This is a genomic window from Streptomyces sp. NPDC003038, from assembly GCF_040611115.1.
GTDB lineage: Bacteria > Actinomycetota > Actinomycetes > Streptomycetales > Streptomycetaceae > Streptomyces.
Genome location: NZ_JBEXNN010000014.1, coordinates 55,684 through 112,447 on the forward strand (window position 1 = coordinate 55,684; position 56,764 = coordinate 112,447).

At 72.4% G+C, this 56,764-nt stretch carries 48 protein-coding genes and 5 pseudogenes (2 of these 53 running past the window's edge); 29 read left to right on the forward strand and 24 right to left on the reverse strand.

What is annotated here, in order from left to right; genetic code table 11:
- Positions 1–559 carry the 5' portion of a glycerophosphodiester phosphodiesterase family protein gene (locus ABZX75_RS19170; RefSeq protein WP_355411929.1) on the reverse strand. The gene continues 125 nt to the left of window position 1, outside the view, so only the first 559 of its 684 coding nucleotides appear in the window; it begins with the start codon at positions 557–559; the stop codon falls past the left edge of the window.
- A gap of 470 nt (positions 560–1,029) precedes the next feature.
- On the opposite strand from ABZX75_RS19170, the gene ABZX75_RS19175 reads away from it, so the two are divergent.
- The 4 genes from ABZX75_RS19175 (at position 1,030) to ABZX75_RS19190 (ending at position 4,964) form a co-directional block, all read left to right on the forward strand.
- Entirely contained in the window at positions 1,030–2,454 is a 1,425-nt protein-coding gene (locus ABZX75_RS19175; protein ID WP_355411931.1) for a DUF6421 family protein, read from the forward strand.
- A gap of 26 nt (positions 2,455–2,480) precedes the next feature.
- Positions 2,481–3,242, forward strand: a complete 762-nt coding sequence (locus tag ABZX75_RS19180; RefSeq protein WP_355411933.1) for an SDR family oxidoreductase — start codon at positions 2,481–2,483, stop codon at positions 3,240–3,242.
- Positions 3,239–4,300, forward strand: coding sequence for a low specificity L-threonine aldolase (locus ABZX75_RS19185; RefSeq protein WP_355411935.1), 1,062 nt, complete (start codon positions 3,239–3,241; stop codon positions 4,298–4,300). Before ABZX75_RS19180 ends, ABZX75_RS19185 begins: the two co-directional genes overlap by 4 nt.
- A 61-nt stretch (positions 4,301–4,361) precedes the next feature.
- On the forward strand, positions 4,362–4,964 hold the full coding sequence (locus tag ABZX75_RS19190) for a transglutaminase family protein (protein ID WP_355411937.1): 603 nt from the start codon (positions 4,362–4,364) through the stop codon (positions 4,962–4,964).
- A 112-nt stretch (positions 4,965–5,076) separates the two neighbouring features.
- Here the strand turns inward: ABZX75_RS19190 and ABZX75_RS19195 are convergent, their stop codons facing one another.
- Entirely contained in the window at positions 5,077–5,799 is a 723-nt protein-coding gene (locus tag ABZX75_RS19195; RefSeq protein WP_355411939.1) for a lysophospholipid acyltransferase family protein, read from the reverse strand.
- 255 nt (positions 5,800–6,054) lie between these two features.
- Between ABZX75_RS19195 and ABZX75_RS19200 the strand changes: the two genes are divergently transcribed.
- From ABZX75_RS19200 to ABZX75_RS19220, 5 genes are all read left to right on the forward strand, one after another.
- Complete coding sequence (locus tag ABZX75_RS19200) at positions 6,055–6,390, forward strand: thioredoxin family protein (protein WP_355412145.1); 336 nt, start codon at positions 6,055–6,057, stop codon at positions 6,388–6,390.
- A gap of 330 nt (positions 6,391–6,720) precedes the next feature.
- Positions 6,721–7,245: a flavin reductase family protein gene (locus ABZX75_RS19205; protein ID WP_355411941.1), complete on the forward strand. Its 525-nt coding sequence runs from the start codon at positions 6,721–6,723 to the stop codon at positions 7,243–7,245.
- Positions 7,246–7,446: 201 nt separating this feature from the next.
- Complete coding sequence (locus ABZX75_RS19210; protein WP_355411943.1) at positions 7,447–8,232, forward strand: electron transfer flavoprotein subunit beta/FixA family protein; 786 nt, start codon at positions 7,447–7,449, stop codon at positions 8,230–8,232.
- Between the two features lie 93 nt (positions 8,233–8,325).
- Positions 8,326–9,300 (forward strand): electron transfer flavoprotein subunit alpha/FixB family protein, encoded by a 975-nt coding sequence (locus tag ABZX75_RS19215; RefSeq protein WP_355411945.1) that lies wholly within the window; start codon positions 8,326–8,328, stop codon positions 9,298–9,300.
- 174 nt (positions 9,301–9,474) lie between these two features.
- A complete protein-coding gene (locus ABZX75_RS19220; RefSeq protein ID WP_355411947.1) occupies positions 9,475–10,773 on the forward strand; it encodes an aldolase in 1,299 nt (432 codons plus the stop codon).
- 68 nt (positions 10,774–10,841) lie between these two features.
- Here the strand turns inward: ABZX75_RS19220 and ABZX75_RS19225 are convergent, their stop codons facing one another.
- Positions 10,842–11,888 (reverse strand): LacI family DNA-binding transcriptional regulator, encoded by a 1,047-nt coding sequence (locus tag ABZX75_RS19225; protein ID WP_355411949.1) that lies wholly within the window; start codon positions 11,886–11,888, stop codon positions 10,842–10,844.
- A gap of 111 nt (positions 11,889–11,999) precedes the next feature.
- Between ABZX75_RS19225 and ABZX75_RS19230 the strand changes: the two genes are divergently transcribed.
- Positions 12,000–13,055: an NUDIX domain-containing protein gene (locus ABZX75_RS19230; RefSeq protein ID WP_355411951.1), complete on the forward strand. Its 1,056-nt coding sequence runs from the start codon at positions 12,000–12,002 to the stop codon at positions 13,053–13,055.
- A gap of 34 nt (positions 13,056–13,089) precedes the next feature.
- Here ABZX75_RS19230 and ABZX75_RS19235 read toward each other — a convergent pair whose 3' ends face one another.
- Together ABZX75_RS19235 and ABZX75_RS19240 are read right to left on the reverse strand one after the other, a co-directional pair.
- The gene (locus tag ABZX75_RS19235; RefSeq protein ID WP_355411953.1) at positions 13,090–13,785 is read right to left on the reverse strand and encodes an MBL fold metallo-hydrolase; all 696 of its coding nucleotides are present in this window, start codon (positions 13,783–13,785) and stop codon (positions 13,090–13,092) included.
- A 224-nt stretch (positions 13,786–14,009) separates the two neighbouring features.
- On the reverse strand, positions 14,010–15,374 hold the full coding sequence (locus ABZX75_RS19240) for a dipeptidase (RefSeq protein ID WP_355411955.1): 1,365 nt from the start codon (positions 15,372–15,374) through the stop codon (positions 14,010–14,012).
- Positions 15,375–15,518: 144 nt separating this feature from the next.
- On the opposite strand from ABZX75_RS19240, the gene ABZX75_RS19245 reads away from it, so the two are divergent.
- Positions 15,519–16,838, forward strand: coding sequence for a geranylgeranyl reductase family protein (locus ABZX75_RS19245; protein WP_355412147.1), 1,320 nt, complete (start codon positions 15,519–15,521; stop codon positions 16,836–16,838).
- 262 nt (positions 16,839–17,100) lie between these two features.
- On the opposite strand, the gene ABZX75_RS19250 is transcribed toward ABZX75_RS19245, so the two are convergent.
- Positions 17,101–17,352: a DUF6332 family protein gene (locus ABZX75_RS19250; RefSeq protein WP_355411957.1), complete on the reverse strand. Its 252-nt coding sequence runs from the start codon at positions 17,350–17,352 to the stop codon at positions 17,101–17,103.
- Positions 17,353–17,412: 60 nt separating this feature from the next.
- Positions 17,413–18,153, reverse strand: a complete 741-nt coding sequence (locus ABZX75_RS19255) for a maleylpyruvate isomerase family mycothiol-dependent enzyme (RefSeq protein WP_355411959.1) — start codon at positions 18,151–18,153, stop codon at positions 17,413–17,415.
- Positions 18,154–18,191: 38 nt separating this feature from the next.
- On the opposite strand from ABZX75_RS19255, the gene ABZX75_RS19260 reads away from it, so the two are divergent.
- Together ABZX75_RS19260 and ABZX75_RS19265 are read left to right on the forward strand one after the other, a co-directional pair.
- Positions 18,192–18,845 (forward strand): alpha-ketoglutarate-dependent dioxygenase AlkB, encoded by a 654-nt coding sequence (locus ABZX75_RS19260; protein WP_355411961.1) that lies wholly within the window; start codon positions 18,192–18,194, stop codon positions 18,843–18,845.
- A 100-nt stretch (positions 18,846–18,945) separates the two neighbouring features.
- The gene (locus tag ABZX75_RS19265) at positions 18,946–20,157 is read left to right on the forward strand and encodes an ROK family protein (protein WP_355411963.1); all 1,212 of its coding nucleotides are present in this window, start codon (positions 18,946–18,948) and stop codon (positions 20,155–20,157) included.
- Between the two features lie 212 nt (positions 20,158–20,369).
- Here ABZX75_RS19265 and ABZX75_RS19270 read toward each other — a convergent pair whose 3' ends face one another.
- On the reverse strand, positions 20,370–20,918 hold the full coding sequence (locus ABZX75_RS19270; RefSeq protein ID WP_355411965.1) for an ATP-binding protein: 549 nt from the start codon (positions 20,916–20,918) through the stop codon (positions 20,370–20,372).
- A 197-nt stretch (positions 20,919–21,115) separates the two neighbouring features.
- On the opposite strand from ABZX75_RS19270, the gene ABZX75_RS19275 reads away from it, so the two are divergent.
- A complete protein-coding gene (locus ABZX75_RS19275) occupies positions 21,116–22,243 on the forward strand; it encodes a PLP-dependent cysteine synthase family protein (protein WP_355411966.1) in 1,128 nt (375 codons plus the stop codon).
- Positions 22,244–22,627: 384 nt separating this feature from the next.
- Here the strand turns inward: ABZX75_RS19275 and ABZX75_RS19280 are convergent, their stop codons facing one another.
- Positions 22,628–23,113, reverse strand: a complete 486-nt coding sequence (locus tag ABZX75_RS19280; protein ID WP_355411968.1) for an SRPBCC family protein — start codon at positions 23,111–23,113, stop codon at positions 22,628–22,630.
- Between the two features lie 261 nt (positions 23,114–23,374).
- Between ABZX75_RS19280 and ABZX75_RS19285 the strand changes: the two genes are divergently transcribed.
- Complete coding sequence (locus tag ABZX75_RS19285; RefSeq protein ID WP_355412149.1) at positions 23,375–25,822, forward strand: hypothetical protein; 2,448 nt, start codon at positions 23,375–23,377, stop codon at positions 25,820–25,822.
- Here the strand turns inward: ABZX75_RS19285 and ABZX75_RS19290 are convergent.
- The 5 genes from ABZX75_RS19290 to ABZX75_RS19310 form a co-directional block, all read right to left on the reverse strand.
- Positions 25,746–28,211, reverse strand: coding sequence for a right-handed parallel beta-helix repeat-containing protein (locus tag ABZX75_RS19290; RefSeq protein WP_355411970.1), 2,466 nt, complete (start codon positions 28,209–28,211; stop codon positions 25,746–25,748). The genes ABZX75_RS19285 and ABZX75_RS19290 overlap by 77 nt on opposite strands.
- Positions 28,212–28,323: 112 nt before the next feature.
- Positions 28,324–28,935, reverse strand: a complete 612-nt coding sequence (locus ABZX75_RS19295) for a hypothetical protein (RefSeq protein ID WP_355411973.1) — start codon at positions 28,933–28,935, stop codon at positions 28,324–28,326.
- A 296-nt stretch (positions 28,936–29,231) separates the two neighbouring features.
- A complete protein-coding gene (locus ABZX75_RS19300; protein WP_355411975.1) occupies positions 29,232–30,056 on the reverse strand; it encodes an MOSC N-terminal beta barrel domain-containing protein in 825 nt (274 codons plus the stop codon).
- A 55-nt stretch (positions 30,057–30,111) separates the two neighbouring features.
- On the reverse strand, positions 30,112–30,630 hold the full coding sequence (locus ABZX75_RS19305) for a DUF6643 family protein (protein WP_355411977.1): 519 nt from the start codon (positions 30,628–30,630) through the stop codon (positions 30,112–30,114).
- Positions 30,631–30,877: 247 nt separating this feature from the next.
- On the reverse strand, positions 30,878–32,065 hold the full coding sequence (locus ABZX75_RS19310; protein WP_355411979.1) for a glycosyltransferase: 1,188 nt from the start codon (positions 32,063–32,065) through the stop codon (positions 30,878–30,880).
- Positions 32,066–32,654: 589 nt separating this feature from the next.
- Here ABZX75_RS19310 and ABZX75_RS19315 point away from each other — a divergent pair.
- Positions 32,655–33,446, forward strand: a complete 792-nt coding sequence (locus ABZX75_RS19315; RefSeq protein WP_355411981.1) for an aspartate/glutamate racemase family protein — start codon at positions 32,655–32,657, stop codon at positions 33,444–33,446.
- Positions 33,447–33,501: 55 nt separating this feature from the next.
- Here ABZX75_RS19315 and ABZX75_RS19320 read toward each other — a convergent pair whose 3' ends face one another.
- Complete coding sequence (locus ABZX75_RS19320; protein WP_355411983.1) at positions 33,502–33,813, reverse strand: hypothetical protein; 312 nt, start codon at positions 33,811–33,813, stop codon at positions 33,502–33,504.
- 65 nt (positions 33,814–33,878) lie between these two features.
- Between ABZX75_RS19320 and ABZX75_RS19325 the strand changes: the two are divergent.
- A pseudogene (locus tag ABZX75_RS19325) lies at positions 33,879–34,298 on the forward strand (ATP-binding cassette domain-containing protein); the annotation flags it as partial.
- 261 nt (positions 34,299–34,559) lie between these two features.
- Here the strand turns inward: ABZX75_RS19325 and ABZX75_RS19330 are convergent.
- A pseudogene (locus ABZX75_RS19330) lies at positions 34,560–35,482 on the reverse strand (ADP-ribosylglycohydrolase family protein).
- A complete protein-coding gene (locus tag ABZX75_RS19335; protein ID WP_355411985.1) occupies positions 35,482–36,072 on the reverse strand; it encodes a TetR/AcrR family transcriptional regulator in 591 nt (196 codons plus the stop codon). The pseudogene ABZX75_RS19330 and the gene ABZX75_RS19335 overlap by 1 nt, the downstream one beginning before the upstream one ends.
- A gap of 165 nt (positions 36,073–36,237) precedes the next feature.
- On the opposite strand from ABZX75_RS19335, the gene ABZX75_RS19340 reads away from it, so the two are divergent.
- The gene (locus ABZX75_RS19340; protein ID WP_355411987.1) at positions 36,238–37,302 is read left to right on the forward strand and encodes an NAD(P)/FAD-dependent oxidoreductase; all 1,065 of its coding nucleotides are present in this window, start codon (positions 36,238–36,240) and stop codon (positions 37,300–37,302) included.
- 14 nt (positions 37,303–37,316) lie between these two features.
- Here the strand turns inward: ABZX75_RS19340 and ABZX75_RS19345 are convergent.
- The 4 genes and pseudogenes from ABZX75_RS19345 to ABZX75_RS19360 all read right to left on the reverse strand — a co-directional run.
- Positions 37,317–37,463 (reverse strand): annotated as a pseudogene (locus tag ABZX75_RS19345) (VOC family protein); the annotation flags it as partial.
- Between the two features lie 50 nt (positions 37,464–37,513).
- Complete coding sequence (locus ABZX75_RS19350; protein WP_355411989.1) at positions 37,514–38,026, reverse strand: hypothetical protein; 513 nt, start codon at positions 38,024–38,026, stop codon at positions 37,514–37,516.
- Between the two features lie 160 nt (positions 38,027–38,186).
- Positions 38,187–38,363, reverse strand: a pseudogene (locus ABZX75_RS19355) (IS256 family transposase); the annotation flags it as partial.
- A gap of 67 nt (positions 38,364–38,430) precedes the next feature.
- Positions 38,431–38,973 (reverse strand): hypothetical protein, encoded by a 543-nt coding sequence (locus ABZX75_RS19360; protein WP_355411991.1) that lies wholly within the window; start codon positions 38,971–38,973, stop codon positions 38,431–38,433.
- Between ABZX75_RS19360 and ABZX75_RS19365 the strand changes: the two genes are divergently transcribed.
- Positions 38,972–39,304, forward strand: a complete 333-nt coding sequence (locus tag ABZX75_RS19365) for a hypothetical protein (protein ID WP_355411993.1) — start codon at positions 38,972–38,974, stop codon at positions 39,302–39,304. The two genes, ABZX75_RS19360 and ABZX75_RS19365, sit on opposite strands and share 2 nt — an antisense overlap.
- Before the next feature lie 130 nt (positions 39,305–39,434).
- On the opposite strand, the gene ABZX75_RS19370 is transcribed toward ABZX75_RS19365, so the two are convergent.
- The 3 genes and pseudogenes from ABZX75_RS19370 to ABZX75_RS19380 form a co-directional block, all read right to left on the reverse strand.
- Positions 39,435–39,644, reverse strand: a complete 210-nt coding sequence (locus ABZX75_RS19370) for a hypothetical protein (RefSeq protein ID WP_355411995.1) — start codon at positions 39,642–39,644, stop codon at positions 39,435–39,437.
- 105 nt (positions 39,645–39,749) lie between these two features.
- On the reverse strand, positions 39,750–40,187 hold the full coding sequence (locus ABZX75_RS19375) for a VOC family protein (RefSeq protein ID WP_355411997.1): 438 nt from the start codon (positions 40,185–40,187) through the stop codon (positions 39,750–39,752).
- Between the two features lie 238 nt (positions 40,188–40,425).
- Positions 40,426–41,075: pseudogene (locus tag ABZX75_RS19380) on the reverse strand (site-specific integrase); the annotation flags it as partial.
- Positions 41,076–41,536: 461 nt separating this feature from the next.
- On the opposite strand from ABZX75_RS19380, the gene ABZX75_RS19385 reads away from it, so the two are divergent.
- The 10 genes from ABZX75_RS19385 to lnt all read left to right on the forward strand — a co-directional run.
- The gene (locus tag ABZX75_RS19385; protein ID WP_355411999.1) at positions 41,537–47,809 is read left to right on the forward strand and encodes a DNRLRE domain-containing protein; all 6,273 of its coding nucleotides are present in this window, start codon (positions 41,537–41,539) and stop codon (positions 47,807–47,809) included.
- Positions 47,810–47,939: 130 nt separating this feature from the next.
- Entirely contained in the window at positions 47,940–48,275 is a 336-nt protein-coding gene (locus ABZX75_RS19390) for a hypothetical protein (protein WP_355412001.1), read from the forward strand.
- 167 nt (positions 48,276–48,442) lie between these two features.
- Positions 48,443–48,892: an SRPBCC family protein gene (locus tag ABZX75_RS19395; protein WP_355412003.1), complete on the forward strand. Its 450-nt coding sequence runs from the start codon at positions 48,443–48,445 to the stop codon at positions 48,890–48,892.
- A 571-nt stretch (positions 48,893–49,463) separates the two neighbouring features.
- Entirely contained in the window at positions 49,464–49,574 is a 111-nt protein-coding gene (locus tag ABZX75_RS19400; protein ID WP_215072813.1) for a keywimysin-related RiPP, read from the forward strand.
- Between the two features lie 25 nt (positions 49,575–49,599).
- Positions 49,600–51,456: a lasso peptide isopeptide bond-forming cyclase gene (locus ABZX75_RS19405; protein WP_355412005.1), complete on the forward strand. Its 1,857-nt coding sequence runs from the start codon at positions 49,600–49,602 to the stop codon at positions 51,454–51,456.
- A gap of 29 nt (positions 51,457–51,485) precedes the next feature.
- A complete protein-coding gene (locus ABZX75_RS19410; RefSeq protein WP_355412007.1) occupies positions 51,486–51,740 on the forward strand; it encodes a lasso peptide biosynthesis PqqD family chaperone in 255 nt (84 codons plus the stop codon).
- The gene (locus tag ABZX75_RS19415) at positions 51,737–52,171 is read left to right on the forward strand and encodes a lasso peptide biosynthesis B2 protein (RefSeq protein WP_355412009.1); all 435 of its coding nucleotides are present in this window, start codon (positions 51,737–51,739) and stop codon (positions 52,169–52,171) included. Before ABZX75_RS19410 ends, ABZX75_RS19415 begins: the two co-directional genes overlap by 4 nt.
- Entirely contained in the window at positions 52,168–54,027 is a 1,860-nt protein-coding gene (locus tag ABZX75_RS19420) for an ABC transporter ATP-binding protein (protein ID WP_355412011.1), read from the forward strand. The genes ABZX75_RS19415 and ABZX75_RS19420 overlap by 4 nt, the downstream gene beginning before the upstream one ends.
- 516 nt (positions 54,028–54,543) lie before the next feature.
- On the forward strand, positions 54,544–55,059 hold the full coding sequence (locus tag ABZX75_RS19425) for a hypothetical protein (protein ID WP_355412013.1): 516 nt from the start codon (positions 54,544–54,546) through the stop codon (positions 55,057–55,059).
- A gap of 86 nt (positions 55,060–55,145) precedes the next feature.
- A protein-coding gene (lnt, locus tag ABZX75_RS19430; protein WP_355412015.1) for an apolipoprotein N-acyltransferase crosses the window boundary here: on the forward strand, positions 55,146–56,764 show its 5' portion. 28 nt of this gene lie beyond the right edge of the window; 1,619 of the gene's 1,647 nt are visible here — the first part of the coding sequence; its start codon is at positions 55,146–55,148; the stop codon falls past the right edge of the window.

Here is a 56,764-nt window from a genome sequence, read left to right on the forward strand (position 1 = left end):
CGGCGGCGTGCGCCGACTCCACGGTCTCCAGCGTGAGCAGCCGGATGTCCAGGGCGATCGCCGAGGCGCCCGCGGCCAGCGCCCGGTCCACGATGTCCCCTCCGTGCGGGCTCGCGTACAACGTGGTCCGGACGCCCGGCACCAGCCGGGCCGTCTCGCTGAGCACCGCCTCGTGGAAGGAGGCGACCTCCACCCGCGCGGTCAGGTCGCGGCGCAGGATGAGCTCGGCGAGCACGCCGACGGCGGCCGTGTCCCGCACCGACACCTGGAGCGGTGTCCGGACCGCGTCCAGCGCCTCCTCGAAGACCGGCACGTGCTCGCCCTGACCGGCGTCCAGCTCGCGCAGTTCGGCCAGGGTCAGGTCGGCGACGGCGCCCGAGCCGTCGGTGGTCCGGTCCACGTCGGGGTCGTGCAGGACGACGAGGGCGCCGTCCTTGCTCAGCCGGAGATCCAGCGCGATGACGTCCATGCCGGAACGTTCCGCGCGGAGGAAGGACCGCAGGGTGTTCTCCGGTTCGACACCCATGACCCCGCGGTGACCGATGGTGAGGAAAGTCAAGGTTCTCTCGCTTCCGTCGACGGCGGCTCTCCGCGCGGTCGCGGTGTCCCGACCGGCCGCGCGATGAGGACGCATGCTAGTGCGCCGACGATGCGATGGGACCGCCCGTGCAGGGGCCGGGAAGGGCCATATGGCCGTTTCCCGCCCGGGTCGAGCGCGGGACCGTGGTCCTGCCGCGTCACCCGGGCGTGGGCGCGCCCCCGTCGGCTTGACGGCGGGCCCTGCCGACCTCGGATTCCGCGTGAGCCCCGCCCCTCCGCGCGCCCGCCCGGCGGGCCGGCTCCCGCCTCCCGCAGGGCCGCGAGGGCTTCGAGCGGCTGGGCGGAGTCCTCGGCTCCACGCTGAAGAACGGGAAGAATTTCGGTGAAGCTGGGGGTGATGCAGGATAATTTCCCGAGTTACCACTTGAACGGAAGAGCCTCACATGCATACGCTGCCTTGACGTGAGGTTCTCCTGTGGAGGAAGTGACATGACGGAAACTCTTGTGCCGGGTGCCGGCGGTGCCGTGATAACCGCCGGGGCGCGGGTGGTCGACCACCCTGCGTGGCCCGAGCTCAAGGCCGCCGTGGAGGAGATCCGCCCCTGGCAGGCCAAGGACGGTTCCATCGACTTCGAGGCCGACGGCGCCCCCGCCCGGTCTGTCGTCGAGGCGGCCGTCGAGCGCGTGGTCCGTGCCGTGCAGACGCTGTCCCCCCTGCTGCCGCACGCCACCGCGTACCACCAGGCGCTCGTGGTTGACCTGCGCAAATGGGCCGCGGACGGCTTCGGGGTGCCGGACTTCCTGGACTCCCTGCTGGCCTTCCAGCCGGCCGCGGAGCGCGCCGACGGGCTCCAGCACCTGGTCGTCTTCCCTATGTACACCCAGAACGGCAACCCGGACCGCAATCTGGAAGCCGTCGCGCTCAGGATGGTGTGGCCCGAGTGGCTCGCCGAGCTGGAGCGCACCCGGTACGACAACCCGCTCTTCCTCGGCATCACCTTCGAGGACTTCACCGCGGGCTACGACACGCACTCCGCCGTGCTCTTCCCGGAGACCATCGCCGTCCGCGAGGCCCCCGAGCGCTTCACCTGGGGCGGGATCTTCTGCGACCGCGAGGCCGCCCGCTTCCGCAAGGTCACCGAGGCCGCCGTCGACATCCTGGGCATCGAGCTGCCCTCCGACATCGCCGCCATGGTCACCGACCAGGAGCGCTGCGAGAAGGCCTTCGTCCTGTGGGACATGGTCCACGACCGCACCCACAGCCATGGCGACCTGCCGTTCGACCCCTTCATGATCAAGCAGCGCCAGCCGTTCTGGATGTACGGCCTGGAGGAGCTGCGCTGCGACCTCACCGCCTTCAAGGAGGCCGTGAAGCTGGAGTCCGAGGGCAACGAACACGGCCGCGACGTGCAGTACGCCGTCCTCTTCGACCGGATGTTCCGCTTCCCGGTGTCGGGCGACCGCAACCGCAACTACGACGGGCTCGGCGGCCAGCTGCTCTTCGCGTACCTCCACAAGCACGACGTCGTGCGGTGGACGGACAACAAGCTGCGCATCGACTGGATGCGTGCCCCGCAGGTCACCAACCAGCTGTGCGCCGAGATCGAGGACCTCTACCGGGCCGGCATCGACCGCCCCAAGCTCGTCCACTGGTTCAAGGCGTACGAGCTGGTCGCCGAGTACCTCGCCCCGCACCCGGGATCCCGCTGGGCCAAGGGCCCCGACGCCCTCGACCTCACGCAGCCGCCGCGAAAGCTCGTGGACGACGTGCTTCCGGACGAGTTTCCGCTCAGCATGTTCTATGAGGCGCTTGCCAAGAAGCTCAAGGGAGTGATCGCCTCGACCAAGGGCATCACCGCCCGGAACGCTCAGAGCGCCGAGAACGCTGGAAACGCCGCGCGAGTCGCCGCGTGAGCACTCGCCCACAGGAGGCTGCACAGATGAACGGCTCCGGGAACGGCAACGGGAAGCTCCAGGGAGCGGTGGTCGCGGTGGCCGGGGCCGGCGGGCCCGCCGGCCGCGCCGCCCTGCTCCGCCTCGCCGAGGCGGGTGCCGTCGTCATAGCGTCGGACGCGGATCCGGAGCGCCTCGCGGAGGCCGTGGACGCGGCGCGCTACGCCCACGGCGGCGCCACCGTCACCGGTGACACCGTGGACCTGCTCGACCTCGACGCCACCAAGGCCTGGGCCGACCGGACCGAGAAGGAGTTCGGCCGCATCGACGGGCTCGTCCACCTCGTGGGCGGCTGGCGCGGCAGCACCTCCTTCACCGACACCGACCTCGCGGACTGGGACTTCCTGGAGAAGCTCCTCATCCGCACCGTCCAGCACACCTCGCTCGCCTTCCACGACGGCCTGCTGCGCAGCGACCGCGGTCGCTACGTCCTGGTCAGCCAGTCCGGCGCGCACAAGCCGGTCGCCAACAACGCCGCGTACAACGCGGGCAAGGCGGCCGCCGAGGCCTGGACGCTCGCCCTGGCCGACTCCTTCCGCAAGGCCGGGGGCGAGGACGGTCCGGGGGCCGCTGCTGCGATCCTGGTCATCAAGGCCCTGGTGCACGACGCGATGCGCGCCGATCGTCCCCAGGCGAAGTTCGCGGGCTTCACCGACGTCAAGGAGCTGGCCGAGGCCATCGCCGGCGTCTGGGAGCGGCCCGCAATCGATGTGAACGGACAGCGTCTGTGGCTCACTCCGCAACCGTGAAAACCGATGCCCGCCGCCACCACGACCCGGCGGTGCGCGGTTTCGCGAGCGACAACTACGCCGGGGTGCACCCGGAGATCCTGGAGGCCGTCGCGCTGGCCAACGGCGGCCACCAGGTCGCCTACGGCGAGGACGAGTACACCGAACACCTGCAGAAGGTCATCCGCAGCCACTTCGGCCCTTACGCACAGGCCTACCCGGTGTTCAACGGCACTGGAGCCAACGTCACGGCCCTCCAGGCCCTGACCGACCGCTGGGGCGCCGTGATCTGCGCCGAGTCGGCGCACATCAACGTCGACGAGGGCGGCGCACCCGAGCGGATGGCCGGCCTCAAGCTGCTCACCGTCCCCACGCCGGACGGCAAGCTCACCCCCGAGCTCATCGACCGGCAGGCCTGGGGCTGGGAGGACGAGCACCGTGCGATGCCGCAGGTCGTCTCGATCACCCAGAACACCGAGCTCGGCACGGTGTACACCCCCGACGAGGTCCGGGCGATTTGCGAGCACGCCCACGGCAAGGGCATGAAGGTCCACCTGGACGGTGCCCGGATAGCCAACGCCGCGGCCTCGCTCGACGTGCCCATGCGGGCCTTCACGAACACGGTCGGCGTGGACGTGCTGTCGTACGGCGGCACCAAGAACGGCATGATGTTCGGCGAGGCCGTGGTGGTGCTCAACCCGGACGCGGTCCGGCTGATGAAGCACGTCCGCAAGATGTCGATGCAGCTCCCGTCCAAGATGCGGTTCGTATCGGTGCAGTTGGAGGCGCTGCTCGCCAAGGACCTGTGGCTGCGCAACGCCCGGCACGCCAATGCGATGGCGCAGCGGCTGGCCGCGGGGGTGCGGGAGACGGACGGGGTGGAGATCCTCTACCCGGTGCAGGCGAACGCCGTGTTCGCGAGGCTTCCGCACGAGGTGTCGCGGCGGCTGCAGAAGCGCTACCGCTTCTACTTCTGGGACGAGGCCGCCGGCGACGTGCGCTGGATGTGCGGCTTCGACACCCAGGAGGAGGACGTGGACGGCTTCCTCCAGGCACTGAAGGAAGAGCTGGCCCGGTAGCTTCCCGCCCACCCAGATATCAATAGTCATACGGTTCGCCGCATAGGTATGCTCCTGGATCATGGAACTGATCCAGGAGCAGCCTGACCTTGCCGCCTACCTGGCGGCCGACGAAGCCATCGATCACGGCCACCCGCTCGTACGCGAGACCGCCGACGCCCTGTGGACCGCCACGGGCGGCGACGCATACGCGTACGCCGGGGCGGCCTATGAGTTCGTCCGCGACACCGTCCCGCACTCGGCGGACTCCGGAGACATGCGCGTCGTCTGGCGCGCCTCCGACGTGCTGGCCACCCGCAACGGCATCTGCTACGCCAAGTCCCACGCCCTCGCCGCCCTGCTGCGCGCCCAGGGCATTCCCGCGGCCCTGTGCTACCAGCGGCTGACGGACGACGACGGCTCGAACCCGATCGTCCACGGCCTGATCGCCCTGCGCCTGCCCGGCCGTGCGCGGTGGTCCCGCCAGGACCCGCGCGGCAACAAGCCCGGCGTGGACGCCCGGTTCCGCCTCGACCGCGAGCAACTGGCCTTCCCCGTACGCCCGGAGCTCGGCGAGATCGACTATCCCGTGCTGTACGCCGCCCCGCACCCGGCCGCACTGCGCGCCCTGCGGGAGTCCGCCGACCGGCCGCGGCTGTGGCGCAACCTCCCGACGGCTCTGTGATCGCCGCCCATCGGCGCCCTGCGGGGTGAACGCCGCGTGCGGCCCCGCCTCGGGGGCGGGACCGCACGCGGGCGTATCGCTCGGATCTCGGGGCGGCGGACGACGGTACGGGTCAGCCCGCCTCGCGGACCTCGGCCGCGGTCGGCGCGGTGCCGCCCAGGTGGGCCGGCAGCCACCAGGAGTCCTCGGTGTCCTTCGGCTTGTCCGGGTAGGCGCGCTGCGCCGCGTCCAGCAGCTCCTGGACGCGCTCGCGCAGACGGCGCGTGATGGCCCCGGCGTACTGGTCCGCCGGGGCGTCCATCGGCTCGCCGATCTGGATCGTCACCGGGATGTGGCTGCGCTTGAGGTTCTTGGGGCGGCCCTTGGTCCACAGCCGCTGCGTGCCCCACAGCGCCACCGGGATCAGCGGGACCCCGGCCTCCTGCGCCATGCGCGCCGCACCCGACTTGAAGCTCTTGAGGGTGAAGGACTGCGAGATCGTGGCTTCGGGGAACACCCCGATGATCTGGCCCGAGCGCAGCGCGTCGAGCGCGTGCTGGTAGGCGGCCTCACCCTGGGTGCGGTCCACCGGGATGTGCTTCATCGCGCGCATCAGCGGGCCGGAGATCCGGTGCCGGAACACCGACTCCTTCGCCATGAAGCGGACGAGGCGCTTCTGCGGCCGTGCCGTCAGCCCGGCGAAGATGAAGTCGAGGTAGCCGATGTGGTTCGACACCAGGACCGCCCCGCCCGTGCGCGGGATGTTCTCGGTGCCCTGCATGTCGATACGGATGTCCAGCGCGCGGAACAGTCCGTGCGCGGCGCCGATCACCGGAGGGTAGACGAGCTCAGCCATGGTGGGGAGAACCCCGCTTTCTGCCTGGGGAAGTACTCCCGGCGGGAAGTTACGGAAGCGTAGGTACGCGACCATGGGGATGGTGCCCCATGCGCGCGCCGGTGGCCAGTCCACAGGCCTTTACCCGGGGAGATTCTCATCACGCCCGGAATGCGTCGCACGTGCTGCGCGCTCTGAATCAGAGGTACCTCCCGCCGGTGGCCGGGGAGGACGAACGCGCGGGGATGATGTGCGTATACGACGCGGGTGAGGGGAGTGCGGGTGCGCGAGCAGGAAGACGGGCCGATACGGCTGGGCGCCGCGGAACTGGGCGCGGAGCCGGGGGAGCGGGCCACTCTGGTGCAGTTCTCCAGCGCCTTCTGCCAGCCCTGCCGGGCCACGCGGCGGATCCTCGCCGAGGTCGCGGCGATGGTCGAGGGGGTCGCGCACGTCGAGATCGACGCCGAGCGCCGTCTCGGCCTCGTACGGGCCGTCGGCATCGAGAAGACCCCGACGGTGCTCGTCCTGGACTCCGCGGGCCGGATCGTCCGGCGGGCGGTCGGGATGCCGCGCAAGGCGGACGTCATCGCCGCCCTGGGCGCCGCCCTGTGACGCGCGGTCCGGCCGCCCGCGTGCGGCCCGGTACCGCCGCCGGCGCGGGGACTCGCGGGACCGGTCGCGCGGGGAAGCGTACGGCGGCCCCGCGTGTGCCGGTACGCGCGCCCGCACGCGGCGTGACGCGCCCGACATCTGCCGGATCCCGCTTGACTGCCTCCACGGGGAATCGCCAGGCTGGCGGGATGCGGTATGAACTCCTGCTCTACGGACGGGTCCATGTGGACCTCGTCCGATACGCGAGCGCGCGCTGTCATGATCACTGATCGCCCCGGCCCCTGATCCCCGACAGCGCCCGCGTCTCCCGCGGCAGAAGGAAGCCCCCTCATGACGGCCCCGACGGCTCCGTCCCCCCGTATCGGCTCCGGCCGGCCCGGCTCGCCCGACCTCCTGCGCTCCGTGTTCCGCCGGCATGCGGCCGGAGTCGCGGTGATCACCGCGCAGGACGCCGGCGGCCGGCCCGTGGGCTTCACCGCGACCTCGCTCAACTCCGTCTCCGCCGACCCTCCGCTGCTGTCCTTCAGTATCGGCACCGGCTCCTCCAGCTGGCCCGCGATAGGCGAGAGCGAGCACCTCGGCGTCCACATACTCGGCGAGCACCAGCAGGAGCTGGCGGGTCTGTTCGCCCGCAGCGGAGCCGACCGCTTCGGCCCGGACACGGGCTGGACCGAGGGGCCACAGGGGGTTCCGGTCCTGGACGGCGTACTGGCGTGGCTGGTCTGCCGCGTCGTGGCGCGGGTGCCCGCCGGCGCCCACCGGGTGATCATTGCCGAGGTGGTCGCGGGGGACCCCGCCGGGGCGGGTCGTCCGCTCCTGTACCACCAGGGGCGCTTCAACGCCTTGCGCGACTGAATCGTCCCTGCTGGGGCGGGTTCGGGCGGCGTTGGCCAGATCACAGTTCACCGGGCTTGCGGCGCGGGAAGACCCACGGTGTACTGACGAGTAACATTCCCCTCGGAGCGCGGGCCGCCCCGACCGGGATCCGCCCGACCAGGCGCCTATGCTGCCTGCATAAGGCGGTACCAGAAATGACGATGCGGTAGGAGAGCCGGCGTGAGCCTGAGGATCGTTGTCTGTGTGAAGTACGTGCCCGACGCCACCGGCGACCGGCAGTTCACCGAGGACTTGACCGTCAACCGTGACGACGTCGACGGCCTGCTGTCGGAGCTCGACGAGTACGCCGTCGAGCAGGCGCTGCAGATCGCCGAAGAGGCCGACGATGCCGAGATCACCGTCCTGACCGTGGGCCCCGAGGACGCCAAGGACGCGCTGCGCAAGGCGCTGTCGATGGGTGCCGACAAGGCCATCCACGTCGAGGACGACGACCTGCACGGTTCCGACGTCATGGGCACCTCGCTGGTGCTCGCCAAGGCGATCGAGAAGGCCGGCTACGACCTGGTCATCACCGGCATGGCGTCGACCGACGGCACCATGGGTGTGCTGCCGGCGATCCTGGCCGAGCGCCTGGGCGTCCCGCAGGTCACCCTGCTCTCCGAGGTCAAGGTCGAGGACGGCACCGTGACCGGCCGCCGCGACGGCGACACGGCGAGCGAGCAGCTGGAGGCCTCCCTCCCGGCTGTCGTCTCGGTGACGGACCAGTCGGGCGAGGCCCGCTACCCGTCCTTCAAGGGCATCATGGCCGCAAAGAAGAAGCCGGTTCAGTCCTGGGACCTGGAGGAGCTGGAGATCGAGGCCGACGAGGTCGGCCTGGAAGGCTCCTGGACCGCGGTCGACTCCGCGGCGCAGCGCCCGGCCCGCACCGCCGGCACGATCGTCAAGGACGAGGGCGAGGGCGGCAAGCAGCTGGCCGCCTTCCTTGCGGAGCAGAAGTTCATCTGACGAGCAGCCTGGCCGGCCGCGAGCTCGTCCGAGAGCGTCGGCCACTTTCGTCAACAGTCCCCAGACACTTCGCAATAGCAGGAGAGCAGTCCCATGGCTGAAGTTCTCGTCTACGTCGACCACGTGGACGGCGCCGTCCGCAAGCCCACCCTCGAGCTGCTGACGCTGGCCCGCCGCATCGGCGAGCCCGTCGCCGTCGCCCTGGGCGCCGGCGCCGAGGCCACCGCCGCGGTGCTCGCCGAGCACGGCGCCGTCAAGGTCCTCACCGCCGACGCACCCGAGTTCACCGAGTACCTCGTCGTCCCGAAGGTGGACGCGCTCCAGGCCGCCTACGAGGCCGTGTCCGCCGGGGGTTCCCTCGCCGCCGTGCTGGTCCCGTCCTCCGCGGAGGGCAAGGAGATCGCCGCCCGCCTGGCCGTGCGCATCGGCTCCGGCATCATCACCGACGCCATCGACCTGGAGGCGGGTGACGAGGGCCCGGTCGCGACGCAGTCCGCCTTCGCCGCGTCGTTCACCACCAAGTCCCGCGTCTCCAAGGGCACCGCGGTCATCACCGTGAAGCCGAACTCGGCCCCGGTCGAGGCCGCTCCGGCCGCCGGCGCCGTCGAGGCGCTCGCCGTCACCTTCGGCGCCCTGGCCACCGGCACCAAGATCGTCGGTCGCACCCCGCGCGAGTCGACCGGCCGCCCCGAGCTGACCGAGGCCGCGATCGTGGTCTCCGGCGGCCGCGGCGTCAACGGCGCCGAGAACTTCCACCTCATCGAGGAGCTCGCGGACTCGCTCGGTGCCGCCGTCGGAGCCTCGCGCGCCGCCGTCGACGCCGGCTGGTACCCGCACTCCAACCAGGTCGGCCAGACCGGCAAGTCGGTCTCCCCGCAGCTGTACATCGCCTCCGGCATCTCGGGCGCGATCCAGCACCGGGCCGGCATGCAGACCTCGAAGACCATCGTGGCCATCAACAAGGACGCCGAGGCCCCGATCTTCGACCTCGTCGACTACGGCGTGGTCGGCGACCTCTTCGCGGTCGTCCCGCAGCTGACCGACGAGATCAAGGCCCGCAAGGGCTGACCTGCGCATCTCTGCGTAACTCCGCGCCTCCGGGGCCGTGTGGTGATTCTCACCGCACGGCCCCGAGTCGTTTGTCCAGGATGGACGAGGGACCATTGACGGGGCGGAACCCCGTGACTAAATTCTGCAATGCGGATCTATGCTTCCGTGAAGCGGAAAAGAGGAGAGTGCACGATGGGTCAGCAGGAGAAGGTGGCGACGAGCCTCGCAGGCGCGGTCAGCGAGGGCATCAGCGCCTCCCTCGCGCCGGTGGACGCGGAACTCGCGCGCCACTACCCGGGCGACCCCGGCACCCGCCAGCCCATCCACACCGTCTACGTCCCCGGTGACGTCTTCGCCGCGGACACCATCCGCTCCTGGGGCGACCAGGCACTCGCCGCCCTCGACGAGCACGCGCCGGACGCGGCCACCTTCGCCAAGGTGCTCGGCATCTCCGACGAACTGGCCGTACCGGTCTACGACCGCGTCCGGGCCAAGCTGCGCAGCGAGCCGATCGAGGACCTCCGCGTCGACTTCGAGGACGGCTTCGGCGTCCGCTCCGACGAGGAGGAGGACCAGGCCGCGGCCCGCGCCGCCCGCCTCGTCGCGGAGGCGTTCTCCAACGGCACGAACGCCCCGTACATGGGCATCCGCATGAAGTGCATGGAGGCCAACGTCCGCGACCGCGGCATCCGCACCACCGACATCTTCCTCTCCGGTCTCCTGGAGCACGGCGGCCTCCCCGAGGGCCTCGTCCTCACCCTGCCGAAGGTCACCTACGCCGAGCAGGTCAGCGCCTTCGTGAAGCTGCTGGAGGCCTTCGAGAGGACCCGGGGCCTGCGCCCGGGCCGGATCGGCTTCGAGATCCAGATCGAGACCAGCCAGTCCATCGTGGCCTCCGACGGCACCGCCACCGTCGCCCGGATGATCGAGGCCGCCAAGGGCCGCGCCACCGGCCTGCACTACGGCACCTTCGACTACAGCGCCTGCGTCGGCGTCTCCGCCGCCTACCAGTCGAGCGACCACCCCGCCGCCGACCACGCGAAGGCGATCATGCAGGTCGCCGCCGCCGGCACCGGCGTACGGGTCTCCGACGGCTCGACGAACGTCCTGCCCATCGGCACCACCGAGCACGTCCACGAGGCCTGGAAGCTGCACTACGGCCTCACCCGCCGGGCCCTGGCCCGCGCCTACTACCAGGGCTGGGACATGCACCCGGCCCACCTGCCCACCCGTTACGCGGCCGTATTCACCTTCTACCGCGAGGGCCTCGACACCGCCGCCGCCCGTCTGAAGGCGTACGTCGCGAAGATCGAGGGCGACGTCATGGACGAGCCCGCCACCGCGAAGGCCCTGGCCGGCTACCTGGTCCGCGGCCTGGACTGCGGCGCGGTCGGCGCCGAGGAGGTCACCGCCCGGACCGGCCTGAGCCGCGCTGAGCTGGACGCCTTCGCGATCCCGCGCCGGTCGGCGACCCTGACGGCGACGGCCTGATCCCGACGTGTGTGCGGCCCGGCCGGGATTCCTCCCCGTCGGGCCGTAGGCGGAGCACCGCCCCGGGGTCAGGGGGCCGGCGGGAGCTCGCCGGAGCCGCGGGGGATGAGCCGGGTCGGGAGTTCGATGCGGGCGGGCGGGAGGTCGGCGCCCCCGAGGCGCTGGAAGAGCCGGTCCGTGGCCACCCGGCCCAGCGCCGCAGCGTCCTGTGCGACCACCGTGACGCCGGGGCGGAGCAGGTCGGCCAGCTCGAAGTCGTCGAAGCCGACCAGGGCCACCGGGCGGTCCCGGTCGGCGAGGACCCGTACGGCCGTGACTGTCACGCGGTTGTTGCCGGCGAAGACGGCGCTGACCGCCTCCGGCCCCGTCAGCATCGACCTCGCCGCCGCCGCCACGCGGTCGGCGCCGGTGGAGCCGAGGCTGACCCACGATCCGGCCACGGGCAGTCCCGCGTCCGCCATCGCCGCACGGTAGCCGCGCAGCCGCTCCGTGGCCGTGTGGATGTGCGGGTGGTCGCCGATGAAGCCGATGCGGCGGTGGCCGCGGGCGATCAGGTGGGCCACCCCGTCCCGGGCGCCGCCGAAGCTGTCCGAGAGCACCACGTCCGCGTCGATCCGGCCGGCCGGGCGGTCCACGAACACCGTGGCCACGCCCGCCCGCATCTCCGGCTCCAGGTAGCGGTGGTCGTTCCCGGCCGGGATCACGATCAGGCCGTCCACCCGGCGGGCGCAGAGCGCGAGGGCCAACTCCCGCTCGCGGTCCGGGTCTTCGGCGCTGGAGCCGTTGATGAGCAGCGCCCCGTGCGAGCGGGCCACCTCCTCGACGGCGCGGTTCAGCGGACCGTAGAAGGGGTCGGCGAGGTCCTCCAGGACGAGGCCGACGGTGGCGGTACGGCCCTTGCGCAGGACGCGGGCGCTGTCGTTGCGGCGGAAGCCCAGGGTGTCGATGGCTTCCTGGACCCGCTTCTCCGTGTCGGGCGTGACCCCCGGCTCGCCGTTGACCACCCGGGACACCGTCTTCAGGCCCACGCCCGCGTGGGCCGCCACGTCCTTCATGGTCGGCCGGTTTCCGTAACGGGGCTCGGGCGGGCGGCGGCTGTGGGGCACGGTACGCATACCTCCGGAGGTAACGGACGAGGCTCTGACCTTGAGGATAAGCACTCGGCTGATAGTGAGGTTTCCGTGGCAGGGTGGTGCGGGCAAGCCACTGGGGGCTCCGGACGAGCCATGGGGAGAGGGGTAGACGTGATTGTCTGGATCAACGGCACATTCGGTGCCGGAAAGACCAGCACGGCCCGCGAACTGGCCGGAATCATCCCGGACGGCACCCTGTTCGACCCGGAGTTCATCGGTGACGCGCTGCGCGTGCTGCTTCCGCGCAAACGGCTGGCGGAGGTCTCCGACTACCAGGACCTGCCGAGCTGGCGGCGCCTGGTCGTGGACACCGCGGCGGCGATGCTCGCGGAGCTGGGCGGGGTGCTCGTCGTGCCGATGACGCTGCTCAGGCAGGAGTACCGCGACGAGATCTTCGGCGGGCTGGCGGCGCGGCGGATAGCGGTACGGCATGTGCTGCTGGCCCCAGCGGAAACGATCCTTCGGCACCGGATCGCGACGCGCGAAGAACCGGGTGCGCCGCAGGACGTGGACCTCCGGGTGCGCCAGTGGGCCTACGACCACATCCCGGCCTACCAGCAGGCGCTCGGCTGGCTCACCGCCGACGCGCACGTCATCGACAACGGAAACCTGACCGTCCGCGAGACGGCGGAGCGGATCGCCGAAGCCGTGCGCACCGAGACCGCCCCCGCCTGCGAGATCGTGCAGACCCCGGAACCGACGCGCGAGACGGTGGCGGCCGGGGTGCTGCTCTTCGACGAGCAGGACCGGGTGCTGCTCGTCGATCCGACGTACAAGCCGGACTGGGAGTTCCCGGGCGGCATCGTCGAAGCGGGCGAGGCCCCCGCCCGCGCGGGCGTACGGGAGGTCGCGGAAGAGCTGGGCCTCGTACTGGACCGGATGCCCGGACTGCTGGTGGTGGACTGGGAGGCCCCGCGGCCACCGGGGTACGGAGGTCTCCGCCTGCTCTTCGACGGCGGCCGCCTCCCCGTCACGGCGGCGGCCCGGCTCCGGCTGCCGGGCCCGGAACTGCGCGCCTGGCGCTTCGTCACGGAGGCCGAGGCCGCCAACCTGCTTCCGCGGCACCGCTACGACCGCCTCCGCTGGGCCCTGCGCGCGCGGGAACGCGGCCGGGCCCTCTACCTGGAGGCGGGCACCCCGGTGGGCTGATCCCGCTCCCCGGCGGGACGGCGTCACGACCGCCTCAGACCGGGGTGTCGGCCACGGCCTTGGCGAGAGCGGCCGCGGCGCCCTGCGTCAGCGGGTCGCCGTGGCCGAAGCAGGCCGTCGAGGGGGAGAGCGCGGCCAGGCGGCGGAAGGAGTCGACCGCGCGGGCGCGGTCCACGTTGAAGACGCCCAGCATGAGCGGCCCGACGGCGGCGACGCAGTCGCCCGTGAACAGCACGCCGTGGCGCGGCAGGTGGACGCCGATGCTGCCGTCGGTGTGACCGGGGGCGTGGACGACGTACGCCCCGTCCCCGAAGCCCAGCACGTCGCCGTCCTCCACCTCCCGGTCGACCGGCGTGGGCGGGGCCTCGGGCACGGTCAGGCCGTGCGCGTACAGCGGGACCTCCCAGTCCAGCAGCACCGGTTCGGGCACGGGCAGCTCGCCCCGGATCACGGGTGCGTCCAAGCGGTGCGCCAGTACCTGTGCGCCCCAGCGGGCGGCGAGTTCGCCGGCCGCGCCGATGTGGTCGCGGTGGCAGTGGGTCAGGACGATCCGCTCCAGCCGCTCGGGCCGCAGTCCGAGGGAACGCACCGCGCCTTCGATCTCGGCAGCGGACTCGATGTTGCCGGCGTCGATCAGGGTGAGGGCTTCGCCGTCCCGCCACAGATACGCCTGGCCGATGGGGAAGCGGAGCATGTGCAGCCGGTCCGGAAGTACCTCGATGAGATCCATACGGCGAACGTACGCACCGACAGCCGCCCCGGGCCCGAGATTTCACCGGGAGCGCAGTACGCCCAAGGCGCAGTACGCCCAAGGCGCAGTACGCCCAAGGCGCAGTACGCCCAAGGCGCAGTACGCCCAAGGCGCAGTACGCCCAAGGCGCACTGCGCCCTGGGCGTACACAGCTCACCACCCGCCGCCGGCGGGCGTCCGGCGAGGGCCGGGCCAAAGGCGCGTCAGGCGCGCTTGGACTGCGCGTAGTTGACCAGGAACAGGGCCTCCGTCACCGACAGGCGCTCCAACTCCTGCGGCGACACGCTCTCGTTGACCGCGTGGATCTGCGCCTCCGGCTCGCTCAGCCCGATCAGCAGCATCTCTGCCTCCGGATACAGCGACGTCAGCGTGTTGCACAGCGGAATCGATCCGCCCATGCCGGCGACCTGCATCTCCTCGCCGGGGTACGCCACCCGCATGGCCGCCGCCATCGACGCGTACGCCGGGCTGCTCGTGTCCGCCTGGAAGGGCTGGCCCTGGCCCACGACCTCGAGCTCCAGCCGCGCCTGCCACGGGGTGTGCGCCACCAGGTGCGCCTCCAGCAGCTTGATCGCCTCGGCGGTGTCCACGCCCGGCGGCACGCGCAGACTGATCAGCGCCCCGGCGCTCGCGTGCACCGACGGCGTCGCACCGATCACGGGCGGGCAGTCGATGCCCAGCACGGTCACCGCCGGGCGCGCCCACAGCCGGTCCGCGATCGTCCCCTCGCCGATCAGCTCGACACCCTCCAGCACCCTCGCATCGGCACGGAAGTCCGCCTCCGGGTACTGCAGGCCGTCCCACACCGCGTCCGAGGCCAGCCCGTCGACCGTCGTCGAACCGTCCGCCGCGCGCAGCGAGTCCAGTACCCGGATCAGCGCCGCCAGCGCGTCGGGGGCGACGCCGCCGAACATGCCCGAGTGCAGATTGCCGCCCAACGTGTCGATCTTCACCTTCAGCAGGGTCATCCCGCGCAGCGTGGCCGTCACCGTCGGCAGACCGAGGCGGAAGTTGCCCGCGTCGCCGATGACGATGGTGTCGGCGGCCAGCAGCTCCGGGTGCGCCTCGGCGTACCGCTGGAGACCGCCGGTGCCCTGCTCCTCCGAGCCCTCGACGATCACCTTCACGCTCACCGGCACCCCGCCGTTGGCCTTCAGCGCGCGCAGCGCCAGCAGGTGCATGATGAAGCCGCCCTTGCAGTCCGCCGCGCCGCGCCCGTACCAGCGGCCGTCGCGCTCGGTCAGCTCGAAGGCGGGGGAGATCCAGGCGGCGTCGTCCAGCGGCGGCTGCACGTCGTAGTGGGCGTAGAGCAGAACGGTCGGCGCGCCCTCGGGGCCGGGCAGGAAGCCGTACACCGACTGCGTGCCGTCAGGGGTGTCGAGCAGCGCCACGTCCTGGAAACCCTCGACGCGCAGGGCGTCGGCCACCCAGTTCGCGGCGGCCTCGCTCTCACTCTTGGGGAACTGTGCCCAATCCGCCACCGACTGGAAGGCCACCAGCTCGGTGAGCTCCTGCTTCGCGCGGGGCATCAGCGAGGCGATGGTCTCGGCGATCGGATTCTGGGACATGGGCACGCTCCTCTTGGGTGCGACGTTGTGGTACGTGTACGCCGCCCGCATCCGCGTGGTGCGCGTATGCCGGGTACGACGAAAGACTGTCTCGATCCTCGCACAGCAGGACGAGGGGGAGTCTCGCCGTAGGATTTCCCCGGCATCGGAGCAACGGGTGATCAGGAGCGGCAGCACATCGTGAGCAGCGACGACGACGTACGCGACGCAAACGCAGGGCAAGCACCGCAGGGTGCGGGCGACGAGGTGGCCGGGGAGAGCGGCGAGGTGTGGGACGTGGTCGTGGTCGGCGCCGGACCGGCAGGGGCGTCGGCCGCGCACGCGGCGGCGACGGCGGGGCGACGCGTCCTGCTGCTGGAGAAGGCCGAGCTGCCCCGGTACAAGACGTGCGGCGGTGGCATCATCGGCCCCTCCCGTGACGCCCTGCCGCCCGGCTTCGTACTGCCCTTCAAGGACCGCGTCCACGCGGTCACCTTCTCGATGAACGGGAGACTCACCCGGACCCGGCGCTCGAAGCAGATGCTGTTCGGGCTCGTCAACCGGCCGGAGTTCGACGCCGGTCTGGTCGCCGCGGCCGAGAAGGCGGGCGCCACCGTGCGCACCGGCACGGCCGTGTCGCGCGTCGAACAGCACGGCGCCGCCGTGCCGGACCGGCGCACCGTCGCCGTCGTCCTCGCGGACGGCGAGACCGTCCTGGCCCGCGCGGTGGTCGGCGCGGACGGCAGCGCCAGCCGGATCGGCGCGCACGTCGGCGTCGAGATGGACCAGGTGGACCTCGGCCTGGAGGCGGAGATCCCCGTCCCCGAGACCGTAGCGGAGGACTGGAAGGGGCGGATCCTCATCGACTGGGGCCCGCTCCCCGGCAGTTACGGATGGGTCTTCCCCAAGGGCGACACCCTCACCGTCGGCGTCATCTCGGCGAAGGGCGAAGGCGCCGCTACCAAGCGCTACCTGGACGACTTCATCGCCCGGCTCGGACTCGCCGGCTTCGAACCGGCCGTCTCCTCCGGCCACCTGACCCGCTGCCGTACGCCCGAATCACCGCTCTCGCGCGGCCGGGTGCTGGTGGCGGGCGACGCGGCCGGACTGCTGGAGCCGTGGACCCGGGAGGGCATCTCCTTCGCACTGCGATCGGGGCGGCTGGCGGGGGAGTGGGCCGTGAAGATCTCCGAGGCGCAGGACGCCGTGGACGCCCGCCGCCAGGCCCTCAACTACGCCTTCGCCGTCAAGGCCGGGCTGGGTGTGGAGATGGGGGTCGGCAAGCGGATGCTCACCCTCTTCGAGGCCAAGCCGGGGCTGCTGCACGCGGTGATCACCGGCTTCCGGCCGGCGTGGCGGGCCTTCGCCCGCATCACGCGCGGCTCGACGACCCTGGCCGACCTGGTACGCACCTACCCGCTGGCCCGCAGGGCGCTGCACGCGCTGGACGCGCGGCAGGCGGCCAGGGCCGACGGGCCGAAGTAGGCAGGCCGTAGGTCCCGACGGCGGCGGTGCCCGGCCCGGGCCGGTCCTGCGGGCCCGGCCCCCGGGGGCGCCGTCGTCGTCGCCTTGGGCGGTGACGCACCGGATCGCGCGCGCCGGACCGATTGTCTGTCCCCCATGCCGGAGCGGGCGGTTCGGCTCCGCCCGGGCCGTCGCCCGCCTACTGTTCCCGGGGTCGTGCTCCCTGCCGCCACCGGAGGAACAGTCTCGCCGGTGCGCCGGTGGACCGGCCGCCGGTCACCTGCTAACGGCCGTCGTTCTCCGGGCGGCGGGCGAAGCGCCACAGCAGGTGGGTGACCCGTAGCAGGAACACCCCCGAGGCCAGGACCGCCCCCGCCACCGCCAGAGCGCGGTCCGCCGCCGGGGACAGGGAGAAGGCCAGGGCGGCCCCGTACACGGCGGCGAAGACGAGGCCGGCGGCGACACACGCGCTGACGAGGGCGTAGCCGATCTCGATCGTGATCGCGTCCCGGTCCGCCTGTGTACGTCTGCTCATGCGTGCAGTGTCACAGCGTTCACGGATCGTCACAAGGATGAATGCGGCGGCCCGATGGCGTCAGATGCCGGCCGTCTCGCTCCACAGCCGGGCCAGTGCCTGATCGCCCGTCACCCCCGGGCCCGCCAGCGGGAGCCGGTTCCACAAGGCCGCGTACAGCCACGCCGCCTCGCCCGTCAGCTCGCAGTCCGCCGGGTCCGCGTCGCCGCGCACCGTACGCGCCGGCTCCTGTGACAGATACACGGTCCACACCGCGCCCGTGTCCGCCGCCCGTACCCGCAGCACCCGCGGTTCCGGGGTCCGCACCCGGCTGCGCGGCCGCGCGTGGAAGCCGGTCAGCAGCTCGTCCACCCCGTCCTCCGCGAACTCCGCCTCCACCGGCGAGAACGCGACGCCGAGCGCCGCCTCGGCGTCCATCCGGTGGACGGTGGTCTCGTGGGCCTGGCGCCGCGCCCAGAACGCCAGTGGCGAGGGCGGAGCCGTCGGCAGGAAGGTCCAGCACTGCAGGTCGGCCGGGGCCTCGCTCAGGGTGCGCACCAGCTCCCCGTGCCCCTCACGGAACCAGGCGATCAGCTCCGCGCCGGCCAGTTCAGGACCCTCCGGGAACGGCAGCGGCTCCAGCAGCGCGTCCCCGACGGTGCCGGCCGCCCAGCGGTGCACCGCGCCCGTGTGGCGCAGCAGATCGCCGACCCGCCACTCCGGACAGGTGGGCACCGGGACATCCGTACCGGCCTGTTCGGCCAGATCGGCGAGCAGCTCGCCCTCCCGGGCGAGGGTCTTCACATATGCGGTGATCTCCATACGGCGGAGTCTGCCAGGAGGTCCGCCACAATGGAGGGGTGGACCGAGAACTCTTCCCGCGCGAGCGGAGCGAGATCGCCCCCGGCGCCGTGCACGTGCCGGACTGGCTCGGGGCGGCGCGCCAGGGGCAGTTGCTCGCGGCCTGTCGTGAGTGGGCCCGCCCGCCGGCAGGGCTGCGCACGGTACGCACCCCGGGCGGCGGGACGATGACCGCCCGGCAGGTCTGCCTCGGGCTGCACTGGTATCCGTACGGATACGCCCGCACCGCCGTGGACGGCGACGGAGCGCCGGTCAAGCCGATGCCGGGATGGCTCGCGGAGCTGGGGCGGGAGGCGACGGCCTCCGCGTACGGAGAACCCCTGGCGCCCGGCGCGGCCTACGACATCGCGCTGATCAACTTCTACGACGGTGACTCCCGCATGGGCATGCACCGCGACGCCGAGGAGAAGTCCGCGGCCCCGGTCGTCTCGCTCAGCCTCGGCGACAGCTGCGTCTTCCGCTTCGGCAACACCGCCTCGCGCGGACGCCCCTACCAGGACGTCGAGCTCCGCAGCGGGGATCTGTTCGTCTTCGGCGGCCCGAGCCGACTGGCCTACCACGGGGTGCCGAAGGTTCTGCCGGGCACCGCCCCGCCCGGCCTCGGGCTGACCGGGCGGCTCAACATCACACTCCGGGTCGGCGGCCTGGGGTAGCGGGCGGCGCCCGGCACCCTCCGGTCATGCGAGGATCGCTGTCATGAACGGCAACGGGGCCCCGCCGCGGGTGGGGGATGTGACCACGCCATCCGCGTCCATGACAGCCACGCGGACCAAACTGGAGCGGGGCCGTGGCGTGCTCGGCCCGGCGCTGGAGCTCGTCCACACCGGCCGCGCCCCGACCAGGGCCGTCCTGACGGCCGAGCTGGGCGTCACCCGCGCCACCGCCGGAGCCGTCGCCGCCGAGCTGGAGGCCCTCGGCCTGATCCGCGTCGACTCCCGCCCCGGCGGAGCCGGCGGCACCCAGGGCCGCCCCTCGCACCGGCTCGCCGTGGACGACAACGGTCCGGTGGCGCTGGCGGCCCAAGTGCACTCGGACGGTTTCCGGGCCGCCCTCGTCGGCCTCGGCGGGCGGATCGTGGCCACCGCTCCGGGCAAGGTCACCGTCTCCGCCGACCCCGCCCAGGTGCTCGGCGCGGTGGTGGACGCGGGCGCGGCACTGCTCGCGGAGAGCGGCCGCCGCTGTGTCGGCGCGGGACTCGCGGTCCCCTCGGCCGTCGCAGAGCCGGAGGGTACGGCGCTGAACCCGCTGCACCTGGCCTGGCCGGCCGGTTCTCCCGTACGGGCCATCTTCGCCGAGCGTGTGAAGGCGGCCGGGATCGACGGCCCTGCCCTCACCGGCAACGACGTCAACCTCGCCGCGCTGGCCGAGCACCGGCACGGCGCGGGGCGCAGCGCGCAGCACCTGCTGTGCGTCGCCACCGGGCACCGAGGGGTCGGCGGGGCGCTGGTACTGGACGGCCGCCTGCACAGCGGAAGCGCGGGGCTGGCCCTGGAGGTCGGCCACCTCACCGTGAACCCGGAGGGGCGGGCCTGCCACTGCGGCAGCCGGGGCTGCCTGGACGTGGAGGCCGATCCGCTGGCCTTCCTGACCGCGGCGGGCCGCACGCCGGGCCCCGAGGTGTCGCTGCTCCAACAGGCGCGGGACCTGCTGCGCACGGAGTACGCGGAACCCGCGGTACGGGCCGCCACCGCCGAGCTGATCGACCGGCTCGGGCTGGGTCTCGCGGGCCTGGTGAACATCCTGAATCCGGACCGGATCATCCTGGGCGGGCTGCACCGGGAGCTGCTGTACGCCGACCCGGAGCGGCTGCGCGCGGTGGTCGCGGACCGGAGCCTGTGGGGGCGCAGCGGGGGCGTACCCATCCTGCCGTGCACCCTGGACCACAACAGCCTCGTGGGCGCGGCGGAGCTGGCGTGGCAGCCGGTGCTCGACGACCCCCTGGGAGCACTGGGCGCGGCGGCCTGACCGGCCGGCTTCCGACGGACGTCCAAGCCGAGCCCGGCCGCACCGGGCCGCACGGCCGACGGTGCCTGCACGCCCATGCCGGCCGTGGCTGGCCCGCACCGGCCGACCGTGCTGGCCCGCACCGGCCGGGCCGGTCGGTGCGGCTGCTGGGATGCCCGCCCCGGTCCGACCTGCCGGACCGGGCTCGCTGGCTCCGGCGGCCGGTCCGGGCCCTACCCGGGCCGGGTGCCGACCGAGGCGGCCACCGGCACGCTCACCGGGGCGGCGCCGGGGTCCACGGCCACGAGCACCGCCCGCGCGGGTTCTCGTACGGGCTTCGTCGCGATCCGTACCGGACGGGACGGCGCCGCGTGCGCGGGTGTCGCCCGGAGCGAGAACCACACCACCTTGCCCGGGCCGTCGGCCTGGTGCCGTGCGCCCCACGCCTCGCTGACCGCCTCCACGAGCGCGAGTCCGCGTCCGCACGTCTCCAGCACGTCCGCCGGGGCCTCCCGGAGCACGGGGAGCCGCGGATCGCTGTCGGCGACCGAGACGGTGAGCCGTCCGAGGCGGAGCTCGATCTCGACCGTGCAGGTCTTGTCGGGCTGGGCGTGCAGGTGGACGTTGCTGAGCAGTTCCGTCACGCCGAGCGCGGCCCGGTCGATGAGCGGATCCAGCTGCCAGTGGCGCAATTGCGCAGAAACGATTCTGCGGACCTGGCCGATCCGCGACGGCAAGGCCTGCAGTTCGACGACGCAGTGCCTGCGGGAATGACTGATCACGGCTGCGACTCCCCGACATGAGTGTTACGGGTGCTGCACCCTCGGTAATGCTCCACCAGGGTCACCCACCGTCGGCCTGTGTGCAACCGAGCGCGACCAAAAGCGATCCGCATGGAAACCCAAAGCGACCGTTTGCGCAGGTGAGGGAGGTACATTGCGAAAGCGGGGGGCGAAAATCGTACGAAGGAGCAGGGCGCATGAGCACCACCGGTACGGCGGCCACCACCGTCGACGTCGACCGCAGCGACGCGGAGTACCGCGCCTGGCTGAAGGAGGCCGTCCGCAAGGTCCAGGCGGACGCCAACCGCTCCGCCGACACCCACCTGCTGCGCTTCCCGCTCCCCGAGGCCTGGGGCATCGACCTCTACCTCAAGGACGAGTCCACGCATCCGACGGGCTCCCTCAAGCACCGCCTCGCCCGCTCGCTCTTCCTCTACGCCCTCTGCAACGGCTGGGTCCGGCCCGGCCGCCCGGTCATCGAGGCCTCGTCCGGTTCCACCGCCGTCTCCGAGGCGTACTTCGCCAAGCTGATCGGCGTCCCGTTCATCGCCGTCATGCCGCGCACGACCAGCCCGGAGAAGTGCCGCCTCATCGAATTCCACGGCGGTGAATGCCACTTCGTGGACGACCCGATGAAGATGTACGAGGAGTCGGCGGAGCTCGCGGCGCGCACCGGCGGCCACTACATGGACCAGTTCACCTACGCCGAGCGGGCCACCGACTGGCGCGGCAACAACAACATCGCGGAATCGATGTTCCAGCAGCTGAGCCTGGAGCGGTACCCCGATCCCGCCTGGATCGTGGCGACCGCCGGCACCGGCGGCACCTCCGCGACCATCGCCCGCTACGTGCACTACATGCAGCGCGACACCCGCATCTGCGTCCCGGACCCGGAGAACTCCTGCTTCTTCGACGGCTGGACCCACAACGACCCCTACGCGTCCAGCGATTGCGGCTCGCGCATCGAGGGCATCGGCCGGCCCAGGATGGAGCCGAGCTTCGTACCGGGCGCCATCGACCGGATGATGAAGGTCCCGGACGCCGCGAGCGTGGCGGCCTGCCGTGCGCTGGAACAGGCCATCGGGCGCAAGGCGGGCGGTTCGACCGGCACCGGCCTGTGGAGCGCCCTGAAGATCATCTCCGAGATGGTGGCGGACGGCCGCACGGGCAGCGTCGTCACCCTGCTCTGCGACCCGGGCGACCGCTACCTCGACAAGTACTACTCCGACGAGTGGCTGGCGGCGCAGGGCCTCGACATCGCCCCCTACGCGAAGACGATCGAGACCCTGCTGACCACGGGGGTCTGGCGGGAGCCGGTGGCCTGACGGGTGCGGTGGCCTGACGGGTGCGGTGGCCTGACGGGTGCGGCGGCGAACCGGCTCTGGCCGGGCCCCTGTCGGCCGGCGGTCCGGCCGGCCCGGCTCGCCTCGCTAGTGCTGTGACCGGGAAGGTTTGCCGGTAAGCCCGCGGCGTCCGGTGCACTGCACTCGCTTCGCTCGCTCCGTCTCGGCTCTTTGACTGATCCTTCGGATGCCGAGCTGCATCGCAAGGCGGAGGGCCGCAGCTCGTACTCGGCCGTACTCGCGCGGTCCGACAGCTCGGCCTCCAAGTCCTCGAAGAGGAGCCGAGACGCAGTGAGCGCAGCGAACGCAGTGCAGCGAGGTGCCGTGCCGGGCGTCGCGGGCCGGTGAACCTTTCCGGTCACAGCACTAGCGCCCGGTGGAGCGCCCGGCCAGCCGGCCGTCCAGCGTACGGACCGCCGTTCGGAAGGAGTGGCCCAGCCCGGGGCGGGCCGCTGCCAGGGCCAGCCGGAAGGGGGTCGTCCCGTCCGCCGCGAAAGTCCAGCGTATGTGCGTGCCCGCGCCGGCCGGGGTCAACCGCCACTCCTCAACCAGGGCTCGCGCTCCAGGGGTGTTGGTCGCATCGACCCGGTACGCGTACCGCCGCTCCGGATCCGCCGCCATGACGGTCTCCTGGAAGCGCACGCCGCCCAGCAGCTTGATCTCGCGGCCCGCGCCGCCGCGTGTGGGGCGGGCCAGGGTCACCGCCTTGAACCACTGCGGCCAGCCCTCGACCTCTTCGGCCAGCGCCCGGTACACCGCCTCGGGCGCCGCCGCGGCCTCGGCGGCGAAGGTCAGACGCGTCGGTGCGTTCTCGAGGAAGTCCAGCCCCACGAGGCGGAGTCGGTGAGCCATGGCGGTACCTCCTGGGCGTGCGGACGTGGGTACGGACCCGGGGTGCGGACAGTGGCGCGCATCCCTGTGGGGACGAGGGTGCGGGCGGGGAAGGTCCGCGCCGGCGTGCGCTGTGCGCGACACCATAGCTGGCTGTCCGTCAGATGGCTGCCGCGCGACGGATTCCCCGGCGAAGGGCCTGGGTAGGGGCCACGCCGCGCGGTAGGCCGGAGCCGCGCCGAACCCGCCCCGTGAGCGGAGGCCGCTGTGCCGGACACCCCCATGCCCCTGCCGTCCCCGTCCCCGTCACCTCTGCCGTCACCGTCATCGTCACCTTTGCCGTCCCCGTCACCTCTGCCGTCCTCGCCGCCCCTCTCCCTCGAACTCCTCGTCCACGGAGTCGCCGGCGCCGCCCCCGGCGAGCTGCTGGGCGACCCGCGCACCGTGCGCGTCACCGGGGACTCCACCGCCGCCGTCTTCCGGCGCACCGAGGACGCCGACGCCGAAGCCCACCCCGAGCGGTACGCCGGCCGGCCCGTGCCCGAGGCCTACTGCTGGTCGCGGCTCACCTCCGGCAACGGGACCCGTGCCCTGTGGCTGCTGCTCCTGCCCTTCATGGTGGTCAACCTGGCCCATTGGGCCCGGCCCGCCGTGCCCCCCGCGGACCCGTCGCCGAGGGCGGTGCGCGCGTACGGGGTGCTCGTACGGATCCTCGCGCTCAGCCTCACCGTTCTGCTGATCGCGGCCGCCTGCGAGGTTGCCCTCGACCTGCTCGCCTGGCAGTGCGCCGGTTCCGGGACCTGCACCGGCTCCCGCTCGTGGCTCGGCTTCCTCTCGCGCGAAGGCGGCTGGTGGGCTCAGCCCGGCCGCCGCCTCGCCCTCGGCGCACTCGTTCCGGCCGCCCTGACCGGGCTGCTCTGGTTCCTCTCGAACCGCACCTGGAGCGCCTACGAATCCCAGCCGCCGCCCGTCGGCGCCGCCGAGCCGCACACCGGCCCGGCGGCGCCGACGGGCGCCACGCCCGCGCTCGGCCGCCCCGGGTTCTGGTACGGACGCCGGCTCGTGGCCCGGCTGCGCGCCGCGCACACCGCCGCCGGCCTGCTCACGGTCGCCGCAGCCGTCGTCGCCCCGGCCGCGCGCTACGACCGCCGCTCCGGCGCCCCCGTGCTCGAAGCCATCGGCTGGGCACTGGAGGCGCTGCTCGCCGCCGGGGCCCTCACCGTGGCCTGGGTGGTCTGCCGACGCGGACGCACCGAAACCCGGGCCGACCGCCGCCTCGACCGGGCCGCCGTCTCCCTGTTGCCCGGCGCCGCCCTCGCCCTCCTCGTCGCCGTCCTCCTCTACGCCGGATGGTCGCGCCCCGGTTGGACCTCCGCCGGCCGCCTCCCCGGGGACTTCGCCTTCGGCGTGCTCATGCTCGGCCAGGGCTGCTGCGTGCTCGCCCTGGCCGCCGTCGCCACCCACCTCACCCGCCGGGCCCCCGACCCGGCGGCCGCCCTGCGCGGCCTGGGCGGGCCCGCCGTCGCCATGCTCGGCTGCGCGCTGGGCGGGGTGATGTCCGGCGGCGTCGCCCAGCGCCTCGCGGACTGGCTGGACCGGGGCGCCACGCCGGGGATGGCCGGGGCCCCGCTGCCCGGGCCGCCCCTGCTGCTGTCCTGGCAGGCCGCCGTTCTGCCCCCGCTGCTCCTCGTACTGGCCCTGCTCGCCGCCTGGTTCGCGGTACGCGGAGCCCTCACCCGGCGCCGGCTCGCCCGGGACGTGGCCGCCGAGTACCCCGGGGAGCCGCCGGACCGGGACCGCAGCCGCCGGATCGCGGGCGCCCGGGCCGCCGCCGCCCTCACCGACTCCGCACCGTGGTTCGTGGCGGCCGTCTCCGGGATCACCCTGCTGCTCGGCGCCGGCGCTCTCGCCGGGGCCTGGTTCACCGGACGCGTCCCGGCCGAGGCGGCCCGCGGCACGCAGCCGCTGCTGGAGAGCGCCGCCCGCCTCGCCCAGGACGCCGGGTCCTGGCTCATAGGGTTCGGCTTCGTCCTCTTCGTCACCTGGGGCCGCCGCGCCTACCGGGATCCCGCGGCCCGCCGCACCATCGGCATCCTGTGGGACGTCGGCACCTTCTGGCCGCGCGCCGCCCACCCCTTCGCGCCGCCCTGCTACGCCGAGCGGGCCGTCCCCGACCTCACCTGGCGGATGACCGGCTGGACCGGCCGCACCGGCGGCCGCCTGGTGATCTCCGGCCACTCCCAGGGCAGCGTGCTCGCCGCGGCGGCCGTCTGGCAGCTGTCGCCGTCGGCCCGCCGCCGGGTCGCCCTGCTCACCTACGGCTCTCCGCTCGGCCGCCTCTACGGCCGCTGGTTCCCCGCCTACTTCGGCCCCGGCCCGCTCACCGCACTGCACCGGGACCTCGACTGCTGGCGCAACCTGTGGCGGGCCACCGATCCCATCGGCGGCCCGGTGCTGGCGGGCACCGGGGAGGGCGTGGACCGAGGCCCGCTCGCCGACCCGCTCGCCTACGGGCGCAGCGCGCGGTACCCGCTGCCCGCGCCGATCCTCGGACACTGCGACTACCAGGAGGATCCGGCCTTCGCCGCCGAACGCGACGCCCTGCTCTCCCGGCTGGCCGCGGCCGATGACGCCGTGGTGCCGGGCCAGCGGTTCAGCGAGGAGCCGACAGGGCGGGCTGGTCCGGCAGGGCGGGCAGCGCCGGCAGATCCGCCGGGAACAGGAGGGTGAGCTCGTCCGTACTCGGCTCCGCCAGCTGAGCCACCCGCCCCGCGTGCCGTTCGACCATCGACTCGAAGGTCTGGCGCGCGGTGCGCCCGTTGCCGAAGGCCGGACCCTTGGGCAGCTCGGTGAAGTACGTCAGCAGCGCCTCACAGGTGCCGTCACCGAGCCGGTACTCGTGCTCCTCAGCCTGCTGCTCCACGATCCGCAGCAGCTCCTGCGGCCCATAGTCCCCGAAGGTGATGGTCCGGGAGAACCGCGAGGCCACCCCCGGGTTGACCGTCAGGAAGCGGTCCATCTCCGCCGTGTAGCCCGCGACGATCACCACCACCGCGTCCCGGTGGTCCTCCATCAGCTTCACCAGCGTGTCGATCGCCTCGCGCCCGAAGTCACGGCCCGAGTCTTCGGGCGCCAGCGCGTACGCCTCGTCGATGAACAGCACCCCGCCGCGGGCCCGGTCGAAGGCCTCCTGCGTACGGATCGCGGTGGACCCGATGTGCTCGCCGACCAGGTCCACCCGGGACACCTCGACCAGGTGGCCGCGCTCCAGCACCCCGAGGGAGGCCAAGATCTCCCCGTACAGCCGGGCGACCGTGGTCTTGCCGGTACCGGGGGAGCCGGTGAAGACCAGATGCCGGCGGACCGAGGCGGCCTTGAGGCCCGCCTGCTGCCGCCGCCGGCCCACCTCGATCATGTCGGTGAGGGCGCGCACCTCGCGCTTGACGCTCTCCAGGCCGACCAGTGCGTCGAGCTGCCCGAGCACCTCGCCGGAGCCGCGCGGGGACGTCTCCGGATCCGGCAGGCCCGCGGGCCGCGGAGCGGGCATCTCCGCCGCCTGCGGTACGGGGCTCTGCGCCGCGGCGACCCTGCGGACGCCCGCCTGAGCCGCGGCAGGTCCGCCGCCCGGGGCGGTCTGGGCCGCCGCCCGCCGCCCGGACTCGTCGCTGGTGCACTCCTGGGCGAGCGGCCCGTCCTCGGCGAACTCGTACCCCCCGCGCGCACAGCGCTCGGTGTGGCAGCGCGTCAGCGTGGTGCGGCAGCCGTCGAGGACGTGGAAACCGAAGCCGGAACTGCCCGTCACGCGGCAGGCCGTGAAGGTGCCGCGGCCGCCCGCCGACACGTAGAACCCGGCCTCGGCGGGGGAGCTGACCGTGCACCGCTCCAGGACCGGATCGGCGCCCTTGGTGACGATCACCCCGGTCTGCACCGCGTCGATGGTGCAGTTGGCGAGGGTGCCGCCGCTGCCGTGGTCGCGGAACCAGGCCCCGGTGGCGGCCTCCCGGATCCGGCAGTCGTCGAGCTGCGCGGTGGCCCCGTCGCTCACCGAGACGGCGGTGTTGCGCACCTGGGACAGATCGCTGTCGACCACGTCGACGCGCGAGCCGCGGTCCAGCACGAACAACGCGTCCGGCACGTCGTGCACCCGGCACGAGTCCAGCGAGGCGGTGGCCCCGTCACTGATCCACACCGCCGGATAGTCGCCCGTACTGTCGTGGATCTCGCAGGACTCGGCATCGACCCGGGTGCCCGGGTCCCAGACGGACAGGCCGTTGCGGCCGAACCGACGCACCGTGGTGCGGCTGAGCGTGAGCACGGAACGGGAACGCAGATCCACCGCGTTCTCCGGGATGTCGTGGATGTCGCAGCCGGCCAGCGTGAGCACCGCGTCCGTGTCGAGGGTGACCCCGTCGGCCGAGGTGCGGTGCACCGAGCAGTCCGTGAGCCGGGCCGTGGCCCGCGCCGCGATCTGGACGCCGGCGCCCTTGATCTCGTACACCTCGCAGCCCAGCGCCTCCAGGCCCGAACCCTCGCCGGTGACCGCGATGCCCGCGCCCGTGGCGTGATGGACCCGGCAGCGCTCCAGCCGTGGATGCCCGCCGCCGCGCACCGAGATCCCGGTCTGACCGGCGGCCACGACCTCGCACTCCTCGAACACCCCGCCACCACCGTCCAGTACGGCGATGCCGACTCCGGTCGGATTCTCGACCGTGCACCGCCGCACCAGGGGCCGGGCCCCGCCGCGCACTTCGATCCCCGCCGCCGAGCGGGTGCTCACGCGCAGATCGGTGAGCTCGGGGGCGCCGTCCTCGACCAGCAGTGCGGGCGCCGTCCGGTCCTGGCCCTCCAGGTACAGGTCCTGAACCACGGCTGAGGCGCGCACGGTCAGCGCGACCCCGTCGAGCGGGGCGATGCGCACCGACCCCAGCGCACCCTCGGGCCCGCGCAGGGTGACGGCGTGGTGCAGCACCAGATTCTCGCGGTAGGTGCCGGGCGCGATGGACAGCACGTCGCCGTCACCCGCCGCGGCCAGTGCGGCGGTCAGCGTCGGATAATCACCGGAGCGGCGCCGCCACCGCGAAGACCCGCCATGCGTCACCTGGACCGTGCCCTGAGCCATGGTGCTGTCGTGCCCCCACCCTCGTACTCGCGCTGCCGATGCGACTGAAGCGACTGAAGCGACTGATATGGCCGCTCCACCGTAGCGCGGGTGGAGCCGGTGAGTTGCCAGGTCAACTGCCCGCGCCCGCCCGGCCCCAGTCGGGCCCCACCGCCGCCCACGCCCGGTCCAGCAGTATGTACCGCCGATGCATGAGCCGTCGTACGACCAAGCGCCGGACGGTTTCCACCAGCGCGGCCACGCAGATGGCGGCTGCCACACCCGCGATCCCGGCGTGGAAGCCGGCCGCGGACGGGTCGAGCGGCTGCCCCACCAGCCGGCCGTGCGTGTCGGTCCATATCCGGAACCGGTCGCCGGGATGCGGCGGTTCCTCCGCCGCCGGCACGGTCCCCTGGTGGCTGCTGCCGTCGGGCGCGGTCCACGCGGCCACGATCTGCGAACGCTGCGGGGCCTGCTGATGCGCCGACGGGTCGGCGGACGCGCCCGCCGCCGACTCCGGAGCCGGCCGGACCACGACCGCCGGCACGAGATACCGCTCCTGCCGTTGCTCCCGCGCGGCCCGCTGCAGCGTGCCGTCCACCTGGAGTCCCGCCATCCAGCCGACGGCCGGGGCCACCACCAGAACGCACACCAGCGCGGCGAAAGCCACCCACGCCTCGAAGAGATCGGTCGGCCGGCGCAGCGGATTGCGCCGCCAACGCCACACCCCCATTGCTGTCCACACGGTCCGGCACCCCCTTGCCTCCGCCTGCCTGCGCGTCTACGCCTCCCGCATACCCCGAAGACGCGCATTCCGGGACGCGAGAGACCTGTGTCACCCGGTCCGCTACCAGCTCCCTCGCGGGTGCTCACCTGTCTCGACTGCTCCAACGGCGTGGTCGCACCGGTTGGTTCCAGTCTGGGCCGGGAGCCCCTCGAAGGTGTCATTCCGCCAGCCTGACGCCAGCCCGTCGGCCTCCGCCCGCCTCCGCCCGCCTCCGCCCGCGATCCGCCCGGCCCCGGCTCGCGGATGCGCCACGGTCACTCCAGCACGCGGACCTCGTCTCCGACCCGCACCGTGCCCGTGCGCACCGGGACCAACTGCCGCCCGAACGCGAGCGACTTGCCGATCCGCCGGTGCCGGGCCAAGGTCTTCAGCGGCTCCTTGCCCCGCTCCGCCGTGCTCTGGTCGGTGGTGGTGACGATGCACCTCCCGCACTCCCGTGCCCCGCGGAATACGGCGTCGCCGATCGCGATGCGCCGCCAACCGTCCTCGGCCCAGGCCTCGGCACCCGATACCACCACATTCGGGCGGAAACGATTCATCGGCAGCGGGCCCTCCTGTGGATGGTCCCCCTGCGCGATCAGCGAGTTGAGCGCGTCCAGCGAGGCGAGCGTGGTGATCAACAACGGGTACCCGTCGGCCAGGCTCACAGTCTCGCCGGGCAGCGCGTAATCCGGATCCACGGGCCGGCGTACGGCCGGATCGTCCAGGTGCACCAGCCGCGCAGGCGATCCGAGGTACGCGCCGAACCAGTCGGCCGCGGCGGCCGCCGCGGCCACCGTCTCGACCCTCTTCCCGAACAGCAGGACCGGTTCCAGCGGCCCCGGCCCGGGCACCTCCACCGGCAGATCCGCCATGCCGGGCGCCGACACCACGATCCCGCCGTTCTCCCACGGCCGGGCCGCGGCCAGCGCGAGCCGCGGCTGCTGCCGCTGGGTGATGACCGCACCCCCGGTGTCGACCAGCGCCCACCGCCGGTCCCCCGCCAGACCCCAGGGCTCCACGGCCACCTCGTCGGGAGCGGTCCCCGCTACCGACTTGACGGGATGGACGTGAAGCGCCTGGACATACATGTTCGACATAGGGGCATACTGCCAGCCGTCCCCGCCGCTGCCCCAGTGAACGTCAGTGGATCAATCAGTACCCACGTCCCTGGTACGGGCGGCCGTACGGGTCCTCGTACGAGGCGGCCGGCACCGGGGCGGGAGCCGGCATCGGGCGCGGCGCGGCCGGGCGCATGGCCTCGTACCCGTTGCCCGCGGCGACCGGACGGGGCTGCTGCGGCTGGGGCTGCGGTACGTACCCCCCGCGGGCCGCGAGCTGCTGCTGCGGGATGTACGGAGCGGGCGCGTGCTGAAGCGGCATCGGCATCGGCATCTGCTGCGGCGCGGCCTGCTGCTGGTAGGGATACCCGTACGCCGGGGCGTGCTGCTGCTGCGGCACGGCCGCGGGCAGCGCGGGCAGGGCTGAGGCGAGGGCCGGCAGGTACCCACCGCTCGAATAACCGGCGCTCGGGGTGTCGTAGGCGGCGGGGACGCGGATCGGGGCGATCTGCGGAGTGCCGCGTTCGGCGACGAGGGAGTCGTAGATGGGGGTGTCCGTGAAGGAAGGCGCGGAGTAGTAACCGCCGCCATAAGTGGAGCGGGGGGAGGTCATGGGACCTAAGTTAAGCCCACGACTTCACCGGGTCCATAGCGAGGTGTCACCAACACCGCCCTGACCTGCATCTTCCCAGGTCAGGGCCACAGCTTTCACTTGACGTTCAGGTGCACGATTCGCCGCTTCCGCCCCGGCTTGGCCCTACTCGTACTCACCGGTTGTGTGGTGCACCGACTTGGTGCTGACGGAGCGTCACAACACGGTGACCTCGGATGACGCCCCTTCAGGCGGGTGTTCACCCTTTTCACGCGTCGCTCGGCCGGGCATAGGTGCGGCCCTTCCACGCCGCGCCGCGGCCCCGGTAGTGCTGAACGGCCGAGTCGACGGTCATCAGGAGGTACATCAGCGCCGTGAACGGAAGCAGCGGCGCGAGCGCGGCGGGCTGGCGGTAATAGCGCAGCATGGGCAGGTAGGTGCCGGCCATCAGCAGCCACGCCAGGCCGCCCGCCCAGGCGGTGGCGGGGTATCCGCCCAGAAGCCCCGCGAGGAGGGCCGCCGGGGGCACGAGGTAGACGAGCACGAGCGCGGCGACCGTACCGGCCAGCAGGAGGGGCTGGTGGCGCAGTTGGGCGTAGGCGCTGCGCGAGACCATCCGCCACAGGTCCGCGAGGGCGGGGTACGGCCGCACGCTGTCCACCCGCTCCGCCAGCCCGAGCCAGATCCGCCCGCCGCAGCGCTGAACGGCGCGGGCGAGCGAGACGTCGTCGATGACGGCCTGGCGGATGGAGTCCGGCACACCCGCCCGTACGGCGGCCTCGGTGCGCAGCAGGACGCAACCTCCGGCGGCCGCGGCGGTCCGGGCGGTGGGGCGGTTGATCCGGCGGAAGGGGTAGAGCTGGGCGAAGAAGTAGACGAAGGCCGGTACCACGAGCCGCTCCCAGGGGCTGACGACACGCAGCCGGGCCATCTGGGAGACGAGGTCGAGGTCGGCGGAGGTCGCCGCGGCGACCAGCTCGCGAAGGCTGTCGGGCTCGTGCGCGATGTCGGCGTCGGTGAGGAGGAGGTAGTCGGGCTCGCGGGCGTGCGTGGCGCGGGCGAGCGCGATGCCGTGGCGGAGCGCCCAGAGCTTGCCGGTCCAGCCGGGGGCGGGGGCGCCGGGGGAGACGACGGTGACGGGGAGGCCGGGCTGTTCGCCGGCGATCCGGAGCGCGAGGTCGCCGGTGCCGTCCGTACTCCCGTCGTCGACCAGGATCACCTCGGCCTCGCCGGGATAGTCCTGGGCGATGAGGGAGGGGAGGCTGCGGGGGAGTACCGCGGCCTCGTCCCGGGCCGGGACGACGATGGCGACGGAGGGCCAGTGGGCGGGGGCGGTGCGTGGGGGGAGGCGGACGTCCGTGCGCCAGAACATGCCCTGGGCGACGGTGAGCCAGAGCCAGGCGGCGAGGGAGGTGTATGCCGCGTAGGGGGCGCAGGCGGCGATGAGGGGGCCCATGGCGGCAGTGTGCCGGGCCCGGCGGGGCGTGTCGCGGATTGCGACGTCCCGGTGCGGCGCGCCTGACCGGCGGCCGGGCGCCTGCGGCTCCCGGCGCCCGCCCTTCGGGACGCCTCGGCGCAGGCGACGTGACCCGGCGGCCGGCCGCGCCCGGTCGACCCCACGCGTCGCGGGTCCCGCACGTCTCGCCTGGGGCGGGTGGCGTCGAGGTGGGGGTGGTGCGGGCGTGTTGGCGTGGGCCCCATGGGGAGTGCCGGGTGCCGGGGGTGGGGGCGGGCCGGTGGGCCCCGTGCGCGGGCTGGGTGGGCGGGGGCCGCAGGGAGCGCCGGGCCCTCTGGGGGGGGTGGGCGTGTCGGCGGGGAGCGCCGGGCTCCGGGTGGGGCGGGCCGGTGGGCTTGGGGTGTGTTGGGGCAGGGCGGGCGCGTCGGCGGAGGGCCTGCTGGGAGCGCCGGTTTGCGGGCGGCGGCGGGCCGGTGGGTCTGGGGTGGCGGCAGGGCGGGGGCACGATGGGAGCGCTGGATGCCGGGCGGCGGCGGGCTGGTGGGCTCGCCGTGGGCCGGGCGGGCGGGGCGTCGATTAAAGTGGCCGCGTGAAGATCGCGCTCATGGACTCCGGAATCGGCCTCCTCGCGGCAGCCGCCGCAGTGCGGCGGCTGCGGCCGGACGCGGATCTGGTCCTGTCCTCCGACCCTGACGGGATGCCCTGGGGCCCGCGGACCCCCGCCGACCTCACCGAGCGGGCGCTCGCCGTCGCCCGGGCCGCCGCCGCGCACCGTCCGGACGCGCTGATCGTGGCCTGCAACACCGCCTCCGTGCACGCCCTGCCGACCCTGCGCGCCGAGCTGGAGTTCGCGATTCCGGTGATCGGGACCGTACCGGCGATCAAGCCCGCGGCGGCCGCCGGGGGCCGCGTGGCCATCTGGGCCACGCCTGCCACCACCGGCAGCCCCTACCAGCGCGGGCTGATCCGTGACTTCGCCGCCGGAGCGCGGGTCACCGAGGTGCCCTGCCCCGGACTGGCCGATGCCGTGGAGGCCGCCGATGACGCGGCCGTCGTGGCTGCCGTCGCCGCGGCCGCCGCGCTGACCCCGGCCGACGTGACCGACGTGGTGCTCGGCTGCACGCACTACGAGCTGGTCGAGGCGTCCATCCGGGCGGCCCTCGCCGTCCGGACCGGGGGAGCCGAGCTCGTCTTCCACGGTTCCGCCGAACCCGTCGCCCTCCAGGCCCTGCGTCGTTTCGGCGCCGGCCCCGCACCCGACCTGCCCCGCACGGGCGGCATGACCGTCCTGCTCAGCGGGCGGCCCGGTGTGCTTCCCCCGGCCGCACTCGGGTACGCGGAGGGACGGCTGCTCGCCGGTGAGGGCGTGGTCGTCGGCTGACACCCGAGGACCTGGAACTCGTCGCGGCCGCCACCGAACTCGCCCGCTCCCGCTGCTACGGCGAGGACCACAGCGTGGGGGCGGTGGCGCGCGCCCACGACGGCCGGACCGTCTCCGGCGTCAGCGTGTACCGCGCCACCGGGGGCTCTGCCGAACTCGCCGTCCTCGGCATGGCCGCCGCACCGGGCATCCACGTGCTGGACACGATCGTCGCCGCGGGCAGCCGACGACGCGACGTGCTGCCGCCCCGCGGCCGCTGCCGCCAGGTGCTCCTCGATCTCACCCGCAGATCCGGGTGCTCCTCGGCGCCGGTGAGCGTCTGCGGGTCGTACCGGTGGGCGAGCCAGATCGTCCTGTCCGAGGTCACCAAGTGCTACGACACCCGAGTCGTCCTGGACCGCGCCAGCTGTACGATCCGGCCCCGGCGAGCGCGTGGGCGTCGTCGGCGACAACGGCTCGGGCAAATCGGCCCTCCTGTGGCTCCTCACGGGCCGGGAGTGGCCCGACCACGGGGAGGTCACCGGCACCGCACCCGGCGGCCTCGGCCACCTGGCCCAGACCCTCGACCTCCCCCCGACCGCCCGCGGGGGCGACGCGATCGCCTCGCACTCGCGGAGCCGCGCGCCCTCAAGCGCCGCATCCGCGCCGCCGAAGCCCTGCTGCACCGGGCCGGTCCCGAGGAACTGGCCGCGTACGGCGTCCTCCTCGCCGCCTACGAGGCTCGCGGCGGCCCGGACGCCGCACGGCGCGTCGCGACCACGCTCCACCGCCTGCGGTGAACGGACCGTGCTCGATCCGGACCGCAGGCTCGCCACACTCTCCGGCGGGCAGCGTTCCCGGCTCGCGCTCGCGGGGGTGCTCGCCGCCGAGCCGGAACTGCTGCTGCTCGACGAGCCGGATCCGAGCCGCCCGGGAGCGACTGCACCGGCTGACCGAGCACCCGGTCGCGCCGCCTCCGCAGCCGCTGACCGTCACCGGCCGGTTCGCGGCGGGATCCGCCGGGGAGGTGGAGGTGGCCTTGGCGCACTTCGGCGGGACGCTGGTCCTGGTCACACACGACCGGCGGCTGCCCGCGGCCTTCCGGGGACGGTGGCTCGAACTGGCCCCCGCGCGTCAGCGGGAGGCGGCCGTCGCGAGCCGCTGAGCCAGCTCGCGCAGCCCGTCCGCGTCCAGGACCCGGTCCCCGAAGCCGGGCAGGGACACGTGCAGCGGAACGGTCCAGTCCCCGGGGATCGCCGCCTGCCCGTACGCCGCCCCGGCGAGGGTCCCGGTCACCGCGGCCACCGTGTCGGTGTCCCCTCCGAGGTCGACGGCCGCCCGCACGGCCTCCGCGAAGCCACTGGTCGCGCGCAGCGCCCACACCGCCGAGCCCAGGCAGGGCCACACCGCGCCGTTGAACTCGGTGGCCAGGCCGGGATGCCAGTCGGGGGCGAGCACGCGACCGTACCGCTCGCGGTGGTCCGGGTGGACCGCGGCGAGCGTCGCGGGAAGAGCGGCCAGCGGGTCAGCTCCGTCGAGGGCGGCCCGTACCAGCTCGTGCAGTACGGCCGTCCCCTCCCAGGCGGCCGGGTCGCCGTGCGTCAGCGCCGCGATCCGCCGGGCGGCGTCCATCGTCCCCTGACGGCCGGCCGCGGCGAAGTACACCGCGGAGGTGGCGGCCCGCATCAGGGAACCGTTGCCCGCCGCGCGGGCGTTGACCTGGAAGTGCAGGGCGGCGGCCAGGTGCCAGGGTTCGCCGTTCGTCAGGACGTCCTCGGTCTGGAGGTCGATGTCCTTGGGCTGCCCGGCCGCCCATCGCTGGAACCTGCGGAAGACGTCTTCCGGTTCGAGCCGCCGTGCTCCAGCAAGGACTCGCCGACCAGGACGGCCATCTGCGTGTCGTCCGTAGCCTCGCCCGGATCCCACCCACCGCCGCCTCGCATCTCCTGGCCCCGGGCGGTCAACTGCCCCGCGGGGCCGAACTCGTAGGGCGCGCCGAGGGCGTCGCCCGCCGCCGAGCCCAGTACGGCCCCCACGGCCCGGTCGAGCCGGGTGATCACGAGGCCGCCTCATGGCACAGCGCGTCCAGCAGGCCGCGGGTGAAGCCTTCCAGGTCGTCCAGGCCGGCCGCGGCCAGCGTGCCCGGGGCCCCCGCCAGCAGGTGCGGGATCGCGCCGTGCAGGGCGAGGGTGAGGGTGCGGGCTTGCTCGGGGCCGGCCGGCAGCCCCGCCGCGCGCAGCAGGTACGCGTGCGCCGCGAAGTCCGCCGCGCCGATGGGGTCCAGCAGCGCGGCCAGCCACGGCCGCCGTGTCGCCTCGGTCTGGAGTTCCAGATAGGCCAGTACGCGCGGCCGCCCGGGCCCGGCGACATCGCGCAGCATCCCCGCGAGGAGCCCCGCGAGCTCCCGGGCGTCGGCGGGCCCCGGCCCTGCGCCCGCCAGGCCGGCGGCCATGGCCCGGTACCGCTCCAGGCAGCGTTCCGCCACCGCCCGCAGCAGGGTGTCGCGCGTGGGGAAGTAGTTCTTCGTGGTGCCCGCCGGTACCCCGGCCGCGGTGTCGACGGCCCGGTGCGTCAGCCCGCGCCCGCCCGCGTCCGCCAGCACGGTGATGGCCGCGTCCCGCAGCCGGTCCCTTCGGTCCTGATTCACGTGGACAGCTTAACCACAGCCGTGGTACTACGTCTGTGGTACCACGGCTGTGGTGGCGGGGGAGTCGCGGCGAAGGGGTCGGCCATGAGGGGTGTGAGGGGTGTGAGGGGTGTGAGGGGCATGAGGGGCGAACGGGGCACGCGAGGCGCGAGGGGTGCGCGGCGTATGAGCGGGCTGAGCGGCATGCGGAGCCAGCCGGGCACGGCCGTCGTGGTCGGTGCGGGAGTCGGCGGGCTCGCCACCGCCATCGGCCTGCGCCGCGCGGGCTGGGCGGTGACCGTCCTGGAGCGCCGGACCGCACTCGAACGCTACGGAACCGCCTTCGGGATCCACCCCACCGCTCAGGCCGCGCTCGACCGGCTGGGCCTCGGTGACGCGCTCCTGGCGCGCGGCGTTCCGTACCGCGACGCCCGTATCCGGCGCCCCGACGGCAAGGTGCTGGCAGCCCTTCCCCTGGAACGGATCGAGCGCAAGGCCGGAAGGCCCGAACTCCTCATATCCCGCCCCTACTTGATCGACGCTCTGCTCGCCGAGCTCGGCAGGCTCGGCGGCGCGGAGATCACGTACGGGCACCGCCTCACCGACCCGGCCGGACTCGGCGCCGACCTCGTCGTCGGCGCCGACGGCATCAACAGCGTCGTTCGCACGGCGCACTTCGGCCCGCGCAGCGGCCCGCAGCCGGTCGGTACGGTCGCCTGGATCGGGATCGCCGGATTCGAGACCGGCCTGTACGGCGAGACCTGGGGCGAGGGCCGTTTCTTCGGCATGACTCCCGTCGAGCCGGGGCGCACCAACTGGTACGCCACCGTCCCCGAGGCCACCACCGCCGATGAGGTGCGGGCCGCCTTCGCCGACTGGCACGACCCGATCCCGCGCGTCCTGGCCGAGACCGATCCCTCCACCTGGATCCGGTACGAGATGCGTCACCTCTACCCGGCGCTCCCCGCCTTCGTCGCCGCCGGCCGGGTCGCCCTGGTCGGCGACGCGGCCCACGCCATGACGCCGAACCTCGGCCAGGGCGCCTGCACCGCCCTGCTCGACGCCGAGGCCCTGACCCGGGCCGTCGCCGCCCACGGACCGGCCGGGCTGCCCGCGGCCCTGCGCGCGTACGACGCCGAGCGCCGGCGCAGCGCCCAGCGCGTCGCCTTCGGCTCGCGCAGCCTGCACCGCTTCATGACCGTCCGCCGGCCGGGCCTGCGGGACGGGCTCGTGCGCCTGCTGCCCGGCTGAAGCGCCGGTGAGGGTCAGACCTCCGCGAGCCGCCGTGTCAGCTGCTCCTTGGTGACGTCCTCCAGGTGGGTCAGGAGCACCCACAGGTGTCCGGAAGGGGCGCGCAGAAGGGCGGTCCGGTCCCCGTGGAACCGGTCGGCCGGTTCCTGTACCAGCTCCGCCTCTCACGTGCTTTCGCTGAGGAGTTTGTCGTACGGGTGGCGGGGCTGACTCAGGAGGCGGTTGGCACGGTCGGGCTCTGTACCGCTGTTGCTTCGCCCTCTGACCGCAGGCGGGCCGGCCACTGCTTTGCGGCGGGCGCGCCTCGTGCCCCGCAGGGGGAATCCCGCCAGCGTGTACGCCTTCGAGGATCAGGGTGTGTTCCTGACGGTCGCTTCGAATGTGAGGGCACTCTTGGTGCCCGAGGGGGGGCTGTCAGCACGCGCAGGTGGGCATAGCGGCCTTCGGTCGTCGTGAGGCAGAACCGTGCTCCCGTGACGGCATCGGCGGCCCATGTGCCGTTCCGGTCGATGGCTTCCGCGCAGGATTCGGCCGTGGCGTCGGGTGCTCCGTCGGGCAGGGGCGCGATGGCCTCCGCGTAGAGGTTGGGTTTGCCGGTTGTCGCGCCGACCTGGACGTCGTAGCCCTCGAGGCTGTCTGCGACGAGGGGCGCGGTCGAGTCGAGACCGTCGAAGGTGATGTCGAAGGTGATGTCGAAGGCGTTCAGGGCGGTCTTCCAGCGCATGGTTCAGCGCCGCTGGCCTTTGCTGGTGGGGTCCGGCGACATGATGGCCATGTAGACGCACTTCAGGACGGCGGTCTCGTTGGGGAAGTGGCCGCGGGCTTGACCACCGCCGGATCCTGGCGTTAACAGACTCGACCGCGTTCGTGGTGCAGACGATGCGGCGGATCTCGGTGTCGAAGCGGAGGAACGGGGTGAACTCCTCCCAGGCGTTCTCCACAGCTTCACGGTCGCCCGGTATTTCTTGCCCCAGTCGTCGGCGAACTCGGAACTCGGCGAACCGCTCGAGGGCAGCTTCTTCGGTCGGGGCGGTGTAGACGGGCTTGAGGACACGGGAGATCTTGTCCCAGTCCTGGCGGGCGGCATAGGCGTTCTAACCACACGCCCGTGGCCTACCTTCGTCGCGGTCACCCACCGCGGCCGCCTTCGACGGTGACCTCGGCGGGCCAGATACCGTGCTCGATAAAGTACGCCACGACATGACCCCCCACGTCGAAGGCGACAGTGTCCCGGTCGGCGTAGGTGTCCACCTGCCCGTTGGACAGCAGATAGCCACCAGAGGAGCCTTCGCCGCGCGGATCGGCGAGATGCTCACCCGAGTCGTCTGCCCCGTTGAACAACACGACCATCGCGCGTTCGCCGTTGGTGACTACGGCCAAGAGCCGCCCGGCGTCATTCTCGAACCACGTCTCCTGGCTCCCCCAGTCCCGTCGACTGCGAAGCAGCTGTCGAGCTTCTTCGCCGGAGTAAGTGTGACCCCCAGAGCCTTGCAGGTGCCAGCGGTTCGTAGTGGTCAAGGCGCTCCTGCCTATACCTGGCGTCTCCGAAAAAACAGCCAGGCCGGATACGGGCGATGGCAATGCCGGGACAGCGTCTGAAGAGACCCTCATTCTCACACCCAATTCTCCCTTAGGGCGATCATCTATGCCAGTGAAGATGGAGTCCTTCATGAAGGCGATATTCTTACAGCGTTGTTCAGCACTCATCGTGGTCGTGGCAATGGCCGCCGCCGCAGGCTGCATGAAGGGACCGGACCGCCTCGACGCGGCTCCGCTGCCGCCCACCGTGCCACCGCGCGTAGCGAACGATCCGCTGGCAAAATTCGACCCTCAGGGTGGCGCCCCCCTGCCGTGGGAGGCCCACTCCGGTCTGCTGAGCGCGGGCGGCACGTCGGTCGGGGCAGACTCATGCATCGGAGTACCGCCGTGGCCGGACGCCGAGCTGCTAGCTCGCGACCATGATCGTTTTCGATGCTACTTCCTGTACGAGAACTCCTCATGACCGTCCGCGCACCCGGCGGGGGTGACCAGGTAGGGGCTCACCCACTCGCGGGAGTAGCCGCTCGGGTCGTCCTGGTCGGGATACATGCGCCGGGTGGGGGCGTACGAACCACTGGTGGCGGTAGACCCGGTCAGCGGTGTCCCGGGCCCCACCGTCGCCGTCGGGTCGGGGGCGGGCCGGGCCGGACCTCTTCGAACTGCCACAGGCCGTGCCGGGCGTCGACGGGCTGGCGGATCAGCAGCAGGGTGGCCAGCAGTGGCCGGATCACCCTCAGCTGGTCGTCGTTGATGTCGTTGACGCGGTCGGCGCCCACCCCGTACCGGTCCCTGCTCGTGGGCACCGAACGGTGGTTCTGGATCAGGAGCGTTGGCGCGCCGCGGTACGGCGACCCTCGTGATGGGGCACTGCACCAGTCGACTCGCGAAGGCGCCGCGTTCGCGGCCACTCAGTCGAGACAGAACTCGTTGCCCTCGATGTCCTGCATCACGAGGCACGACTCGTTGTCGTCATCGGCAGGCAGTAGTCGCACGCGTACCGCGCCGAGCGCGACCAGTCGTGCGCACTCGGCCTCAAGTGCGGCCAGGCGCTCTTCACCCACGAGCCCCGTGCCGACCCGCACGTCGAGATGCAGCCGATTCTTGACGACCTTGCCTTCGGGAACGCGCTGGAAGAACAGTCGCGGGCCCACACCTGAGGGATCAGCGCATGATGCGAACGCTGGACCCTGATGCTCAGGGGGCAGTGCGCGATCGAAATCGTCCCACGTAGCGAACCCCTCTGGCGGCGGCGGTACGACGTACCCCAGCACCTCGGACCAGAAACGAGCGACGCGCTCAGGTTCTGCGCAGTCGAAGCTGACTTGGAACTGTTTGATCGACTCCATCGGTCCATCGTAGAGGCGGGTCTTTCGTCGTCTCCACGGGCCCGCACCTGCCAGGTTGTGGCGCATGCGGCCGACTCTTGGCGCTGAGTGGGACCTTGAGCCGTGGGATGACGATCCTGACAGCGTCTCCACTGGAGGAGGTCCTGGCGGACTTGGGGAACGTCGCATCCGGGCGCAGGTGAGCTGTAGCCACGCCCCAGTACAACGAAGGAGCGTACGGGAGGCAACCCGCCCGTGCTCAGCGTCGGCGGTCGCGCGGCGCGAGCAGGCCGGTGACTTCGGCGATCGCCTTCCGGGGAGGGGTGGAAATGCTTCCGTACGTTCTCCGCCTTCTTGTGCCGGGACTTCGCCATCAGCATGAGCAAGCTCGTCCCACCCCCGCCGAGGTGGGTCAGGCCGGAGTGCCGCCACTGATGCAGATCCCAGCCCGTGCCTGGCTCGCTGCCCAGGGCCGTGTGCTCGTCCAGAAGCACCCGGGCCTGCCCGTAGGAGAGGCCGGCGGGCCGGGTGTCCGGGCAGATGTCGCGCGGGCTGAAGACCTTGCCGGGACCTGGCTTGCGGTGGATGACGAACACCGGGCCGCGAGTACGGCCCCTGAGAAGGCGGGGCAGCAGCCGGGCGGTACCCGTGTCCCAGCTGACCGTCTCCAGGACGAATCCTCGCGGACGGCACCGCGGCGACGCGTACGAGGACGACCGCCCTTGGCCTTCACCGGAGCCCGGCCCCCGGCGCCCGGCGCCCGGCGAGGTCCAGCTCCTCGATGTTGACGCCCGGGCTCTCCTCGGCGCGGGCGACGGTCTCATAGAGCATCGGCCACAGCGTCTTCTCCCGCAGGTGCACCTCACGCCGCGCGATCAGCCGGTCGATCGCCATCTTCGAGCGGGCCGGCCCCGGGCCATGGTCGTACTGCGGTACTGGGAAGACCTGAGCGTCGAATCCGTAGCCTGTCTCACTTTTCACGGTCAGTGGAGACAGGCGCGGCCGTCAGGGCGTTGCCGCCCGTCTTCGGGGGCGGCACCGGACCAGGCTGGTCAGTGTGCCTGGGGGAACAGGACGGTGCGGCACGGCTCCCCGAAGTATCACTGCCATGCCCCGGCTTCACGGACAGCGTGCCCGAGGCCGTAAGGCCCCTCCGGGGGATTTCCCGGTACGTCAGTCTGTCCTGGTCCACAGCTGATTCATGCCTTGAATGACGACTTGAAGCCTGTCATGCCGAATTCGCCGGGCGATTTGGGTGTTTCGCGGAGGGTGGATGTGACCTACACAACGTGCGTCTTCCGGCGCTTTGTTGTCGCATTCGGGAGGTGCGAAGATCAGTCCGTTTTTCCGTTACTTGAGAAAGACACTCAGTGAACCAATCCTCCATACCTCCGGCGGTGGAGAGCTCCTCTCCGCCCGCCGGAGGGCGGGCGCCGTGGCGGCTCAAGGCCGTCGCCGGTGCCACGGCGGTCGTCCTGGCCGCCCAGACCGTTCTCGTTGCACAGGCGGCCGCAGCCCCCGCTGCCGGCCCCGCCGCCACCGCCGCCGCCAAGCCCTCCCTCGGCCCCGCCGAGGCTCAGGACGCGGCCACCGCACACCTCCTCGCCCGCCTGCAGAAGCGCAGCATCGAGATCCTGGACGAGCGCACCGACTCGACCACGTCCTTCGCGGAGCCGAACGGCAGCACCTCGGTGCAGACGTACACCGGCCCCATCCGCGTCAAGGACGCCCAGGGCCACTGGCAGCCGATCGACACCAGCCTCGTCGACACGGGTGACGTCGTGCGCCCGAAGTCGGCCGCGGCCGATGTGGCGCTTTCGGACGGCGGTTCGGCCGAGGCCCTCGTCAAGGTCGGCCGCGGACAGCACTCCCTCGGCATCGGCTGGGAGGGCAAGCTGCCCGCGCCGAAGCTGAAGGGCTCCACCGCGACGTACGAGAACGCCGTCACGGGCGGCGGCGACCTGGTCGTCACCGCCCTGAAGGAAGGTTTCTCCCACTCCGTCGTCCTCCACGAGGCGCCCAAGACGGCTGTGGAGTACCGGATTCCGGTCGAGGCGACCGGCCTGAAGCTCACGGAGACCGCCGACAAGCGGCTGCGCTGGAACGACGCGGCGAACGCGGCCAAGGCGACCGCGCCCGCCCCGGTCATGTGGGACTCCTCCTATGACCGCGCCTCCGGCGACGCCGAGCACATCGCGCCGGTCGAGGTGGAGATCGAGGAGAACAAGAACGGCAAGGGTCAGGTCCTGGTCCTCAAGCCGAGCCTCGAGTTCCTGCGCGACCCCAAGCTCACCTACCCGGTGACGATCGACCCGACCGACTCGCTGATGGGTCCGGTCACCGACACCTGGATCCAGTACGACGACTACCTGACCTCCCAGCGCGGCTCGACAGAGCTGAAGTCCGGTACGTACAACGGCGCCGAGAAGGCCCGCTCGTTCCTCCAGTTCAACGTGGACAAGTACAAGGGCAAGCAGATCCTGGACACGGACCTGCGGCTGTACTCGTACTACTCCTCCACCTGCTCGACGGCCGGCTCCGGCAACCAGGTGAGCCGGATCACCGCCGCCTGGGACCCGTCCGCGATCAGCTGGTCCAACCAGCCCGCGACGACGACCGCCGGCGCGGTGACCTCCACCGCCGCCAAGGGCTACAGCTCCTCGTGCCCGGCCGGCCACGTCTCCTGGGACGTCGACGCGATCGTCCAGGCCTGGGCCGACGGCCAGCCGAACCACGGCGTGCGCATCGCTGCCGTGAACGAGAGCGACGCCCTCACCTGGCGCCGCTACCACTCGGCGAACCAGACGGACGGGTCGCACAACGCGACCTACGAGCCCTCGCTGACCGTCAACTACAACACCAAGCCGGGTGCGGCCGTCCCCGTGTCGCCGCTCTCGGGCGCCGCGACCGCCGACACGACGCCGACGCTGACCGCCAAGGCCACCGACGCCGACGGCAACACCGTCCAGCTCAGCTATGAGATCTGGACGCCGACGGGCACCGCCGCCCTGCAGGCGGGCAAGTCCGCGTTCACCGCCTCCGGCGTGGCCGCACCCTGGACCCCCACCACGGCCCTCGCGCCGGGCAGCTACAAGTGGCGCGCGGCCGTCTATGACGGCACGACGTGGAACGGCACCTGGTCCGCCTGGCAGACCTTCACCGTCGACACGGCCAAGCCCGCCAACACCGCGATCTCCTCCACTGCCTTCCCCGCCGGCCAGTGGTCCGGCACGGCCGACGCGAACGGCGACTTCACCGGCTCGTTCACCTTCACCCCGCCCACCACCGACGTGAAGGACATCCAGTACAAGCTGGACTCCGGCGCGTGGGTGACCGTCGCGACGACCGGCGCCGCCGTGTCGAAGACGCTCACCTTCAAGGCGGGCCCGCACACCGTCACCGCGCACACCCGTGACGCGGCCGGCAACACCTCCGCCGACGTCACCTACGTCTTCTCGGCCGGCAAGGGTGCGGCCCTGATCTCCCCCGCCGAAGGCGACCGGCCCGCGCGCCGGGCCGTTCTGATGGCCGAGGGCAAGAGCACCTACACGGGCGTGCGCTACCAGTACCGCCACGGTGAGACCGACGCCTGGAAGGACGTGCCGGCGCCCAACGTCCGGCGCAGCTCCGACGGCACCGCCATCAGCGCCTGGCCCGTCGCCGTCACCGGCGGCAAGCCCGACTCGCTGTGGTGGAACGTCACCGACACCCTGAGCAACGACGGCTCCGTCGACGTGCGCGCGGTGTTCACCGACGGCACGCTGTCGGACGCCTCCCCGGAGGCCTCGGTCGCCGTCGACCGCAACGCGGGCGAGGCGCCCTCCGCCCAGGTCGGCCCCGGTTCCCTGAACCTGCTGACCGGTGACTACAAGCTCGGCGCCAAGGACGTCCAGGCCTTCGAGGTTTCCGTCAACCGGACCGCGTCCTCCCGGGCCAACCCGGCGGACTCCGAGGGCCAGGCGGCCATCTACGGCCCGGGCTGGGTTTCCTCCATCGGTGCCGAAACCTCCGGCAGCGGCTACACCCAGCTGCGCAAGACCTCGGCGACCTCCGTCGAGATCCTGACCGCCGCGGGCGACTCCACCGCGTTCACGGCCACGGCCGGCGGCGGCTGGCAGCCCGAGGCGGGTGCCGGCACGCTGAGCCTGAGCGGCTCGCTGACCGGCAGCACCTTCACCCTGAAGGGCACGGACGCCACCGTCACCGTCTTCGCCAAGGCGGGTCCGGCAGCCACGACCTGGACCCTCGCCACCTCGGCCGCGGCCGTGGACGACTCCACGGTCACCGTCGTCTCCGAGACGGTCACCCAGGGCACCGAGACGGTGGCCCGCCCGAAGTACCTGATCTCCCCGAGCGAGGCGGTCCCGGCCGCCACCTGCCAGGCCACGCCCTCCACCAAGGGCTGCCGTGTCGTGGAGTTCGTCTACGCGACGGCCACCACGGCCACCGGCTGGAGCTCGGCCGCGGAATTCGGCGACTTCGCCGGCCAGGTCAAGGAGATCAAGCTGTGGGCCACCGACCCCGGTGCCTCCACCGCCCGTGACGAGGCGCTGTCCGCGTACCGCTACGACAAGAGCGGCCGGCTGCGCCAGCAGTGGAACCCGCACTACTCGCAGGGCACCCAGGTCCAGTACTCCTACGACACGGGCAACCGGGTCTTCTGGATGATGTCGGGTTCCGACCAGCCGCTGAACTTCCACTACGGCAAGGCCGGTTCCTCCCTCACCTCCGGCGAGGGCATGCTCCTCAAGGTGACCCGGGCGGCTCTCAAGCAGGGCACGGCGGACGTCACCGAGGGCACCGCGACGAGCACGGTGGTCTACGACGTCCCGCTGACCGGCGCCAAGGCGCCTTACCAGATGGGCGCCGCGGCCGTTAACACCTGGGCGCAGAACGAGGTCCCGGCCGACGCCACGGCGGTCTTCGCCGCCGACCTGGTCCCGGCTTCCTCCACCGGCGCCGACCTGACGGCGGACGGCTACGCCCGGGCGACGGTGACCTACGTCGACGCCAACGGCCGCGAGACCAACACGGCGACCCCGGGCGGCGGCCTGTCCACCACCGAGTTCGACGGCCACGGCAACACGGTCGGCTCCCTCAGCGCCGCCAACCGCGAACTCGCCCTGGGCACCGGCCCGGACGCCGCCGCCAAGCTCGCGGCGCTCGGCCTGACCGGCCTGTCCACGGCCGAGCGCGCCGAGCGGCTGTCCACCGCCTCCGTCTACACGGCCGACGGTCAGCGCATGACGCACGCGTACGGCCCGCTGCACCTGGTCACCCTCGGCAGTGCGGTCGCAGCCTCCGGCGCCAACCCGGCGCTGCCCGCGGGTGCGCAGGTGGCCGCCCGTTCACACACCGTGTACCGGCACGACGAAGGCCGTCCCGTCGAGGCCGCCGTCTCCGGACAGGTCACCTCCTCGTCCACCGGCGCGGCGATCGAGGGCTACCCCCAGGACGCCGACGTCCGCACTACGGCCACCACGTACGACTGGACGACCGGTGAGGAGATCGCGAACAAGGACCCCCAGGGCACTCAGCTGGGTGCGACCCGCTCCACCTACCGTGCCGACGGCAGGCTGGCTTCCACCAGCCTCGCCTCCTCCAACGGCAGTGACGCGGGCACGCTGACCTACACCTACTACACGGCCGACGGCACCGGCGCGTGCGCCGCACGCCCCGAGTGGGCCGGCAAACTCTGCAAGACCGCTCCGGCGGGTGCCATCACCGGCGGCGGGTCCAACCCGGCCGAACTGGCCACCACCGTCTACCAGTACAACCGCTGGGGCGGTGTCACCTCAACGGCCAAGACGGCCAACGGCGTCACCCGCACCAGCACCGTCACCTACGACGACGCAGGCCGCCGCGTGAAGGCCTCGGTCACCGGGGGACTGGGCACCGCCACCCCGGAGACCACCTTCACCTTCGACGGGGACACCGGCCGCACGCTCACGCAGTCCTCCGGCGGGAAGACGGTGACCTACGCGTACGACACGCTGGGCCGCCTGATCTCGTACAGCGACGGCTCGGGCAACACCACGACGACCGAGTACGACATCCTCGACCGTCCGGTGAAGTCGGCCGACTCCACCCAGTCCACCAGCGTCTACGGCTACACGGCCGAAGGCGACCTGGGCACCCTGACGGACTCCGTCGCGGGCACCTTCACCGCTCAGTACAACGCCGACGGCAGTCTCGCCTCGCAGACGCTGCCGGGCGGCTACAAGCTGAAGGTCACCACCGACCCGGTGGGCCGGGCGACCGCCCGCGAGTACACCGACGCGAGCGGCACCACCGTGCTCGCGGACGTGGCCGAGTACCGCGTCACCGGCCAGCAGGTCGGCCGTACCCAGACCGACGGCACCACGGTGTCCACGGACTACGGCTACGACGCGACCGACCGGCTGACCCAGGCGGGGGACACCACCGTCTCGGGCTGCACCACCCGCGGGTACGCCTTCGACGGTAACCGCAACCGCACCTCGAAGTCGGTCACCGGTGACGACTGCGACCCGGGCACCGCGGACGCGGTGACCGCCGCCACGTCGTACACGTACGACAGCGGCGACCGCCTGGTCGGCTCCGGCCGTGTCTACGACGCGCTCGGCCGCACCACCGCCAAGGACGGCGCGACCCTGGAGTACTTCACCGGCGACGTGCTGCGCACCGAGACGGTCGGCACCCAGCGGCGCACCTGGGACCTCGACGCCGTCGGCCGCATGGCGGTCGCCACGACGCAGTCCCGGGCCGAGGACGGCACCTGGGCGACCACCGGCACCGTCACCCAGCACTACGGTGACGAGTCGAGCAGCCCGGACTGGGCGGCGAACAGCGACGGCACCGTGACGCGTTTCGTCAACGACATCGTCGGTTCGCTCGGCGCCGTCACCTCCGGCGGGGGTGTGGTGCTGCAGTTCTCCAACCTGCGCGGTGACGTCTCGGTCCAGCTGGACGTGGCCACTGCGGCGAACTCGGTCGTGCAGCGCTACGACGAGTACGGCGTTCCGGTGGACGGCACGGGCGCGGCGCGCTACGGCTGGCAGGGCAGCGCCCAGGTCTCCAGCGAGACGCTCAGCGGCCTCTCGCTGACCGGTGTGCGCGTGTACGAGCCCGGCACGGGCCGGTTCCTCCAGGTCGACCCGCAGTACGCGGGCGGCTCGAACGCCTACTCGTACTGCGGCGCGGACCCGGTGGGCTGCCGTGACATCAGCGGCACCGCCAGCTACTACGTGTACTACGACCTGGGCCGGACCGGCGCCTCGGACAAGCAGGTGTTCAACTACTGGAAGAGCCACTTCAAGGCGGTCTTCCCGATCCCCGGACGCCCCAACAAGATCACGCGAGAGGGCCAGAAGTTCACGCTGTGGCCGGTGATGTGGGGCATCGAGATGTACTTCCCGGTGACCGTCAACAGCATCGGCAAGAGCTACCTCCAGCTCGGTGCCCGCGTCGGGCACCCGGACTGGCCGGGCGGCTGGGTCGGCTTCGACCTGTACAAGTCGAAGGGACGCATGAAGCTGGAGGTGCGCGGTCGCCTCGGCGGCCTGGCGGCCGTCTGCAACCGGACCTGCAACGAGAAGGCAGGCAGGAAGTACTGGGACAAGCTCGGCGCGAACCTCCGCAAGGTGGTCCGCGACAAGTTCTAGACCGGTTTCGAGCCCTGGAGCCTGGCTCCAGCGCTGAACATGTTCAATAATGAGCCGGGCCGGCCCGCGACCCCTGCACGGGGCCGCGGGCCCGTCCGTATCCGACACACCGAAAGGCGGGCCGCAGCAGATGAGCCCGAAGCGCCCCGCCCACCTGACCCGCCCCGCGCACACCGCGCGGGCCCTGGCCCTCTGCTACATCGGCCTCATGGCCGCCGCCGGCCTGGTCCGCGGCATCGCCGGGGCCGGCGGCGACGGCTACCTCGCCGTGCTCTACTTCTTGGCCTTCCCGGGTTCCCTGCTGGTCACGGTGTTCGGAATCCTTCCGCTGAACGCCCTCCTGGGCAGCGCGACCACCGAGACCGCGAACCCCTTCGGACCGCTGACCTACCTCGTGGGCGGCGCGGTGGTGAACGTCCTGCTGGTCTGGGCGGCCGCGAAGGTCTTCCGCCGCCTTCGCGGCTGAACCTTCGAAGGTCAGTCCGGCCCGGACCGATGGCCCGGTGGGCAGCACGGCCGATCGAGGGGCATCGCAGTCCTACCGGCAGGTAGACGCGGTCGAGGGGGCAGGCATTCACTCGCCCCGTACGACCGGGCCGCCTCACGCGGCCCTCGCCGGAAGGACCGTGCACCATGTCCCAGGTCAAGGAATCCATCGAGGTCGACGTCCCGGTGAGGACCGCCTACAACCAGTGGACCCAGTTCGAGACGTTTCCCCAGTTCATGGACGGCGTAGAGAGCATCGAGCAGATCGACGACTCCCTCACCCACTGGGTCACGAAGATCGGCGGCGTCGACCGGGAGTTCGACGCCGAGATCACCGAACAGGTCCCCGACGAACGCGTCGCCTGGGTCACCGTCGGCGGCGAGACCGAACAGTCCGGCATCGTCACCTTCCGCCCCATCGACCCCACCCACACCGAGGTCACCCTGCGTATGGACTTCGACCCCGAGGGCCTCGCGGAGAACATCGCCGACAAGCTCGGCTTCGTCGACCGCCAGGTCACCGGAGACCTCAAGCGGTTCAAGAAGTTCATCGAGGACCGCGGCACCGAGACCGGGGCCTGGCGCGGCCAGGTCTGACACCGCCACGCGGCCCTGCTGCGTGAGTACCTGCCGGGGGCCGGCCCGATGGCCGGCCCCCGGCGGGTGTACGCCGGTGAAGACGCCGACTGCTGGCCGCGAACCGCTCGTGCCCTCCCCGACCCGGCGGCCGGGAGGGCGGCACGGCGTTGCATCTTCCAGCCGTTCAGGCAGGATGAGCGCGGGAAGGAGCGCGGCGGCGAGAGCGGAGTGCGCCCCGGCGGCTCCGTCCGGTTCCGTCGACGCACCCTCCTCGGCAAGCCCGCCCCGGGTACGGGGACGCGCAGGTCGAAACGTTTCTCCGTCCCTGGACGCATCTCGGTAGCCCGATGTTTCGTTTTTAACGAACCCGTGACCAGCAGCGCAGCCGTCCGACCGCATTTGCTCTTTGCGTATGATCCCAATTTCTTGAGCGACCTTGCCACGCCGTCCGCTGATGCAGGTAGCTATTGCCTACACCCGCTTCCTCGTCCCGGCTCCCGATGAGCCCGGGACAGGCCGGCTGTGAACCGGCCGCCGGTTCACAGCCGGCAGGGAGACGGCTGTGACACCTGCACGTGAGGGAGACGTCATGAAGAAGGCTTACGAAGCGCCGACGCTCGCCAAGCTCGGGACGTTCCGGAAGAAGACCGGGCTCCTGCAGAGCTCCGGCAACGACCGGCTCATCCTGAGCAAGAACTGACGACCGGCGGTTCTGAATCGACGTCATGACTGAACTGCACGAGAGTGCGGGGACGGGCCCCGGCGACGCGCACTTCACGGTCTTCACCGACCATGAGGACGCGGCCGCCGTGGCCCGCTCCTTCTCCCGCCCAGGAACGCGCACCCTGCCGCACACCTCGGGCCGTCCCTGGCTCGTCGGCCACTGGCACGACGACGAGATCGTCACCGCACACGCCGGCCGCACCGGTCTCGCTGTCATCGGCTGCTGTCCGATCGACGCCGTAGATCTGCAGCGCCATGCCGGGCGGCTCCGCGACCTCGCCGAACTCGACGCACTGGCCCGCTCCCTACCCGGCAGCTTCCATCTCATCGCCGCTCTCGACGGACAGATCAGGGTGCAGGGCACCGCATCCGGGCTCCGGCTGGTCTTCCACGCGGCCGTCGACGGAATGCGGGTGGCTGCCAGCCGCGCCGACGTACTCGCCGCCGCGCTCGGCGCCGAACCGGACGAGGAACAACTGGCGGTCCGGTTGCTGTGGCCGGTTCCCCATCCACTCGCCGAGACGCCCATGTGGCGAGGCGTCACGGCCGTGTCACCACACGACGCGCTGATCGTCGCGGCCAACGGCCGGACCGTGCGCCACTCCCGCTGGTGGACACCGCCGGAGCCGGTACGCACGCTCGCCGAAGGCGCGCCCCTCGTCCGTGAAGCCCTGACCGCGGCGGTCGACGCCCGTACCCGGCAGGGCGGTGTCGTGAGCTGCGACCTGTCCGGCGGCCTTGATTCCACCTCCATCTGCTTCCTTGCGGACCGTTCACCGGCCCAGGTGGTGGCCAGCACCTGGCCCGGGCGCGACCCCGCCGACACCGATCTCCACTGGGCCGAACAGGCCGCCCGGTCGATGCCCGACCTCGACCACGTGGTCTGGGACGCCGACGCTTCACCGCTGGTCTACAACGACCTGCTCACCATCGACGACCTGCTGGACGAACCGACCATCGGCGTCATGGACCGCTCCCGGGTCCTGCACCACCTGCCCGCCATGGCCGAGCGCGGCAGCCGGCTGCACCTGACCGGCATCGGCGGCGACCATGTGGCCTGGTGCTCCGAGGCGTACTACCACCGACTGCTGCGCACCCGGCCGCTGTTCGCCCTTTCCCAGCTGCGGGGCTTTCGGGCCCTGTGGCAGTGGCCACTGGGCGGCACGGCCCGCGCGCTGGCCGATTCACGACCGTACGGGAAGTGGCTGGCCGGCTCCAGCGGCCGCCTGCGCGACCCACTGCCCACCACCGTCAGCACCAGCCTCGGCTGGGGCATGCCCCCTCGCCTCTTCGGCTGGGTCACCCCCGACGCCGAACGGATCGCCCAGCGGGCGCTGCGCGAGGCCGCGGCGAACGCGGTCCCGTTGCACCCAGACCGCGGCCTGCACGCCGACCTCGACCAGATCCGTGCCTGCACCCGCATCATCCGCCAGTGGGACCGGATGGCCGCGCGGGCCGGCGTACCGATGGCCTCACCGTTCCTGGACGACCGCGTCATCGAGGCGTGCCTGGCGGTGCGCCCCAGCGAACGCGTCACGCCCTGGAAGTACAAACCCCTCCTGACCGCCGCCATGAGCGGGATCGTCCCCGATGCGTGCCTGCGGCGCACCAACAAGGCCGCCGCGTCCATGGACGCGTCCAACGGGCTGCGCGAGCACCGCGCCGATCTGCTGGCACTGTGGGAGGACTCCCGGCTGGAACGGTTGGGCCTGGTGGACGGTGACGCGCTGCGCCGGCTCGCCCAGCGGCCGGCCACACCCGAACTGCGCGACGCGATCCTCTACTCGACCATCGCCGCCGAAGTGTGGCTGCGCGGCCTCAACAGTAAGACCGAGCCCACAGCGCCCGCCTCCCCATGACAACGGCTCCCCAGCAGAAAGGCACACGCATGGCATTGAAGTTCGGTGCCGACGTCTCCACCGCCCAGACCGACTACGGCACGGTCCTCCTGGACGAACGCGCCGGCGAGTACTGGGAGCTGAATCCCACCGCCACCCTGGTGGTCACCACCCTGATGGCGGGCGGCGACGAAACGGACGCGGTCGCCGCGCTCGCCAACGAGTTCGACATCGACGTTTCCCAGGCGGTGCGGGACGTCGACGCCCTCGTACAGCAGCTGCGGACCTCGGGGCTGGCCCAATGACGACACCGAGCGCACTGGAGCGGCCCACCGGAGTCCCCTTCGCGCGCCGCTCGGCCGCCCGCCTCGTCCTCCTGCCCGCTGTGCTGCTCTCCCTGCTGCCACCCCGCCGCATCCGTGCCGTGCTCGGCCTCGCACGCCGCGGCGCCACACCTGCCACCACCGCGCAGGCCAAGAACGCCCGGGACGCCATGTGCGCGGTGAGCCTGCGCTGCGCCGGCCCTAAGGGCTGCCTGCCCCGTTCCCTGGGAGCCGCACTGCTGTGCCGTCTGACAGGGACCTGGCCGACCTGGTGCACCGGCGTGCGCGTGGTACCGCCGTTCACAGCACACGCCTGGATCGAGGCAGACGGCCGCCCCGTAGAGGAGGGCGTACCCGACGACTACTTCACCCGGCTCATCACGGTCGCCCCAGCGAGCCGATCGGACCGATGACCGACACCGTCGCAGACCTGACACAGCCAGCCTCCGAGAACGACCGCTCCACCCGGGCCGCGGTCGCCACCATGTACCGGCTCACCACCGGCCACCGCGCCTCCATCACCGCCGCCACCGTACTCACCCTGGTCGGCTCCGCCCTGGGCCTGGCTCAGCCACTCGTCGCCAAACAGATCGTGGACGCGAGCGGACGCGGACAGGTACTGGGGCCCCTGCTGCTGCTCCTGGCCGCGCTGTTCGTCACCGAAGCGGTAACGGGCGCGGTAGGCCGCTTCGTCCTGGAGCGCATGGGCGAACGCGTCGTACGAGGACTGCGCCACAGCCTGGTCGGGCGGCTGCTCCGACTGGAGATGCGGGAATACGACCGCCACCGCAGCGGAGATCTGATCTCCCGGGTCACCACCGACACCACCCTGCTCAGAGAAGTGGTCTCCCAGGCGCTGGTCGACCTGGTGACCGGCGCCCTCGTCGCCGCCGGGGCCATCGTCCTGATGCTGTGGATCGACCCCCTGCTGCTGCTCCTGGTCGCCGCGACCGTGGCCTGCGCCGCCGTGATCGTCGCCTCGCTCCTCAAAGGCATCCGGACCGCCTCCGAGCGCATCCAGACTTCCGTCGGCGCCATCGCAGCCGACCTGGAACGCGCGCTCGGCGCCCTGCCGATGGTCCGGGTGCACCGCGCGGAGGACCGCGAAGCGGCCCGCATCGGCGCATGCGTCGAATCGGCGTACACCGCGGGCGTACGCACCGCGAAACTCGCCTCCGTGATGAGCCCGGCCGTCGAACTCGCCGTCCAGGGCTCATTCCTGATCGTCCTGGTCATCGGCGGCCTGCGGGTGAACACAGACGCCAACTCCCTCGGCGACCTCGTCGCCTTCCTGCTGTACGCCTCCTACCTGGTCCTGCCGCTGTCCTCGGTCTTCCGCGCAGTGGGCCTGATCCAGCGCGGTATGGGCGCCTACCAGCGCATCGAGCAGGCGCTGTCCCTACCGGCGGAGCCCTCACACACCCGGACACCGGCCCGGGCGTGCACACCGGAGCCCGCCCGGCCAACCGCCTCGTACGAAAAGCCCGCCCTCGCCCTGCGGAACCTCAGCTTCGGCTACGACCCGAGCCGGCCTGTGCTGCGCGGCATCTCCTTCACCGCCCCTCACCAGTGCCAGACGGCCCTGGTCGGCCGCTCGGGCGCGGGCAAGAGCACGATCTTCTCCTTGGTGGCCAGATTCTACGAACCGGACTCGGGGGCACTGCTGTTCGACGGCCGGCCCGCCACCGAGCTGAGCCGCGCAGAGTGCCGCTCCCGCATCGCCGTCGTCGACCAGAACACCCACGTCGTCCACGGCACGTTGCGGGACAACATCACCTACGCCGAACCCAACGCCTCCGAGGCCGAAGTCCAGCGCGTAGTCGAACTCGCCCAGCTCACAGGCGTTGTCGAACGGCTGCCCGGCGGCCTGTCGGGCATGCTCGGCGAACGCGGCGGCACCCTCTCCGGAGGCGAGCGCCAGAGAGTCGCCCTCGCCCGCGCCCTCCTCGCCCAGCCCTCCCTCCTGCTGCTCGACGAGCCGACGTCCCACCTGGACGCCGTCAACGAAGCCGCGCTCACCGCCGTGATGCGCGACGTGGCCCGAGAATGCGCCGTCCTCGTGATCGCGCACCGACTGTCCACCGTCCAGCACGCCGACCAGATCATCGTCCTGGACGAGGGCAGAGCCGTCGCCTGCGGACGCCACGAGGAACTGCTCACCAGCAGCCCCACCTACCGCGAGCTGGCCGCCGGCCAGATGCTCCGCCCCGCCGCCACCCCGCCCTCGCCCGTGCCGACCGCCCGCCCCCACCCGCACACCCCACTGTGAACCAGGCGGACACCACACCGAAGCCACCTACGGGGTGACTGACGAGGACTCTTCCTCCGGCGCGGCCATGACCAGGACCGGCCGGCCGGGCCCGTCACGTACGCGCTGACCCCCGACAAGCGAGCGCCCGCCTACGGCAACCCCCGCACCCGCACCCGCACCCCTTGCCCGGCCTCGGATCCGCGAGCGCTACGAGCCCGCCGTGGAACCTGCCGACTGGCTGGACGCGGGCGAAGACGCGGATCCGGGAAGCGGCCGACCTGCCGGGCCGCGCGGGGGCACGGACATCCAGGTGTATGACCGCCACGGCCCACAGTCAAACGGGGGACCGTGCGGATGGACAGTGCGGCGGCCCCGTGGTCGTGCGGCAGACCGTAAAACCTCAAGTTTGGTCGAGGTCAAGAGCGGGCAGGCCTCCAGCGCACGACGGCGCGGCCGCGGCCCGGCGTGCCGCGCGCTGCACCGAGTGGGCGAGAGGCGGTGGCACGCATGGGGAAGGTGAGTACGCTGCTACACATGACGGTTCACCCTCCGGGCCCGCTCTGGACCGGCCGGGCCTCCAACCGCGCACAGTGGCTGCTCGCCGCGGCCGGTGCGGCCTGTCTGACGCTCGGCATCTACCTCGCCGTCGACAGTGCCTGGACCGCCGGCATCGTCCCGCTGCTCATGGCCGTGGTGGGCTGCCTCGCCGCCGGGCTGCTCATCCTCTACGGCACCCTCGCCTTCGTGTACGTCGCCGTCACCGTCGACGCCGAAGCCCTCGACGTGCGCTGCGGCCACATCGGACTGCCGCGCCGCACGATCCGGCTCGCCGAGGTGACCTCCGCCGAGTTCCTTCCCCGGATCACACCGCAGCAGTGGGGCGGCTGGGGCTACCGCTGGCGTCCCGAGAAGGGGACGGCGATCATCGTCCGGCGCGGCGAGGGCGTGGAACTGCGGCTGCGCGACGGAAAGCTGTTCACGGTCACCGTCGACGACGCCGAGAACGCCGTCCGGGTCATCCGCACGCACCTGCGCGCCCTCGCCCACTGACCCGTGTCCCGGTGATCAGGACAGCGGCCCTCACCCTGACCGCGGCCCTTACCGGACCGGGCCCGCGGGGACGTACACTCCGCCAGATGAGCAGCAGTGTCATCCGCCCGGCCGGGAAAGAGCCCGCGCACCCCCTCGGCCAGGCCGAAGAGGGAACCGGAATCGAAGCCGCCGCACTCCCCGGCAAGGGGACGTACACAGGGACGGACAAGGGGACGCGGAAGGCGTTCTGGGCGCGCGCCGCACTCGCCGCCCTCTCCGGCGTGCTGCTCTACCTCAGCTTCCCGCCCCGCCCCCTGTGGTGGCTGGCCCCCCTGGCCCTCGCCCTGCTCGCCGGCTGCCTGCACGGCCGCCGCGCCCGGGCCGGCTTCGCCCTCGGCTTCTTCCACGGGCTCGGCTACCTGCTGCCGCTCCTCGTCTGGACCAGCGAGGGCGTCGGCCCGGTCCCGTGGCTCGCCCTCGTGAGCCTGGAGGCCCTCCTCGTCGGCCTCACCACCCTCGGTATCGCCCTCGTCAGCAGGCTCCCCGGCCAGCCGCTGTGGGCCGCCGCCGTGTGGGTCGCCGGTGAGGCCCTGCGCGCCCGCGCCCCCTTCGGCGGTTTCCCCTGGGGCAAACTCGCCTTCGGCCAGGCCGACGGCTTCTTCCTGCCGCTCGCCGCGCTGGGCGGCACTCCGCTGCTCTCCTTCGCCGTCGCCCTGTGCGGTTTCGGGCTGTACGAAGCCCTGCGCGTGGCCCGCGACCACCCCCGGCGGGCCACCGCAGCCCTGGCGCTCCTCGCCGTGGCCGCACCGGTCGGCGCCGCCCTCGCAGCCCGACCGCTGGTCTCCGACGCCGCCGAGGACGGCACGGCCGTCGCCGCCGTCATCCAGGGCAACGTCCCGCGCGCCGGCTTCGACTTCAACGCGCAGCGACGCGCCGTCCTCGACAACCACGCGAGGCGCACCGTCCAGCTCGCCGAGGACGTCAAGGCCGGCCGGGTGCCCAGGCCCGACTTCGTCGTCTGGCCGGAGAACTCCTCCGACATCGACCCGTTCACCCAGTCCGACGCCTACGAGGTCATCGACGAGGCGGTCAAGGCCATCGGCGTGCCCGTCGCGATCGGCTCCGTGCTGGCCCCGGAGAGCGGACCGCTGCGCAACACGATGATCCTCTGGGATCCCGTCAAGGGCCCCACCGAGACCTACGACAAGCGCAAGATCCAGCCCTTCGGCGAGCGCATCCCGATGCGCTCCTTCGTCCGGCTCTTCAGCTCCGATGTGGACCGGGTGCGCCGCGACTTCGGCCCCGGCAAGGACCCCGGCGTCTTCGACATGGCCGGCAGCCGGATCGGCATGGTCACCTGCTTCGAGGCCGCCTTCGACGACGCCGTCCGTTCCACCGTCCAGGACGGCGCCCAGGTGATCGCCGTACCGAGCAACAACGCCACTTTCGGCCGGACCCAGATGACCTACCAGCAGCTGGCCATGGACCGGGTCCGCGCCGTCGAGCACAGCCGCAGCGTCCTCGTCCCCGTCACCAGCGGGGTCAGCGCGGTGATCCGCCCCGACGGGAGGATCGTCGCGCAGACCAGGATGTTCACCGCGGACGCGCTGGTGGCCGAGATCCCGCTGCGCTCCACCCGCACGCCCGCCACCCTCGTCGGGCCGCTGCCGGAGTACGTGCTGCTCGTCGTCGCCGCGGGCGGGCTCGGCTGGATCCTGACCCG

What these genes read in the sequence shown, in the direction of transcription:
- ABZX75_RS19175 (WP_355411931.1), top strand. Translation starts at nt 1,030, where the DNA reads ATGACGGAAACTCTTGTGCCGGGTGCCGGCGGTGCCGTGATAACCGCC.
- ABZX75_RS19180 (WP_355411933.1), top strand. Translation starts at nt 2,481, where the DNA reads ATGAACGGCTCCGGGAACGGCAACGGGAAGCTCCAGGGAGCGGTGGTC.
- ABZX75_RS19190 (WP_355411937.1), top strand. Translation starts at nt 4,362, where the DNA reads ATGGAACTGATCCAGGAGCAGCCTGACCTTGCCGCCTACCTGGCGGCC.
- ABZX75_RS19195 (WP_355411939.1), bottom strand. Translation starts at nt 5,799, where the DNA reads ATGGCTGAGCTCGTCTACCCTCCGGTGATCGGCGCCGCGCACGGACTG.
- ABZX75_RS19205 (WP_355411941.1), top strand. Translation starts at nt 6,721, where the DNA reads ATGACGGCCCCGACGGCTCCGTCCCCCCGTATCGGCTCCGGCCGGCCC.
- ABZX75_RS19215 (WP_355411945.1), top strand. Translation starts at nt 8,326, where the DNA reads ATGGCTGAAGTTCTCGTCTACGTCGACCACGTGGACGGCGCCGTCCGC.
- ABZX75_RS19220 (WP_355411947.1), top strand. Translation starts at nt 9,475, where the DNA reads ATGGGTCAGCAGGAGAAGGTGGCGACGAGCCTCGCAGGCGCGGTCAGC.
- ABZX75_RS19225 (WP_355411949.1), bottom strand. Translation starts at nt 11,888, where the DNA reads ATGCGTACCGTGCCCCACAGCCGCCGCCCGCCCGAGCCCCGTTACGGA.
- ABZX75_RS19230 (WP_355411951.1), top strand. Translation starts at nt 12,000, where the DNA reads ATGGGGAGAGGGGTAGACGTGATTGTCTGGATCAACGGCACATTCGGT.
- ABZX75_RS19235 (WP_355411953.1), bottom strand. Translation starts at nt 13,785, where the DNA reads ATGGATCTCATCGAGGTACTTCCGGACCGGCTGCACATGCTCCGCTTC.
- ABZX75_RS19240 (WP_355411955.1), bottom strand. Translation starts at nt 15,374, where the DNA reads ATGTCCCAGAATCCGATCGCCGAGACCATCGCCTCGCTGATGCCCCGC.
- ABZX75_RS19250 (WP_355411957.1), bottom strand. Translation starts at nt 17,352, where the DNA reads ATGAGCAGACGTACACAGGCGGACCGGGACGCGATCACGATCGAGATC.
- ABZX75_RS19255 (WP_355411959.1), bottom strand. Translation starts at nt 18,153, where the DNA reads ATGGAGATCACCGCATATGTGAAGACCCTCGCCCGGGAGGGCGAGCTG.
- ABZX75_RS19265 (WP_355411963.1), top strand. Translation starts at nt 18,946, where the DNA reads ATGACAGCCACGCGGACCAAACTGGAGCGGGGCCGTGGCGTGCTCGGC.
- ABZX75_RS19275 (WP_355411966.1), top strand. Translation starts at nt 21,116, where the DNA reads ATGAGCACCACCGGTACGGCGGCCACCACCGTCGACGTCGACCGCAGC.
- ABZX75_RS19280 (WP_355411968.1), bottom strand. Translation starts at nt 23,113, where the DNA reads ATGGCTCACCGACTCCGCCTCGTGGGGCTGGACTTCCTCGAGAACGCA.
- ABZX75_RS19285 (WP_355412149.1), top strand. Translation starts at nt 23,375, where the DNA reads ATGCCCCTGCCGTCCCCGTCCCCGTCACCTCTGCCGTCACCGTCATCG.
- ABZX75_RS19290 (WP_355411970.1), bottom strand. Translation starts at nt 28,211, where the DNA reads ATGGCTCAGGGCACGGTCCAGGTGACGCATGGCGGGTCTTCGCGGTGG.
- ABZX75_RS19300 (WP_355411975.1), bottom strand. Translation starts at nt 30,056, where the DNA reads ATGTCGAACATGTATGTCCAGGCGCTTCACGTCCATCCCGTCAAGTCG.
- ABZX75_RS19305 (WP_355411977.1), bottom strand. Translation starts at nt 30,630, where the DNA reads ATGACCTCCCCCCGCTCCACTTATGGCGGCGGTTACTACTCCGCGCCT.
- ABZX75_RS19310 (WP_355411979.1), bottom strand. Translation starts at nt 32,065, where the DNA reads ATGGGCCCCCTCATCGCCGCCTGCGCCCCCTACGCGGCATACACCTCC.
- ABZX75_RS19340 (WP_355411987.1), top strand. Translation starts at nt 36,238, where the DNA reads ATGAGCGGGCTGAGCGGCATGCGGAGCCAGCCGGGCACGGCCGTCGTG.
- ABZX75_RS19350 (WP_355411989.1), bottom strand. Translation starts at nt 38,026, where the DNA reads ATGCGCTGGAAGACCGCCCTGAACGCCTTCGACATCACCTTCGACATC.
- ABZX75_RS19365 (WP_355411993.1), top strand. Translation starts at nt 38,972, where the DNA reads ATGAAGGCGATATTCTTACAGCGTTGTTCAGCACTCATCGTGGTCGTG.
- ABZX75_RS19360 (WP_355411991.1), bottom strand. Translation starts at nt 38,973, where the DNA reads ATGAAGGACTCCATCTTCACTGGCATAGATGATCGCCCTAAGGGAGAA.
- ABZX75_RS19375 (WP_355411997.1), bottom strand. Translation starts at nt 40,187, where the DNA reads ATGGAGTCGATCAAACAGTTCCAAGTCAGCTTCGACTGCGCAGAACCT.
- ABZX75_RS19390 (WP_355412001.1), top strand. Translation starts at nt 47,940, where the DNA reads ATGAGCCCGAAGCGCCCCGCCCACCTGACCCGCCCCGCGCACACCGCG.
- ABZX75_RS19395 (WP_355412003.1), top strand. Translation starts at nt 48,443, where the DNA reads ATGTCCCAGGTCAAGGAATCCATCGAGGTCGACGTCCCGGTGAGGACC.
- ABZX75_RS19400 (WP_215072813.1), top strand. Translation starts at nt 49,464, where the DNA reads ATGAAGAAGGCTTACGAAGCGCCGACGCTCGCCAAGCTCGGGACGTTC.
- ABZX75_RS19405 (WP_355412005.1), top strand. Translation starts at nt 49,600, where the DNA reads ATGACTGAACTGCACGAGAGTGCGGGGACGGGCCCCGGCGACGCGCAC.
- ABZX75_RS19410 (WP_355412007.1), top strand. Translation starts at nt 51,486, where the DNA reads ATGGCATTGAAGTTCGGTGCCGACGTCTCCACCGCCCAGACCGACTAC.
- ABZX75_RS19415 (WP_355412009.1), top strand. Translation starts at nt 51,737, where the DNA reads ATGACGACACCGAGCGCACTGGAGCGGCCCACCGGAGTCCCCTTCGCG.
- ABZX75_RS19420 (WP_355412011.1), top strand. Translation starts at nt 52,168, where the DNA reads ATGACCGACACCGTCGCAGACCTGACACAGCCAGCCTCCGAGAACGAC.
- ABZX75_RS19425 (WP_355412013.1), top strand. Translation starts at nt 54,544, where the DNA reads ATGACGGTTCACCCTCCGGGCCCGCTCTGGACCGGCCGGGCCTCCAAC.